This is a genomic window from Streptomyces sp. NPDC088732 (assembly GCF_044751205.1).
GTDB lineage: Bacteria > Actinomycetota > Actinomycetes > Streptomycetales > Streptomycetaceae > Actinacidiphila.
Map to the genome: position 1 here is coordinate 1 of NZ_JBIVLI010000015.1, position 57,671 is coordinate 57,671.

The 57,671-nt window shown below is 72.5% G+C and carries 43 protein-coding genes (1 of these 43 running past the window's edge); 32 read left to right on the forward strand and 11 right to left on the reverse strand.

The annotated features are described in order from the left end of the window. Nucleotides 1-1,155: GAF domain-containing sensor histidine kinase (locus tag ACIP9H_RS24460; protein WP_401960801.1), on the forward strand; the 1,155-nt coding region annotated here is incomplete at its 5' end. Nucleotides 1,156-1,187: 32 nt separating this feature from the next. Here the strand turns inward: ACIP9H_RS24460 and ACIP9H_RS24465 are convergent. From ACIP9H_RS24465 to ACIP9H_RS24485, 5 genes are all read right to left on the reverse strand, one after another. Beyond that, nucleotides 1,188-2,072, reverse strand: coding sequence for a hypothetical protein (locus ACIP9H_RS24465; protein ID WP_401590012.1), 885 nt, complete (start codon nt 2,070-2,072; stop codon nt 1,188-1,190). 145 nt (nt 2,073-2,217) lie between these two features. Continuing rightward, the gene (locus ACIP9H_RS24470) at nt 2,218-2,925 is read right to left on the reverse strand and encodes a response regulator (RefSeq protein WP_401590009.1); all 708 of its coding nucleotides are present in this window, start codon (nt 2,923-2,925) and stop codon (nt 2,218-2,220) included. A gap of 84 nt (nt 2,926-3,009) precedes the next feature. Then, entirely contained in the window at nt 3,010-3,471 is a 462-nt protein-coding gene (locus tag ACIP9H_RS24475) for a Crp/Fnr family transcriptional regulator (protein WP_401590006.1), read from the reverse strand. 65 nt (nt 3,472-3,536) lie between these two features. Beyond that, complete coding sequence (locus tag ACIP9H_RS24480; protein WP_401590003.1) at nt 3,537-4,604, reverse strand: alcohol dehydrogenase catalytic domain-containing protein; 1,068 nt, start codon at nt 4,602-4,604, stop codon at nt 3,537-3,539. A gap of 335 nt (nt 4,605-4,939) precedes the next feature. Then, nucleotides 4,940-6,241, reverse strand: coding sequence for a hypothetical protein (locus ACIP9H_RS24485; RefSeq protein ID WP_401590000.1), 1,302 nt, complete (start codon nt 6,239-6,241; stop codon nt 4,940-4,942). 258 nt (nt 6,242-6,499) lie between these two features. Between ACIP9H_RS24485 and ACIP9H_RS24490 the strand changes: the two genes are divergently transcribed. From ACIP9H_RS24490 to ACIP9H_RS24590, 21 genes are all read left to right on the forward strand, one after another. After that, entirely contained in the window at nt 6,500-7,153 is a 654-nt protein-coding gene (locus ACIP9H_RS24490; RefSeq protein ID WP_360916490.1) for a response regulator transcription factor, read from the forward strand. Between the two features lie 221 nt (nt 7,154-7,374). Then, entirely contained in the window at nt 7,375-11,121 is a 3,747-nt protein-coding gene (locus tag ACIP9H_RS24495; RefSeq protein ID WP_401960807.1) for a hypothetical protein, read from the forward strand. 18 nt (nt 11,122-11,139) lie between these two features. Beyond that, nucleotides 11,140-11,772 carry a DUF4255 domain-containing protein gene (locus tag ACIP9H_RS24500; protein WP_401589994.1) on the forward strand — a complete coding sequence of 211 codons (633 nt, stop codon included), beginning with the start codon at nt 11,140-11,142 and terminating at the stop codon, nt 11,770-11,772. Then, nucleotides 11,769-13,874: an AAA family ATPase gene (locus ACIP9H_RS24505; RefSeq protein ID WP_401589992.1), complete on the forward strand. Its 2,106-nt coding sequence runs from the start codon at nt 11,769-11,771 to the stop codon at nt 13,872-13,874. Before ACIP9H_RS24500 ends, ACIP9H_RS24505 begins: the two co-directional genes overlap by 4 nt. Nucleotides 13,875-14,013: 139 nt before the next feature. Beyond that, a complete protein-coding gene (locus ACIP9H_RS24510; protein ID WP_401960810.1) occupies nt 14,014-14,718 on the forward strand; it encodes a DUF4157 domain-containing protein in 705 nt (234 codons plus the stop codon). A gap of 52 nt (nt 14,719-14,770) precedes the next feature. Then, entirely contained in the window at nt 14,771-16,399 is a 1,629-nt protein-coding gene (locus tag ACIP9H_RS24515; protein ID WP_401960813.1) for a hypothetical protein, read from the forward strand. Nucleotides 16,400-16,439: 40 nt separating this feature from the next. Then, nucleotides 16,440-18,791: a hypothetical protein gene (locus tag ACIP9H_RS24520; protein WP_401960816.1), complete on the forward strand. Its 2,352-nt coding sequence runs from the start codon at nt 16,440-16,442 to the stop codon at nt 18,789-18,791. Continuing rightward, nucleotides 18,725-20,038 (forward strand): hypothetical protein, encoded by a 1,314-nt coding sequence (locus ACIP9H_RS24525; protein ID WP_401960819.1) that lies wholly within the window; start codon nt 18,725-18,727, stop codon nt 20,036-20,038. The genes ACIP9H_RS24520 and ACIP9H_RS24525 overlap by 67 nt, the downstream gene beginning before the upstream one ends. Before the next feature lie 155 nt (nt 20,039-20,193). Beyond that, on the forward strand, nt 20,194-21,753 hold the full coding sequence (locus ACIP9H_RS24530) for a phage tail sheath family protein (RefSeq protein ID WP_401960821.1): 1,560 nt from the start codon (nt 20,194-20,196) through the stop codon (nt 21,751-21,753). 55 nt (nt 21,754-21,808) lie between these two features. After that, nucleotides 21,809-22,252 carry a phage tail protein gene (locus ACIP9H_RS24535; protein WP_360916513.1) on the forward strand — a complete coding sequence of 148 codons (444 nt, stop codon included), beginning with the start codon at nt 21,809-21,811 and terminating at the stop codon, nt 22,250-22,252. A gap of 7 nt (nt 22,253-22,259) precedes the next feature. Beyond that, a complete protein-coding gene (locus tag ACIP9H_RS24540; RefSeq protein WP_401590151.1) occupies nt 22,260-22,739 on the forward strand; it encodes a hypothetical protein in 480 nt (159 codons plus the stop codon). After that, on the forward strand, nt 22,736-22,894 hold the full coding sequence (locus ACIP9H_RS24545; protein WP_360916518.1) for a DUF6760 family protein: 159 nt from the start codon (nt 22,736-22,738) through the stop codon (nt 22,892-22,894). The genes ACIP9H_RS24540 and ACIP9H_RS24545 overlap by 4 nt, the downstream gene beginning before the upstream one ends. An 18-nt stretch (nt 22,895-22,912) precedes the next feature. Next, nucleotides 22,913-25,204 carry a hypothetical protein gene (locus tag ACIP9H_RS24550; protein ID WP_401960824.1) on the forward strand — a complete coding sequence of 764 codons (2,292 nt, stop codon included), beginning with the start codon at nt 22,913-22,915 and terminating at the stop codon, nt 25,202-25,204. Nucleotides 25,205-25,241: 37 nt separating this feature from the next. Then, complete coding sequence (locus ACIP9H_RS24555) at nt 25,242-25,682, forward strand: phage tail protein (protein ID WP_401589973.1); 441 nt, start codon at nt 25,242-25,244, stop codon at nt 25,680-25,682. A 46-nt stretch (nt 25,683-25,728) separates the two neighbouring features. Then, entirely contained in the window at nt 25,729-26,496 is a 768-nt protein-coding gene (locus tag ACIP9H_RS24560) for a LysM peptidoglycan-binding domain-containing protein (RefSeq protein WP_401589970.1), read from the forward strand. Nucleotides 26,497-26,557: 61 nt separating this feature from the next. Continuing rightward, nucleotides 26,558-28,417, forward strand: coding sequence for a VgrG-related protein (locus ACIP9H_RS24565; RefSeq protein ID WP_401960826.1), 1,860 nt, complete (start codon nt 26,558-26,560; stop codon nt 28,415-28,417). A 14-nt stretch (nt 28,418-28,431) separates the two neighbouring features. After that, entirely contained in the window at nt 28,432-28,713 is a 282-nt protein-coding gene (locus tag ACIP9H_RS24570; protein ID WP_401960828.1) for a PAAR domain-containing protein, read from the forward strand. A gap of 7 nt (nt 28,714-28,720) precedes the next feature. Continuing rightward, complete coding sequence (locus ACIP9H_RS24575) at nt 28,721-29,179, forward strand: GPW/gp25 family protein (RefSeq protein ID WP_360916535.1); 459 nt, start codon at nt 28,721-28,723, stop codon at nt 29,177-29,179. Continuing rightward, nucleotides 29,179-31,149 carry a putative baseplate assembly protein gene (locus ACIP9H_RS24580; RefSeq protein WP_401960831.1) on the forward strand — a complete coding sequence of 657 codons (1,971 nt, stop codon included), beginning with the start codon at nt 29,179-29,181 and terminating at the stop codon, nt 31,147-31,149. Before ACIP9H_RS24575 ends, ACIP9H_RS24580 begins: the two co-directional genes overlap by 1 nt. A 116-nt stretch (nt 31,150-31,265) precedes the next feature. Beyond that, on the forward strand, nt 31,266-31,793 hold the full coding sequence (locus ACIP9H_RS24585; protein ID WP_401960833.1) for a phage tail protein: 528 nt from the start codon (nt 31,266-31,268) through the stop codon (nt 31,791-31,793). A 99-nt stretch (nt 31,794-31,892) separates the two neighbouring features. Further along, entirely contained in the window at nt 31,893-33,005 is a 1,113-nt protein-coding gene (locus tag ACIP9H_RS24590; protein ID WP_401960836.1) for an NADase-type glycan-binding domain-containing protein, read from the forward strand. 644 nt (nt 33,006-33,649) lie between these two features. Here ACIP9H_RS24590 and ACIP9H_RS24595 read toward each other — a convergent pair. Together ACIP9H_RS24595 and ACIP9H_RS24600 are read right to left on the reverse strand one after the other, a co-directional pair. Then, nucleotides 33,650-35,479 (reverse strand): BTAD domain-containing putative transcriptional regulator, encoded by a 1,830-nt coding sequence (locus ACIP9H_RS24595; RefSeq protein WP_401960839.1) that lies wholly within the window; start codon nt 35,477-35,479, stop codon nt 33,650-33,652. A gap of 308 nt (nt 35,480-35,787) precedes the next feature. After that, nucleotides 35,788-39,393 carry a choice-of-anchor D domain-containing protein gene (locus ACIP9H_RS24600; protein WP_401960841.1) on the reverse strand — a complete coding sequence of 1,202 codons (3,606 nt, stop codon included), beginning with the start codon at nt 39,391-39,393 and terminating at the stop codon, nt 35,788-35,790. Between the two features lie 291 nt (nt 39,394-39,684). Between ACIP9H_RS24600 and ACIP9H_RS24605 the strand changes: the two genes are divergently transcribed. Further along, a complete protein-coding gene (locus tag ACIP9H_RS24605; protein ID WP_401960844.1) occupies nt 39,685-40,248 on the forward strand; it encodes a PadR family transcriptional regulator in 564 nt (187 codons plus the stop codon). A gap of 168 nt (nt 40,249-40,416) precedes the next feature. On the opposite strand, the gene ACIP9H_RS24610 is transcribed toward ACIP9H_RS24605, so the two are convergent. Next, a complete protein-coding gene (locus ACIP9H_RS24610) occupies nt 40,417-41,520 on the reverse strand; it encodes a sensor histidine kinase (RefSeq protein WP_401589940.1) in 1,104 nt (367 codons plus the stop codon). Nucleotides 41,521-41,963: 443 nt separating this feature from the next. Here ACIP9H_RS24610 and ACIP9H_RS24615 point away from each other — a divergent pair, with 443 nt between their 5' ends. Beyond that, nucleotides 41,964-42,638 carry a histidine phosphatase family protein gene (locus ACIP9H_RS24615; RefSeq protein WP_401589937.1) on the forward strand — a complete coding sequence of 225 codons (675 nt, stop codon included), beginning with the start codon at nt 41,964-41,966 and terminating at the stop codon, nt 42,636-42,638. A 58-nt stretch (nt 42,639-42,696) separates the two neighbouring features. Here the strand turns inward: ACIP9H_RS24615 and ACIP9H_RS24620 are convergent, their stop codons facing one another. Continuing rightward, on the reverse strand, nt 42,697-42,957 hold the full coding sequence (locus tag ACIP9H_RS24620; RefSeq protein ID WP_401589934.1) for a hypothetical protein: 261 nt from the start codon (nt 42,955-42,957) through the stop codon (nt 42,697-42,699). A 139-nt stretch (nt 42,958-43,096) separates the two neighbouring features. Next, the gene (locus ACIP9H_RS24625; protein WP_401589931.1) at nt 43,097-44,119 is read right to left on the reverse strand and encodes an NlpC/P60 family protein; all 1,023 of its coding nucleotides are present in this window, start codon (nt 44,117-44,119) and stop codon (nt 43,097-43,099) included. 863 nt (nt 44,120-44,982) lie between these two features. Between ACIP9H_RS24625 and ACIP9H_RS24630 the strand changes: the two genes are divergently transcribed. From ACIP9H_RS24630 to ACIP9H_RS24655, 6 genes are all read left to right on the forward strand, one after another. Next, a complete protein-coding gene (locus ACIP9H_RS24630) occupies nt 44,983-48,348 on the forward strand; it encodes a type ISP restriction/modification enzyme (RefSeq protein ID WP_401960849.1) in 3,366 nt (1,121 codons plus the stop codon). 871 nt (nt 48,349-49,219) lie between these two features. After that, nucleotides 49,220-50,071, forward strand: a complete 852-nt coding sequence (locus tag ACIP9H_RS24635) for a hypothetical protein (protein ID WP_401960850.1) — start codon at nt 49,220-49,222, stop codon at nt 50,069-50,071. A gap of 126 nt (nt 50,072-50,197) precedes the next feature. Further along, nucleotides 50,198-50,893, forward strand: coding sequence for a hypothetical protein (locus ACIP9H_RS24640; RefSeq protein ID WP_401960852.1), 696 nt, complete (start codon nt 50,198-50,200; stop codon nt 50,891-50,893). 129 nt (nt 50,894-51,022) lie between these two features. Continuing rightward, complete coding sequence (locus ACIP9H_RS24645; RefSeq protein ID WP_401960854.1) at nt 51,023-53,950, forward strand: toll/interleukin-1 receptor domain-containing protein; 2,928 nt, start codon at nt 51,023-51,025, stop codon at nt 53,948-53,950. A 690-nt stretch (nt 53,951-54,640) separates the two neighbouring features. Continuing rightward, entirely contained in the window at nt 54,641-55,255 is a 615-nt protein-coding gene (locus tag ACIP9H_RS24650) for a flavin reductase family protein (RefSeq protein WP_401589928.1), read from the forward strand. 38 nt (nt 55,256-55,293) lie between these two features. Next, nucleotides 55,294-55,944 (forward strand): hypothetical protein, encoded by a 651-nt coding sequence (locus ACIP9H_RS24655; protein WP_401960857.1) that lies wholly within the window; start codon nt 55,294-55,296, stop codon nt 55,942-55,944. 17 nt (nt 55,945-55,961) lie between these two features. Here the strand turns inward: ACIP9H_RS24655 and ACIP9H_RS24660 are convergent, their stop codons facing one another. Continuing rightward, nucleotides 55,962-56,654: a TVP38/TMEM64 family protein gene (locus tag ACIP9H_RS24660; RefSeq protein ID WP_401960859.1), complete on the reverse strand. Its 693-nt coding sequence runs from the start codon at nt 56,652-56,654 to the stop codon at nt 55,962-55,964. 66 nt (nt 56,655-56,720) lie between these two features. Here ACIP9H_RS24660 and ACIP9H_RS24665 point away from each other — a divergent pair, with 66 nt between their 5' ends. Together ACIP9H_RS24665 and ACIP9H_RS24670 are read left to right on the forward strand one after the other, a co-directional pair. Beyond that, on the forward strand, nt 56,721-57,428 hold the full coding sequence (locus tag ACIP9H_RS24665) for a DNA alkylation repair protein (RefSeq protein ID WP_401960860.1): 708 nt from the start codon (nt 56,721-56,723) through the stop codon (nt 57,426-57,428). A 16-nt stretch (nt 57,429-57,444) separates the two neighbouring features. Beyond that, on the forward strand, nt 57,445-57,671 hold the 5' end (the start) of the coding sequence (locus ACIP9H_RS24670) for a class I SAM-dependent methyltransferase (protein ID WP_401960862.1). Its footprint extends 433 nt past the window's final position; 227 of the gene's 660 nt are visible here — the first part of the coding sequence; its start codon is at nt 57,445-57,447; its stop codon lies off the right edge, out of view.

Sequence of the window (57,671 nt, forward strand, 5' to 3'; positions counted from 1 at the left end):
GCCATCGACAACGCCCGGCTGTACGAGGAGGCCCGGTCCCGGCAGCGCTGGCTGGAGGCGAACGCGGAGATCACCGCCAGTCTGCTGTCCGGCGCCGAGGAGTCCCGGGTGCTGGAGCTGATCGTTGAGCACGCCCGGCGCATCCTGGGCGCCGACCTGGGCGTGATGGCGCTGCCCGTCGAGGGGACCGGCGACGTCCGGATGGCCATCGCCACCGGGATCGACGCGGGCGCGCACGCCGGGCTGGTGCTGCCGCGCCGGGGTTCGTTCGTCGGCGCGGCGATGGCGGCGGGGGAGCCGATCATCAGCGCCGAGGTCGGCCAGGACCCGAGGATCACGACCGGCCCGCCCCGCTTCGCCGGGCTGGGACCGGCCGTCGCCGTGCCGATGAGCACCAGCGAGGGCGTGCGCGGCGCGCTGCTGCTGGCCCGGGCCCAGGGCGAGCCGGCCTTCACCGAGATCGAGACGGCACCGCTGACGGACTTCGCGGGGGCTGCGGCGCTCGCGATGGAACTGGCGGAGCGGCGCCGCTCCGCCGAGCAGCTGGCCCGGCTGGAGGACCGCGACCGCATCGCGCGCGATCTGCACGACCTGGCCATCCAGCGGCTGTTCGCGACCGGCATGACGCTGCAGAGCGCGGTCCGCTTCGTCGACCACCCGCAGGCGAGCGAGCGGCTGCTGCGCGCGGTGGACGACCTGGACGAGACGATCAAGATCATCCGGTCCACGATCTTCGGCCTGCGCGCGCACGACGCCGGTCCGGGCCGCAAGGGCCTGCGGGTACGGGTCGCGGGGGCGGTGGAGCGGGCGGTGCCCGCGCTCGGGTTCACCCCGGCGCTGCGGATGGAGGGACTGATCGACACCGATGTGCCGGTCCAGGTCGCCGAGAACGTGGTCGCCGTGCTGGGGGAGGCGCTGTCGAACGTGGCCCGGCACGCCAGGGCCCGCTGCGCGGAGGTGTCCCTGGTCGTCGGCGACGGCGCGCTGACCCTGACGGTGGCCGACGACGGCATCGGCATCCCCGAGGGCGCCTGCCGCAGCGGGCTGGTCAATCTCGTGGACCGGGCGGAGAAGTTCGGCGGCTCGCTGCGCCTGGAGGTCCCCGAACGGGGAGGCACCCGCCTGGTCTGGCGGGTCCCGCTCGCCCCGGACTGACCGCGGCCCGCCCGGAGCCGCCTCGTGGCGTGTCAGTTCACCGCGGCCACGGCGTGACCGGGACCGCGCGGCGCGGTCCCCGGCCGCAGCGGCCCGTACCCCAGCCGCACCAGCATCTGCACATGTCCCGGGCCGGACTCCGCGCTGCGCAGGGCGCGCCGCAGGTCGGGGTAGTCCAGTGCCTGGTGCAGCAGCGCGGCCCGCACCCGCTGCGCGGCGGCCGCGAGCAGGACGTGTTCCAGGGCCTGTCCCGCGCGCAGCCAGTCGGCGGGGTCGTCGAGGGGCGTGGTCAGGACGGCGACCAGCGGGAACCGGCCGTCACCGGGCGCGGAGGGGGGTTCGTCCACCGGCGGCCACCGGACCGCCACCCCGTCGGCCGCGCCGCGCCGGTCGGCGTCCTCCGTCAGCCGCAGCAGCCGCCGGGTCTCCGCCGCGTGCGGCAGGCTCAGCGCCGCTCCCTCGGCGTGGGCGGCGTCGACGAGCCCCAGCACGACCCCTCCCGGCGGACGGTGCACCGGCCACGAGGGCGCGCCGTCGCGGCGGCTCCACAACGCGCCGTACAGATCGGCGCGAGACGCCTCGGGGGCGCGCGCCGGCGCGGTCAGCCGCACGGTGGCGTACAGACCGGGATCGTCGGGGGACGGCAGCAGGCGGACCTGCGGCTCCCAGCCGAAGTGGGTCACGGCGACCCGCAGATTGAACAGTGCCGCCCCGACGGAGACGTGCACGGCCCGCAGGGCGTCCTCGCCCGCCGCGTCCGGCGGGTGGTCCTCCGCGCCGACGCCCCGCACGTGCAGGGTGGCCGTGTCCGGGTCCAGGCGGTACCGCCACGGCCGCCGGCTGTGGCAGGCGGGGGCGGCGACCGCGGCGGAGATCAGCTTCTCCAGGGTCGTGCCGTCGAGCGTGTCGGTCCTCATCGTGCTGCCTCCCGGCCAGGCGCCTGCGACCATGCTGCGCCCCCGCGCGGCGCCGGGGGAGGGTCCGCAGGGTTCCGCCGGGGGACCGTCCGGCCCCATCGGGTGTGCCCGGCCGGACCGGCCGGACCGCCCGCGGGCGCGGCGTTCAGTGGTGCGATTCGGGGGGCGGCGATCCCTCGGGGCGGTGCTGCGTGGCGAGGACGGCGGCCTGGATGCGGCGTTCGACGCCGAGCTTGCCGAGGAGCCGCGAGATGTGGTTCTTCACGGTCTTCTCGGACACGAAGAGCCGCTGCGCGATCTCGCGGTTGGTCAGGCCCTCGCCGACCAGGTCCAGGATCTCCAGCTCCCGCGGCGAGAGCGCCGCCAGCGCGTCGTCGTGCGGGGCCGGGGACGGCTCGTCGTGGGCGCGGAGGCTCTCCATCAGCCGGGCCGTCGTCGCCGGGTCCAGCATCGACTGGCCGGAGGCCACCGTACGCACCGCCGCCAGCAGGTCGGACCCCTTGATCTGCTTCAGGACGTAGCCGGCGGCACCGGCCATGATCGCGTCCAGCAGCGCGTCGTCGTCGTCGAACGAGGTCAGCATCAGGCAGGCCAGGCCGGGCATCACGGAGCGCAGTTCCCGGCAGACCGTGATGCCGTCGCCGTCGGGGAGCCGCACGTCCAGGATGGCCACATGGGGGCGCAGCGCCGGGCCGCGGGCCACGGCGTGGTCGACCGAGCCCGCCTCGCCGACCACCTCCATGTCGGTCTCGGCGTCGATCAGGTCGTGGAGGCCCCGCCGGACCACCTCGTGGTCGTCGACCAGGAAGACCCTGATCGGCGCCCGCGGTGAGAACTCCCGCACCTCGGTCATACGCCCTCCCGGCTGCCGTCTCGCGTGCCCGGCCGTCCCCCCGATCGTCGCCGATCGGCGCCGGCCGTCATAGCGCCGAACGGGTCACCGCCCGCCACCGCTGCCCTGGGGCCCATAGAGGTCGAGCAGGCGGGTGCGGGTGCCCTGGAGCCGGTGCGTGACGATCTCCGCGACGCGGCGGGCGACGGCGTACCCGAGGGCCGGGTCCGCCTCGCACAGCGCCCGCACGGCCCCCGCGTCGTACTCCTCGGCGGTGACGAGGTTGCGGGACTGCGCCCCCAGGTGCCAGGTGTAGGGCGCGAACAGCCAGGAGCAGCCGAGCAGGTCGCCGGGGCCCAGTGTCTCCACCTGGGCCGCCCGGCGGCCGGGCACGTGCAGGTCGAGCGCGACCGACCCGGCGCTGATCACCCAGAAGCGGTCGGCCCGGCGGCCCTCCTCGAAGATCCGCGTCCCCGCCGGGAAGGACACCTCGTGGCCGAGTTCCGTCAGGAGGTCGCGTGCCTCCGGCGGCAGCGCGCCCAGCAGGCCCCTCGTGGTGATGGTCACGGCGGTCTCCTTCGTCGGTCGCGGGCGCGGTCGGAACGAACGGCGGAACGTGCGCGGGCCGGGGATCAGGCGGGGATCGCGACGACGTCGTGGTGCGGTCCGCCCAGGACGACCTTCAGGGCTCCGGTGTCGGTCGCCGAGGAGAAGACGTCGTACGCCGCGGCCGCGTCCTGCATCTCGAAGGCGTGCGTCACCAGGGACGCGGCGGGCAGCCGGCCCGCCTCCACCATCCGCAGCAGGGTGGGGGTGGAGTACGTGTCGACCAGACCGGTGGTGAGGGTGATGTTCCGGCTCCACAGGTCCTCCAGGTGGAGGGTGACCGGCCGCCCGTGCACGCCGACATTGGCGACGTGGCCGCCGGGCCGCACCATGCGCGTGCACAGCCCGAAGCTCTCCGGTGTGCCGGCCGCCTCGATCACCACGTCGGCGCCGAGCCCGTCGGTGAGGTCGTCGACCAGCTGCTCGGGCCCCTCGTCGGCGCGGACCACGGCGTCGGCGCCCAAGTGCTTGGCGGCGTCCAGCCGGGCCGGCACGAGGTCGACGGCGATGACGGCGTGCGGGGCGAACAGATGGGCGGTGGCGATGGCGGCCAGGCCCACGGGGCCGCTGCCGACCACGACGACGGTGTCCCCGGGGCGCACCTCGCCGTTGAGGACACCCACCTCGTAACCGGTGGGGAAGATGTCCGCCAGCAGCACGGCGACCTCGCTGCTCACCACGTGCGACAGCGGGTGCAGACCGGTGTCCGCGAACGGGACGCGCACGTACTCGGCTTGCGTGCCGTCGATCAGGTGCCCCAGCGTCCAGCCGCCGCCCCCGCGGCACTGCCCGTACGCCTGCTCGCGGCAGTAGCGGCAGTGGCCGCAGCCGCTGACGCAGGAGACCAGGACACGGTCCCCGGGACGTACGGTGCGCACCGCGGAGCCCGTCTCGACGACCTCGCCGACGGCCTCGTGGCCCAGCACCGTCCCCGCGGGGACGTCGGGCACCTCGCCGCGCATGATGTGCAGGTCGGTGCCGCAGACACCGGCGGTGTCGACGCGGACGATCGCGTCCGCCGCGTCCATGAGCCGGGGGTCGGGCACGTCCTGCCAGGCCGCCTGACCCGGCCCCTGGAAGACCCAAGCCTTCATGTCGTGACTCCCTCCGTCAGACCGGGACGCACGCGGAACGCGCGAGGCCGGCCCGTACGCGGCGCGGCGGTCGGGAGGCGCCGGTGCGGCCCGTCGTGCGCGAGGCGCCGGTCACAAACGCTCCGCCCGGGCCGCGGCCACGCGTGCCGTCGGCCACGACGCCCACCTGCCCGCCCGGGGGCGGTGCATCCCTCCACTGTGGGCGACGGCTCCGTCCCGGGCATGGGCCGAAGGGGCAACCCGACGGGGCCGGGCGGCCCATGCGGCCGTGACACGGCCGGGGCGCCGCGGGGGTCAGGTCCCCGCGGCGCCCCGGTGGCGCGTGCGACCGCCGCCTACTCCAGCGTCCCGCTGATCAGCGCCGCGGCGTCGCACGCCGTCGGGGCCGGGGTGGTGTCGGGCGGCGTGCCGGGTTTGCGGCAGGCGACCGTCACGGTGACCTTCTGCTTCTCCGGCACCAGGATCGCCGAGGCCCAGTGGAAGTCCTGCTCGCGGAAGTTCTCCAGGGCCGGGGCGAGCAGGGTCTTGCCGCCGACGGTGATGGTGACGACGCCCGAGTCGCCCTGCGGGTTCTCCAGGACGAGGTCGGTGAGGCGCAGCGTCTTGCCGGCCGGCACGGTGTAGGTGTCCGCGCCGGTGCCGCCCGCCGAGCCGGCGGCGGTCAGGCGGGTGGAGAAGAGCGTGGCGTCCGCGGGCGGCACGACCCCTTCGCCGGGCCTGACAGGACGTGAGGACCCGCCCGTCGACTCGACCGCCCGCTCGGCGCCCCGTGCCGCGGCCTTCGCGTCGTCGGCCTTCTTGTTCGCGTCCGCCGCCTGCGAGGCCGCCGCCTCCACCGGGACCTTCACCGCCTCCTTCGCGGCGCTCCGCACGGCGGGGCGCAGCAGCCCGTACCAGACGCCGAGGAGGACGCCCGCCAGCACGACCACCGCCGCGGCGGCCCGCACCAGCCCGCTGCTGAGCACCGGTTGCTGGACGTAGGTGCCGTCGAGGACGACGGGCCCGGCGGCCGTCGCCGACGCGTCGTCGCCGGGCGCCTTCGGGACCGCCGTCACCTGGAAGGAGTGCGGTACGGCGACGCCACGCCACAGGGTGCGCTTGGGCCGTACGGGCATCTGCACGAAGGCCGCACGGCCCGGCTCGACCACGACGGGCGCGGACGGGAGGCCGAACCGCAGCGCCTGCGAGCGGTCGGTGCCGGCGAAGGAGACGGCCACCGGGTGGTTGCCCCGGTTGTCGACGGCTATCCGGTAGCGGGCCCGGCCGCGGCCCTGGGCCATCGTCGGCGTCATCTCGGCGGTCACCTGCTCGTACGGCAGGATGCGCAGGACGCCCTCGGGGACGGTGGCCGTCTCCGGCCGCTCCTGCGGCAGCACGCGCACGCCGAACGTCAGGTCGCCCGGGGGCACCGAGGAGTCGCGCGGCGGCCGCGCGACCAGCGTGACCTGGCCGGCGGTGTCGGGGTAGAGGGAGATCGTGACCGGCTCGACCTCCGTCCATCCGGCGGCGGGCCCCAGGACCTCGAAGCCGTACGCCTCGACGATGGAGCCGGTGTTGCGCAGCTCCAGCGTGATCCTGGCCTCCTCGCCCGGGAGCACCGGGACGGGGGCCGCGTCCAGATGAGCAGATGTGGTCATGGCACGAACCTAGAGACCTCCCCTTCTGTGCACCGCCCCGTACGGACACCTCCGAGGGCAGGCTCCGCTGCCCGTTGAGTCCCTGTGGAGTGCCTGCTGACTGCCCCCGTGTTCACTGGCCCTCGAATGGAAGTGCGGGCCGGGGGCATTGGGCTGCTCCCGGCGAGCCGGCGGGACCGGACGCGAGGCCGGGACCACCGCTCGGGTCCCGTGCGTCCGCAGGGGAGAGCACAGCTCGAAGGGCATCAAGGGGGAGCCATGCAGTACCAGGGGGGCAGCGGCACCGAGCGGATTCCGGTCCGGCTGACCGCGCAGGATCCGATCACGCAGGCGGGGCTGGCCGGCCAGCTGCGGACCCGCCACGAACTGCGTCTGCTCGCGGAGAGCGAGGACGACGGCACCGACAAGGTTGTCGCGGTGTTCGCGGCCGACCGGGTCGGGGAACCCGAACTCCAGGCGCTGCGGCGCCTGCAGCGCGGCGGCGAGGGGCGCACCGTCCTCGTCGCGACCGAGCTGGACGACACCGGCCTGGTGGCCGCGGTCGAGTGCGGCGTGGTCGGCGTGGTGCGCCGCGCGGACGCCTCCGCCCAGCGGCTCGCGGACGCGATCACCGCGGTCGCGCGGGGCGAGGGCAGCGTGCCGGCCGATCTGCTGGGCCGCCTCCTCGACCAGGTGGGCCGGCTCCAGCGGCAGGTTCTCGACCCGCGCGGGCTGGCGTTCACCGGACTCGCGCAGCGCGAGATCGACGTGCTGCGGCTGGTCTCGGAGGGCAAGGACACCGCGGAGATCGCCCGCACCCTGGCCTTCTCCGAACGGACGGTGAAGAACATCCTGCACGACGTCACCACCCGCCTCCAGCTGCGCAATCGCTCCCACGCGGTGGCCTACGCGATGCGGATGGGCTTCATCTGACGGACCGCCGGGCGGGGCGGGAGGGTGCCGGTGCCCCTTGGGGCACCGGCCGGTACCCGAAGCGCTGCCCGTCTCCGGCTGATGGCGGAGGCGTCCTGGCGCGAGGGTGTGACTGAGGAGGTCTGTCCGGGCGCCGGCGCACCGCACACCGGTGGGCGAGGGGGAAACGACCGGGCGACGTGGTGCGACGAGGTGTGTTCATCCCAGGGGCCCGGCGGGCTGTGTCCGGTGCTGCTGCCACCGTGCGGGGCGACCGCGGCAGGGCGGTGCCGCGCGCCCGCCGCGCCGTGCGCCGCCGCGGGCCCGGTTGGGTTCTCGCGCTCGTGGCCACCGGCGCCCTCATCGCCTCGCTGCTGGTCGCCGTCTCCGCGGTCTCCGGCGGCTCGCACGTCGCCTCGGCCGATCCGCCGCCCGCGTCCGCCGATCCGGGCCGGATCGCCTACCGCGGCGAGGGCGAGCACCGCAGCCTCCAGGTCGTCGGGCTGCCCACGGTCACCGGGGACGGCTGCGACGGCGACGGGCCGTGCGGCGGGATCGGCCGCGCGGCCGTCACCTACGGCCCGGTCGCCCCGCTGCTCGGGCAGGGATCGGCCGCCGACGACTGCCAGGCCGCCGCGCGCGGCGACGACGTCGTGTTCGTCAGCGACCGCGTGGGCGACGGCGAGGGCATCTACCGGCGCAAGGGCGAAGGCCCCGTGACGCCTGTGCTGCTGCGGCCCGGTTGGCGGCTGACGGATCCAAAACTGTCGCCCGACGGGCAGTGGATCGCCTTCGGTTCGTTCCCGGTGGGCGAGGACGACGACGGCATCGAGTCGGCGGACCGCTGCGACAACGCGGACCGCGGCACGGGCGACATCGACCCGGCGTCCGAGGTGTGGGTCGTGCGCGCCGACGGATCGGGGCTGCGGAAGGTCGCCGACGGCGGCGCACCCGACTGGTCGCCCGACGGCACCCGGCTCGCGTACGGCCACGACGACGCGGTGTACCGCGTACCCGTCGCCGGCGGCAGTCCCGTCCGGGTCAGCCCGGCGGAGACCGCGGCGTACCGGCCCGCCTGGGAACCGGCAGGCGGCCAGGACCGCATCGCGTTCGTCGGAGTGTCCGGCGGCCGCACGCAGGAGCTGACCCTGGTGCCCGCGGCCGGCGGCGGCACTCCGGTCGTCGTCGCCCGGGGCAGCACCTACTCCCAGGACCGGCGCGGGGTCGCCTGGTCGCCCGACGGCAAGCGCCTGGCCTTCCTCTCCGGGGACGCGTACCTCGTCGACCCCGCCGTGCCGTGCTCCGCCCCGGACTGCGTGCGGCTCGTCGGCGACGACGACGGCGGGGCGTTCGGCACCGCCGAGTCCCTGACCTGGTACCGGGCGGCGGACGGCCCGCTCTCGGTGCTCGTCGGCCGGTCGGACCCGGAGCAGGTCGACATCGAGAGCGTCCGCTCGCGCACACCCGTCGACCGGCTGGAGCTGCGGGCGGCGCGCGATCGCGAGAACGACCTCTCCGACCCGGTGTACTCCCCGGACGGCAGGCGGCTGGCCTTCCTCGACTCGGTCTTCGTCGCCGTCCGCAGTGATGTGAAACGGGTGATGATCGGCCCCTCGGACGCGCTCGCCGACGCGGTGCCGCTCCACTACGACGGTCTGGACCCCTTCGAGGAGTTCGGCCGGGTCGCCTGGTCGCCCGACGGCACGAAGCTGGCCGTCACCCACTGGCGGGGCGTCGGCGAGACCGACCGGGACGCCGTCGTCTCCGTCGTCGACGTGTCCGCGGGTCCCGCCGACGCACGGCTGCTGTACACGGTCGGCGCACCGCAGACCCCCGAGGGAACCACGTGCAGCACGGACGACCGCGATCCGAGCTGGTCGCCGGACGGGACGACGCTGGCGTTCTCCCGGTACCACCAGTGCACGCAGATCCCGTCCAGCCCGAGCCCGGACCCCAGCCCCGACCCCAGCCCCGACGCGAGCCCCGACCCGGAGCCGAGCCCCGATCCGCCGCCGGTGGACCCCGGCCCCAGGGTCGCGGTCGCCGCCGCGGCGCGGATCGCCCCCGACACCCTGCCCCGGCACATCTGGACCGCGCCGGCGGAGGCGGCGGGCGCCCCGCAGAAGGACCTGACGGCCGCCCTGTGCGGCGACGGCCCGTGCGACGTGCTCGACCAGCGGCCCGCCTACGACCCCGGCGGCAGCGGCATCGCGTTCACCCGGAGCGGTCCCGACGACTCCGAGGGCGACCCGCACAGCGCGGTCCAGTTGATGCGCGGTGACGGCGGCGCCTGCCGCGGCGTGGTGCCGTCCACGGCGACGTGCCCCACGGCGATCGCCCCGGCGGCCGAGGACGCGCCCTTCGTCCGCCCCGACGGCGCGGCATGGTCGCCGACCGGCTCCCGGCTCGCCATCGACGTCGAGACGACCGGCTGGGACGGGGTGCGGAACCGCCGCATCGCCGTCGTCGACCCGGCCACCGGCCAGGGCGACATCCTGCCCAGCAGGCTCTACCGCGAGGAGAGCCGGCCCACCTGGCAGGCCAGTGCCGACCTGTCGGTGACCATGACCGGGCCCGCCGAGGCCGTGCTGACCGGCACCACCGCGGTCGTGACGCTGCACGTCGTCAACGGCGGCATCGCCCACGCCCCCGGCACCCGGGCGGACGTCACGCTGCCCCCGGGACTGGTGGCCGTGGGGGACCCGGTCCCGTCCCAGGGCACCTGCTCCGCCCTCCACTGCGACCTCGGCCTGCTCCCGGTCGCAGGCACGGCGGACATCCGGATCCCCGTGCGGGCCGCCGCGCCGGGCGCGTACACCGTGTCCGGGCGCGCCGTGAGCGATCTGATCGACCATCAGCCGGCGGACAACACGGCCGCCGTGACCGTCGTCGTCAACGACCCGCCGCCCCTGCCGGGCGACCCCGCGGTCACCGTCACCGTCACTCCGCCCAAGGTGCCGACCGGCGCCCCGGCGACCGTCGTCTACACGGTGACGAACCGCGGCGAGGGCACCGCCCGGGCCGTGCTGCTGCAACCCACGCTGCCCACCGGGCTCACGGTGGGCAGCGCGACCCCGGCCTGCCCGGCCGGCGGCTGTGCGCTGGGCGACCTCGAACCCGGCGGGACCGTCACCGTCACCCGCCAGGTCAGCGCGGCGCACCCGCTCAGCGGCAACGTCGTCGGCACCGTCACCTCGGCCTCCGAGGACGCCGACCGGTCCAACAACACCGCGACGGCCCCGATCACGGTCGAGGACCGCCCGGTCAGCACGCCGCCTGTCACCACACCGCCCGTCACGACGCCCCCGGTGACGCCGCCCGCGGGCCCCGGACCGGCCGACCCCGCGGTCGCCCTCGCCGTCACCCCCGGCACGGTGTGGACCGGCGGACCCGGCGCCACCGCGAAGGTCACCATCAGCAACCCGGGCAAGGCGAAGGCCACCGGCCTGACGCTGGTCGTCGTCCTGCCGCCGGGCGCCACGGCGGCCACCGGCACCTGCGCCACCGCGGCGGGATGCCCCGTGACCGACCTCGCCCCGGGGGCGTCGGCGACGGTGTCGCTGCCGCTGACCGCTCCGGACGCGCTCGCCGGGCAGGTCACGGCCAACCTCACCACCACCGGCAGCGACAGCGACCGCGGCAACGACACGGCCACCGCACCGCTCACCGTCCTCGCCCCGCAGGTGCGGCTCATCCCCACCGTCGGGCCGCCGGGGGCGGTCGCCCTCGCGCGCGGCACGCACTTCCCGCCCGGCGCGGTGCTGCGGCTGCGGTGGAGCAACGGGGTGACGGTCGCCGCCGCGCCGGTGCGGGCCGGAGCGGACGGCACCTTCACCGCGTCGATGCTCGTGCTCGTCCAGGACGCCCTCGGGCCGCGGGAGTTGCTGACCTCCGACAGCGCGTCCGTACCGCGCTTCGGGCCGGTGCGCACCCCGTACCTCGTGGTGCCCGGTGTGCTCCAGCCGTCCGACTTCACATGGCGCAGGTGACCCGGCGGTGACGCTCCGATGATCCACGAAGTGGACGACGCCCTGCGCGACCTCGTACGGGCCGAGGTCGGCGGGCCCGGCGTGGACGTGGTCTTCGACGCGCCCACCCGCGACTGGGCCGCCCGCCGCAACGCCCCGACCGTCAACCTCTACCTCTACGACATCCGCGAGGACATGCGGCAGCGCGCGCGGGGCCGGCGGAACGTGTACGACGAGCAGGGCACGGTCGTCGCCCGGACGCTCCCGCCGCGCTACTTCAAGCTCTCCTACCTGATCAGCGCCTGGACGCAGCGACCGGAGGACGAACACCGGCTGCTGTCCTCCCTGTTGCGGTGCTTCCTGCGGCACGAGGCACTGAAGGCGACCGATCTCGGACCCGAACTGTCCGCCATCGGGCTGCCGGTGCCGGTGACGGTCGCCCTCCCGCCGCCGGAGGACCGGGCGTTCGCCGACGTGTGGACCGCCCTCGGCGGCGAGCTGAAACCGTCGCTGGACCTGGTGGTCAGCGCGCCGGTGACGGTCGCGCCGGTCTACACGGCGGGGCCGCCCGTCGAGGAGGGGCTGCACGTCGACTTGGCGGAAGCACCGCGGGTGGAGCGGACCGCGCCGGGCGACCGGCCCGGACCGGCACCGCGCCGGAGGAACCGATGAACACCGCGACCGACGGCACCACCGCCGACCCCGGCCTCGCCCACCTCATGGGCCGGCTCGCGCTGGTCGAGGAACGCGTCCGCAGGGCCGTCGACGCACGGCGGGCGGGCGACCCGGAACCCGACGACCCGTTCCGGGGGATCTACCTGTCCGACGACGCGGTCCGCCGCCTGCTCGACGAACCCGCGGCCGTGCCCGGGCCCGACCCGGTGGACGCGGTGCGCGCGGCGGAACTCGCGGCCCGGGCCGCGCAGGCGCGGGCAGAGGGTGCCCCGCTGCGCCTGGACGGCCTGGAACAGGACTTCGGGCTGCTCCCGCTCGACACCGAACTGCTGCTGGTCGCCCTCGCGCCCGATCTCGACCGCCGCTACGAGCAGTTGTACGGCTATCTCAACGACGACGTCACCCGCCGCCGCCCCACCGCGGGCCTCGCCCTCGCGCTGTGCGGGACGCCCGCCGCGTCCGCCGGGGCCCGGGCGCGGCTGTCGGCCGGCGCGCCGCTGGCCGCCCGCGGCCTGCTGGTGGTGGAGGAGCCCGAACGTCCCCTGCTGAGCCGGGCGTTGCGCGTGCCGGACCGGGTGACCGCGCACCTCCTGGGCGACGACAGCCCTGACCCGGCCCTGCTCGACCTTCTCGTCCCGCTGACCTCCGGCATCCTGCCGACCGGGCTCGCGGACCGGGTCGCCGTCGCGCTGCGCCGCGGCGTCGGACCGGTGTACCTGCGCGAGCCCGCGGGCGGCTCCGCGCGTTCGGTCGCCGCCGACGCGCTGGCGGCCGCCGGGCGGCGGGCCCTCGGACTGGACCTGGGACGGCTGGCCCGGCGTGCCGACCCCGCGGAGGCGGTCGCCACCGCGGGCCGGGAGGCCGGGCTCGGTGGCGCGGGGCTGGTCGCCTCTCCCGTGGAAGCGCTCGCCGAACGGCCGGAACTGCTGCGGACGCTGGCCGCTCTCCCCGTCCCCGTCGTGCTCGCGGGCAAGGCCTCCTGGGACCCCGCGTGGGCGGACCGGGCACCGCTGCTCGCCGACGTGGAGCGCATCGGGGCCGACGAGCGGTCCGCGCTGTGGCGGGTGGCACTGGCCCGTACCGCCCCCCGGCAGCCGGACGGCGCCGAAGTGCCGGCCGCGGTACGCCACGACGCCGCCGCGGCCTTCCACCTCACCCCGGAACAGGTCGAACGCGCCGCCCGCACCGCCCATCAGCAGGCGCTGCTGTCCGGCGGCCCCCTCACCGACGCCCACCTGCTGTACGGCGCCCGCGCGCAGAACACCTCGGGCCTGGAGCGGCTGGCCCGCCGCATCGAACCCGGCGTCGGCTGGGACGACCTGGTCCTGCCGCCCCCCGTGCTCGGCCAGCTGCGGGAACTGGCCGCCCGCGCCCGGCACCGCGACCGCGTCCTCGGCGACTGGAACATGCGGCCCGGCGGCGGCCGGGGCCGCGGCGTCATGGCGCTGTTCGCCGGCGACTCCGGCACCGGCAAGACGATGTCGGCCGAGGTCATCGCCGGGGCGCTGGGCCTGGACCTCTACACCGTCGACCTCGCCACGGTCGTCGACAAGTACGTGGGCGAGACCGAGAAGAACCTGGAGCGGATCTTCACGGAGGCGGCGGGCGTGAACGCGGTGCTGCTCTTCGACGAGGCCGACGCGGTGTTCGGCAAGCGTTCGGAGGTCAAGGACGCGCACGACCGCTATGCCAACGTCGAGAGCGCCTACCTGCTCCAGCGGATGGAGAGCTTCGACGGGCTGGCGGTCCTCGCCACCAACCTGCGGGCCAACCTGGACGAGGCGTTCACCCGGCGCCTCGACCTCGTGGTCGACTTCCCGCTGCCCGAGGCCGCACAGCGCGAGGCCCTGTGGGACCGCTGCCTGGGCCGCGCCGTGCCGCGCGGCGACGACCTCGACCTCGCCTTCTGCGGCCGGTCGTTCGAGCTCGCGGGCGGCGACATCCGCTCCGCGGCGGTCACGGCCGCGTATCTCGCCGTCGAGGCGGGGCGGCCGGTGGGCATGGCCGAACTGGTGGCGGCGGTCGCACGCGAGTACCGCAAGCTCGGACGGCTCTGCCTGCCCAGCGAGTTCGGGCCGTACCTGGAACTGACGCGGTGACGGCCTGCCCGAAGGGGCAGGGAGCGGTGCCCGCGGTACGCACCCCGCGCCCTTGGGGCCGGGCCGCCGCCGGTGGGACCGTGGGTCGCGGGCGCCGCCCGCCGCGGAACGCGCAGCGCGCCATCGGGCTGGGGGACAGATGCACGAGCACGAGCACGACGGCGAACTCGCCACCGGGTCACGCCTCAAGACCGACGCCGCGTCCGGCGCGGCCCCGGACCCGCTGCTGCTGAAGGCGGCGGCCGGCGGGCGGGCCGACGTACTCGGCGCGTCCGGACTCCTGCGGCTGCAGCGGTCGCTGGGCAACAGCGCGGTGGGCGCCGCCCTCGACGACCGGCAGGCCGACGAACCCTCTCCCGTGCACGACGTCATCGGCTCCGGCGGCCGGCCCCTCGACCCCGAGGTGCGCGGCGACATGGAGGCGCGGCTCGGCCACGACTTCGGCGACGTCCGCGTCCACACGGACGCCGCGGCGCACGACTCGGCGCGGGCGGTCAACGCCCACGCCTACATGGTCGGTTCCCACGTCGTCTTCCAGCGCGACGCCTACGACCCCGCGTCGCACCAGGGCCGCACCACGCTCGCGCACGAGCTGACCCATGTGGTCCAGCAGCGCTCCGGGCCGGTGGACGGCACGGAGACGGCCGGCGGCATCCGCGTCAGCGATCCGTCCGACCGCTTCGAGCGGGAGGCGGCGGCCAACGCCGACCGTGTGATGGCTCAGCCCGCGCCGGCGGCACCCGCGGTGCAGCGGGAGGCCGAGGAGCGGGAAGAGGAGTCGCTGCAGGGTCTGTTCGTGCAGCGGACCGAGGAGACCGCGGAGGAGGAGACGCCGGCGGAATGACGTTCCGCCCGCCGTCGCCCGGTTCCCGCCGACCCCAGCGAAGGGGAGACCCTTGAAGGCCAGGTCCGAGCGGCCCCCGGCGGAGGACTCCACCGCCCGCGCCGCCGCACCCGTACGGCGCCGGGCCGCGCCGGAGACTCCCTCCGGCACGGTCGTGCGCGCCGTCGACCCGCGGTCCCTCCAGCGGTTGCAGGGCCGGGCCGGCAACGCGGCGGTCTCGGGCCTGGTGACGCGGCGCACGGCTGCCACCGCGGGCCCGGACGGCGGCCTCGCCGTGCAGCGGGACACGAACAGCACCTCCGGCGTGGTGTCGCAGGCGCCGGTGCGGCACGTGGAGTGGACCGGTGACCCGGTGAGCATGGCCAACGCCCTGCGGGACCTGCTCCTCTCCGGGGACGTGGAGCGGATCGCCCTCTCGCTGGGCATGCTGTGGGTCCGCGGCATGGTCGACACGCTCCGCATGCTCAAGCTCGACGCCGGTGCGTACGCCGCTGTCACAAGTGCCGCCCCCTTCACGGCGAATGCGCGGCTCATGGCGGCGCTCGACGTGGTCGAGGGCCGGTCCCCGCAGCCCACCGCGGACGTACCGGCCGATCAGGCCGTCGAGTTGAGGGCCATGCACGACGTGCCCGACTGGCCGCGGATCATCGGCCCGCAGGCCCGGCCGGCGGTGCTGCTGCCCGATCCGGACCGTACGCCCGATCCCGTGCTGAGCGATCCCCGCTACTACACCGCCCTCTACGACGCCATCCGCCGCAACAGGGCCTTGGCCGGGCAGTACCTGCTGCGCGCCGTCAAGGCGCGGCCGGCCGACCGCGTGCCGGGCGGATTCGTCTACGTCGGGCCCTCGCACAAGGGGGACCGGCCCGCCGGGCTGGACGCCCCCGACCCGCGCCGCAAGGCGGTCAACGAGGCGCTGTGGAGGGAACTGGGCGTCGGTGAGGGGACCCAGGCGTCGGTGAACACCTGGGACTCCGCCAAGTTCAGTTTCGGTCCAGGCTTCGCGGCGACGGGCCTGCTCCGCCGCGTCATGGACAACCTGGCCCGGTCCGGCTCCGACGTGCTCCCGGTGCTCCGGAACGCCGGGCTGATCTACGAGAACAACCAGTGGTACGTCGTCGATCCGGACACCCGCAGCGTCGCGTCCGGCGCCGCGGCACTCGACGTCCTGTCCAAGGACGTGGGTCTCATCGGCACGTTCCTCGACACCGCGGGCGATCCCGCCTCGCGGCGGCAGTGGATGGAAGCGGAGTGGCAGGCGATGCGCTCCGCGGGCGGCGCCGCCGCCGTGCCCGACCAGGTGGTGCGGAACTGGCCGGTCGACCTCGTCGTCTTCGTCGCCCACTGCGTGCACTGGGGCGGGACGACCTGGAAGGACTGGGACAGCGCCGCCCCGCCCGACCTCTTCCACGTCGTGCGCAGGCAGGCGGCGCACGTGCCGCGGCGCACCGACGACCCGCGCATTCTCACGGCGCTCAGCGCCAGGACGTTCCTCGGCTTCAGCGGCGGCCTGCTCCCGAACGCGCTGCGCCTGCGCGGACGGGACCCCGGGCCCCTGCCCGCCGACTGGAGCAGCGCCTTCGCGGGCGCGGTCGCCCTGCCGGTGAGCGACAAACCCCTGGTGGCGCACGTCATCGAGGCCACCGAGGAGAGCTCCGGTCCAAAGGGTGCGGACCAGTGACGCCGCGGCGCGAACGACGGGGGGTGACCAGGTGAAGGCCGTGCCCGAGAGATCACCGGGGGAGGAACCCGCCGGACGCGCCCCTGCCCCTGCGCGGCGCCCGGGCGATCCGGCCGCCGCCCCCGGCGCGCCCGCGCGCGGCGCCGACGCGAGGGCCCTCCAGCGTCTGCAGGGGCGGGCCGGCAACGCCGCGGTCGCACGGCTGGTGGCGCAGCGCACGGCGACCGCGGCCGTGCAGCGGTTGGACCCGGGCGGTGTCTCCGCGCTGCCCGTCGCACCGCCCGGGCTCGCGCCCACGCAGGACCCGCGGTTCCGGGGCGTGGCCGACGACGTCGGCCGGACGAAGGCGGCGCTGACACGCCATCCCACGGGGAAGTCCGCCGCCAAGGCCGCGCAGGACGCCGCGTCGGCGCCCCCCGACGACAAGGAGGCACAGGCCAAGGCCGCCCACGTCGCCGAGATGGGGACCGCGAAGCCCGCGCCCTTCGACAAGGCCGCGTTCGTCGCCGCTGTGAACCAGGCGATCGCCGCCCAGGCCCCCAAGACCCTCGACGACGCCGACAAGTTCGCCACGTCCGGCAAGGCCGATGCCGTGAAGGAGCAGGTGGCGGGCCAGGTCACCGCGGGCAGGCAGAACTCGGCCAAGGACATCACCGAGAAGACCGCCGCCGCGCCCGACCCGTCGAAGGCGGTGGAGAAGCCCGTCACCCCGCTGCCGCCGCAGCCCGCCCCGCCCGCGTCGGCGCCCCCCGACGCCAAGGCGGCGGCCGTGGCGCCCGCGCCCGCGGAGCAGACCGATCTCTCGACCGGACCGCAGCGGACCGACGCGCAGATGAACGAGGCGCAACTGACGCCCGATCAGCTCGCGCACTCCAACGAACCGCAGTTCACCGCGGCCCTGGACGCCAAGCGCGAAGCGGATGCGCACGCCGCCACCGCGCCCGCGCAGTACCGGGCCGCGGAACAGGCGCGGGTCGCCGCCGAACAGGCACAGGCCGGTGCCGTCGGGGCGGCGGGCGCGCAGCAGATGGCGGGTGCCCACGCCGGTGCCACCTCGCGGGCGGCGGGCGGCCAGAACGCGGCCAAGAGCCGGGAGGAGCAGGCGCGGGCCGCGGTGACGACGGAGATCAAGGCCGTCTTCGACACGACGAAGACGGACACCGAGCGGATCCTGGGGGCCCTCGACGGCGAGGTCGAGACCGCGTTCGACACCGGTCAGAAGCGCGCCAAGGACGCCTTCACCGCCGACCACCGGGCACGCATGGAGCGCTACAAGGACGCGCGGTACTCCGGTCTCGACGGAGCCGCCCGCTGGGTCGCGGACCTGGTGACGGACCTGCCTCCCGAGGCCGACCAGATCTTCGTGGAGTCGAAGCGGCTCTACGAGCGCGACATGCAGAAGGTCGTCTCCGACATCGCCGACCTCATCGGCCGGCGGCTCGGCGAGGCGACCCTGCGGATCGCCAAGGGACGGGAGGACGTCGCCGCGATCGTCGCCCGGCAGCCGCCGCAGCTGCGGCAGTTCGCCGATCAGGCCGCGCAGTCCATCGGCGGCGACTTCGACCGGCTCGACTCCTCCGTCACGGAGAAGTCCCAGGGCATGGTCCAGGACCTCGCCCAGCGCTACAGCGCGGCGCGCAAGGAGCTGGACGAGGAGATCACGTCCCTCCAGGCCGAGAACAAGGGGCTGCTCAGCAAGGCCGAGGACGCGATCGCCGAGACCGCCAGGACCGTACTCCAGCTCAAGGACATGCTGCTGGGGGTGCTGGCCCGGGCCGCCGGCGCGATCGACAAGATCATCGCCCGGCCGGTCGAGTTCCTCGGCAACCTCGTGAACGCGGTCAAGGCGGGCGTGACGGGCTTCGCCGAGCGGATCGGCGACCACCTGAAGAACGGCCTGAAGCAGTGGCTCTTCGGGCAGCTCTCGGCGGGCGGCATCGAGATCCCGGAGACGTTCGATGCCAAGGGCATCGTCAAGCTGGTGCTGTCGATCCTCGGCCTCACCTGGAACAACATCCGCACCCGGGTGGTGACGGCGATCGGCGAACCGGCCATGAAGGCCCTGGAGTCGACCTTCGACATGGTCCGGATCCTCGTCACCGAGGGCGTCGGCGGCCTGTGGCGGTGGATCGTCGAGAAGCTGTCCGACATCAAGGACACGGTGCTCGGCGCGATCCAGGACTTCATCACCGAGAAGATCGTCACGGCCGGCATCACGTGGATCGTGAGCCTGCTCAACCCCGCGTCGGCCTTCGTCCGCGCGTGCAAGGCGATCTACGACGTGGTGATGTTCTTCGTCAACCGCGCCCCCAGATCAAGAGCTTCGTGGACTCGGTTCTCGACTCGGTCGAGGGCATCGCCGCCGGCGGCGGCGGAGGCGTCCCGGCCCTGATCGAGAACAGCCTCGCCAAGGCCGTCCCGGTGGTGCTGGACTTCCTCGCCAGCCTGCTGGGCCTCGGCGGCATCTCCGAGAAGATCAAGTCGATCCTGGCCAAGGTCCAGGCCCCGGTGATGAAGGTGGTCGACTGGGTCATCGCGAAGATCGTCGCCGCGGGCAAGAAGCTTCTGTCGAAGCTGAAGGCCAAGGCCCAGGGCGGCGACGACACCCCGGAGGGCAAGCAGCAGCGACTCGACAAGGGCATGGCGGCGGCCAGGGCGGCGGCGAACAAACTGGCGGGACGTCCGGTGGGCAAGGCGATGCTCGCCCCGGTGCTCGCCGCCATCAAGGCCCGTTACGGGCTGGTCCGCCTCGAAGCCGTGCCGTCCGGCAAGAAGTGGGCGGTCGAGGGCGAGATCAATCCGAAGGCGCACGTCATAACGGATGCGGACGTCGCCGCGCAGGCCAGGAACGCGGAACTGGCCGCTGAAGTGGCCCGGTTCGAGCAACAGCTTGCCGTCGCGACGGCTGAGAAGTCCGAGGTCCAGGGCGAGGTCGACCGGCTGAACGCGCAGATCCAGGCGGCGGGCGAGCGCAAGCGAAGCCTGCCCGCGGGCCCCGAACGAACGGCGGCCGAGCGCGCGTACAAAGGGCTCATCCTCGAACGTGCCGAGGCCGTGGCCACGCTCGTGGCCCACGGCCGGTCCCTGAACATCACGGCCACACGGCTGGGCGACGCGCTGGACCGGCAGAAGAAGGAGAGCGTTGCCTCGTACAACGAGCTCGCGAACCGCCTCCACAAGTCCGCTGCCATGAAGAAGTCCGGGGACGAGGTCCTCAAGCCCCACAAGGTGCTCGGCACGGACTTCCTGGGCACCGTGCTCACCACCGACCCGAACGAGCCGGAGCACGTCTTCCCGAGAAGCCGGATCGTCCGGCTGACCTTCGCCTACGAGCCACCCGGCGGCGGACGCGCCGAGCAGTTGACGTTCCTGGACCTTGACGAGCGGGACAAGAAGGACCTGGTCGCGTACAAGCCCAATCTCGTCGCCTTGCGCAAGAGCGTGAACATCGCCCGCAGCAACCACCCTTGGGCGGACATGGGGCCGATGCTGAAGGCCCATCCGGGTCTCGCGCACATCACGGACCTGGACGCCAAGCAGGGGGCACTGGCCGCCCTCGAACGGAGGATGGAAGCCGAGATGCGGGCGGAGGCCGCCCGGCTGTACGCGCTGCGGCCGCGGCCCAAGGCGGTGCGGTGACCCGGGCCCGGGGGGCCACCCTGCCCCACGCGCCGGGCCCCTGCCCGATCGGGCATGCCCCCCTTCCCCCCGGGCGGAACGGCAGGTCATGACCCGCGCGCGCCCCGCGCGCCACGCTGGGGGCGGCCAATCATGTTGCAGGGGGAGGATCCGCGATGCCGTCGTACCTGTCGCCGGGCGTCTATGTGGAAGAGGTGGAGGCCGGGTCGCGCCCCATCGAGGGCGTGGGGACCGCGGTCGCCGCGTTCGTGGGGCTGGCGGTCGAGGGGCCGTTCAACACGCCCACGCTGGTGACGAACTGGAGCCAGTTCACCCAGACCTTCGGTGACTTCGTCGACGGCGCCTACCTCGCGCACGCGGTCTACGGCTACTTCCTGAACGGCGGCGGCACCTGCTACGTCGTCCGCGTGGGCGGCGAGCAGGCCGACGCCGGGGCGCCCGCGCCGGCCCGTGGCGCGGGCAAGCAGCGCGGGAAGGCGGCCGCCGTGGCGGCCGGACCGCGCGTCGCGCTCGACGGCTTCCAGGTCGCCGCGCTGGACGGGTCCGGGGACGGCCTGAGCGTGGAGGTGGCCGACGCGGAGGGCGAGGACGCGTTCGCCTTGGTCGTCAGGCGCGGTGACAGCACCGAGGAGACCTTCGACGTCTCCGCCAAGCGCAGCCAGCGCAACTACGTGGTCACCGTCGTCCGCGAGAAGTCCCGGCTGATCACCGTCGAGGAGGCCGCCGGGCAGACCGCGGCCCGCCCCGGCAACCAGACCGTGGCCGTGCCGCCCGCCGGCTCGGGACCCGCCGTGGTGCCCGCCGCCATCAGCCCGGAGAGTTACGTCGGCAACTCCGCGGACCGCACCGGCTTCGCCGGCCTGGAGGCCGTGGACGAGGTCACCATGCTCGCCGTCCCCGACCTGATGAGCGCCTTCGAGCAGGGCGCGCTGGACGCCGAGGGCGTCAAGGCCGTGCAGCTGGCGATGATCGCGCACTGCGAGCTCATGGGGAACCGGGTGGCCATCATCGACCCGCCTCCCGAGCTGAACGCCCAGCAGGTCAAGGACTGGCGGCAGACGGGCGCCGGGTACGACTCCAAGTACGCGGCGCTGTACTACCCGTGGATCAAGGTGGCCGACCCCGCGACCGGCCAGACGCGGTTCGTGCCCCCGAGCGGGGCGATGGCCGGGGTCTGGGCCCGCAGCGACGAGAGCCGCGGGGTGCACAAGGCGCCGGCCAACGAGGTGGTGCGCGGCGCGGTGGAGCTGGCGACCCAGCTGACCAAGGCGGAGAACGACCTGCTCAACCCGATCGGCGTCAACTGCATCCGGGCCTTCCCGGGCCGCGGTGTGCGGGTGTGGGGTGCCAGGACGCTGTCCTCCGACCCGTCGTGGCGCTACCTGAACGTGCGCCGGCTCTTCAACTACCTGGAGGAGTCGATCCTGATCGGCACCCAGTGGGTGGTCTTCGAGCCGAACGACGACGCCCTGTGGGCCCGGATCCGCCGTACGATCTCCGCCTTCCTGGTCAACGAGTGGCGTCGGGGCGCGCTGTTCGGCCTCACTCCGGACGAGGCGTTCTACGTGAAGTGCGACCGGGAGACCAACCCCGCCGAGGGCATCGACGCCGGGCAGGTGGTCTGCGAGATCGGCATCGCGCCCGTCAAGCCGGCCGAGTTCGTGATCTTCCGGCTCTCCCAGTTCTCCGGCGGCACCAGCCTCGTCGACGAGTGACCGGCCGACCCCGCCACCGCTGACCCCGACTACCCCGGAAGGCAGGTAGCCCCTCATGGCACTTCCCGACCTCGACACCTCGGTGGGCCACTCCTTCGGCCTGGAGTTCGACGGCGTCGTCATCAAGCAGATCACCGAGGTGACCGGCCTGAAGATGGAACAGGACGTCATCGAGCTGAAGCAGAACACCGCCGACGGCAAATACATGATCAAGAAGCTGCCCGGCCGCCCCAAGGCCGGCGAGGTGACCCTCACCCGGGGCCTCACCTCCGACCAGAGCTTCGAGAAGTGGATCAAGGATTCGCGGTTCGGCAAGATGGGCTCGGTCCGCAAGGGCGGCGCGATCATCGTCTACGACTACGAGGGCACCGCCATCAAGCGGTACACCCTGGTCAACGCCTGGCCCAAGAGCCTGGAGATCGGCTCCCTGAAGGCTGGCGACACCAGCGTGCTGACCGAGAAGGTCGTCATCACCTACGAGTCCATGGATGTCGAGTGATGCACTGATGCGCCGTCAGATGACCGCCTCGGCCGTCGCCGAGGCAGAACAGAGCGCCGCGGGCCGCCCGGACGCGGACGGTGGCCCGTCCGCCGAGGCGGCCGGCCGGTCCGAGTCGCTGCGCACCGAGTTCCCCTTCGAGCTGCCGCGCGGATACGTCGACGGCTCCGGGCAGGTGCACCGCTCCGGCGTGATGCGGCTGTCCACGGCACGCGACGAACTCGTGCCGCTGCGCGACGACCGGGTGCGCGAGAACCCCGCCTACCTGTCCGTCGTCCTGCTCGGCCGGGTCGTGGTCAGGCTCGGCACCCTCACCGACGTGCACGCCGGGGTCATCGAGGACATGTTCGCCTCCGACCTGGCCTTCCTCCAGGACTTCTACCGCCGGATCAACGCCGAGGGCCACACCCGCGCCCAGGTCACCTGCCCGTCCTGCGCAGCGGCGTTCGCGGTCGACCTGGCGGGTGAGCGCCTGGGGGAATCGTGACGTACGCGACCGACGACCTGTACGACGAAGTCGCGTACATCGCCTACCACTTCCACTGGCCGCTGGACGCCATCCTCGACCTCGAACATCCCGAACGGCGCCGCTACCTGGACCGGATCGCCCGGTTCAACCAGCTCGCCGCCGCGGACCGGTGAGCCATGGGGATCCGGGGGATGTGGGGGAGACTGCTCGGACGGGAGGGCCCGGCCGCGGGAGGCCCAGGTACGGGCGACGCGGCGGCGGGTGAGCGGCAGCCCGCCCCGCCGCCCCGCGGCGAGTGGCGCGGGCTCGCCGTGCAGCGTTCGACGTTCGGGGTGCCCGCGCTGGTGAGCGCGCCCGACGCGTTCAAGGCGGGCCTCTCGACCTGGCAGAACCCGTCCTTCTCGGCGGGAACGCTGGGCCACTTCGTGAGCGAGGCGGCCCCCGGCGGCGTGGTGCACGGGGTGGCCGAGCCGGCCGCCCCGGTGCAGCGGACGACGACGGACCTGCCGGTCCGTCAGGCCGTGCGCGTGGGGCCGGCCGCGGAAGCGCCGGCGCCGGCGCCGGTGCAGCGCCAGGTCCGGCCGGAGGCGCCCGCGGGCCGCTTCACGGTGGCCCGGGCGGTCGAACTGCCGGTCCGCACACTGCCCGCGGAGCGCGCCGCATCCGATGTGCCCTCTGCGCACGTGCCGGAGGAGACCGTGCCGGACCCGGTTCCGGTGCCGGAACCGGCGGCAGTGGAGCGGCCGTTGGTGGGAGAGCGGGCGCCGCTGATGGAACCGGCGCCCGAGGCGGTGTCCGCGCCGGAGCCTCCGCAGGTGCCCGCACCGCCCGTACCCGACCAGGCGCCGGCGCCGTCCGTGCAGCGGGCGCGCCCGCTGGGACTCGGCGCGCCGCTGTCTTCGGTGCCCCTGGCGCCGCCCGTCCAGCGTCTCGCCGCACCGGACCCGGGAGTTCCGGTGCCCGGCTCCCGCCCGAAGCTGGGTCGTATCGGCGAACCGCTCACTCAGGTGCCTGTTCCGCCCGCGCGGACCACCGCGCCCGAGGCAGCTCCGCTCGCGCCCCTGCTGGGGGAATCGGGGCCACTGGTGCAGCGTCAGGAGGTCGACACCCCTGCGCCGCAGCGGGTCCCTGCGGCAACTGGGTTGTCCCCGAACGCCGTTGCTGCCGACCCGCCCGCACGCGTATCCGCGCCGGTCGTCGTCATGGACGTACCGCCGGTGCGGATCCAACGTTTGGTGGGGCCGGAGGCCACCCCCGAGGCGCCCGACCCCGGGCCCGTCGCCGGGCTGCTGGGTGATCGCGGCCTGGAGCTCAGGTCCGTACCGACCCCGAGTGAACCCGCCCCCGTCGCCGACGCGCCGGCCGCGCTTCGCGTCGTCCCCCTCGTCTGGTCGCGCCCCGAGGGGACTGTCGCCTCGGGCACGGCGGACGGGCGCGCGACGCAGCCGGTTCAGCTGCACGCGGGGGACCCACCGGGGCCGCAAGCGCCGCGCGGCGGAACTCCGCCCACCGCGCCACAGGTTGCCGCAACGCCACCGCGAGCCGAGCGGGCATCCGTCCAGCGCTCCGCGGCTCCGCTCGCGGGTCCGGTTTCCACGACCCCGGTCGCCGAACCGTTCCGGACCGAACGTGCGGCGGCTCCGTCCGTTCCCGTCGGCCCGGTCCCGGTTCCGGCCGCTGTCCAGCGGTACATGGAGCCGTCGGCCGGGCTGCCCGTCGTGGTCCCGGAGCCGGTTCCCGCGACCGAACGCGTGCCGGTGCCGCTCGGGCGTCCCTCCGTTCCCGTCGGCCCGCCTCCGGCTTCTGTCCAGCGGTACGCCGAGCCGTCGGCCGGGCTGCCCGTCGTGGTTCCGGGGCCGGTCTCCGCGAACCCGGTCGCCGCGAACCCGGTCTCCGCGAACCCGGTCGCCGAGCGGTTCCGGAGCGAACGCGTGGCGGCTCCGTCCGTTCCCGTCGGCCCGGTCCCGGTTCCGGCTGCTGTCCAGCGTCACGCGGAACCGTCGGCCGGGCTGCCCGACGTCCCGGTGGCGCAGCGGTACGCCGGGCAGCCGACGGCCGCCACCGGGGGCCCGTTCGCCGTGCAGAGGCTGAACGCGCCCCCGCCGCCGCCCCGGTCTTCGGTGACCCCCCTTCAGCTGTCCGCCCCCGGGACGGCGCCGGGCGACCCGGGGTCCGTGGCGGTCGCGGCGGGGATCGCACAGCGGGCGGCGGACGGATCGGTGGTCTTCGCGCCGCCCGCACCCGTCCCTGCCGTGGCGCAGCGTGAGACGGATGCCCCACCGCCGGAGCCCGCGCCCGCACCCACCGCGGCCCCGATCACCCCCGCACCCGCACCCGCCGCCGCTCCCTCCCCGGAGCCGCCAAAGGCCGAGAGCACCGACGAACTCGTGCACCGCCTGCTCGCCCCCCTCAGCCGACTGCTCAGGGCCGAGTTGCGGCTCGACCGCGAACGCGCGGGCCTGCGCCTGGACTCCCGCCACTGAGTACGCCGTACACCCGTAAGAGAGAGGAACGCAGCCCATGACCGCGGCCGCAGCCGACGAGGATCCCGCCGTGAGCGTCTGCTTCATCGTCGAGATCGACGACTTCAGTCTCGGCTCCTTCAACAGCTGCGAGGGCCTGGCCTGCGAAGTGGTCATGGAGCAGCGCGAGGAGGGCGGGAACAACGGATACGTGTGGCAGCTGCCGTCGCGTATCAAGTTCTCGAACATCAAGCTCAGCCGCCCCGTCACCAAGGACACCGAGAAGGTCACCCAGTGGATCGCCGGCATGGTGTCCGGGGTGACGCGCAAGACGGGGCACATCAGCGCGATGACGATGGACGGGACCGTGGTGGCCCGCTGGAGCCTGCTGGACGTGGTGCCGGTGCGCTGGCAGGGGCCGTCGCTGAGCCCGGAGACGCCCAAGGTGGCGACCGAGACCCTGGAGATCGCCCACCACGGGTTCCTCTCCGCCGGTTGATCCCGCCCGACACCCCGCCCGACGTCCCGGAGAAGGAGCACCGCCGATGCCGTCCTCACCCGTCGCGTTCACCGCCGCCTCGCCGGGCGGGACCAAGGGGTCCGCCGCCGGTGCCGGGTCGCGGCCCAAGCTCGAGCGCGCCTATCTGGAGCTGCGGCACCCGCCCGCGGACGGGGGCACGGGCACGCCGGGGCCGCCCCTGGACACGATCGAGTTCCAGTTCAACCCGAAGGAGCTGACCCTCGCCAAGTCGGCGAAGTGGGAGCGCAAGACCGCGCGCGGCGCCAAGACCGCGGGCCCCGCGGAGTTCACGGGACCGGAGCCGTCGAAGCTGACGCTGGAGATGTTCTTCGACGCCACCGGGGCGCAGGACAGCAAGGTGGTCACCGCCGTCGAGCAGCTCTTCTCGTGCTGTGTGCCGACCGACCGGACGCACGACAAGAAGGCCGGCACGCCGCCGTTCGTCATCTTCCACTGGGGCGGGCTGACCGGCTTCGTCGGGTACATCAGCCAGGTCCAGGCGAAGTACACGCTGTTCACGGCAGGCGGTCTGCCGATCCGGGCGGTGTGCCAGGTCACGCTGGAGGAGCTGTCCGCCCAACTGCCGGGCCAGAACCCCACGTCCGGGGCGCTGGCCGCCCGGCGGGTGCACCACGTGGTGACGGGGGACACGCTGCCGCTGCTGGCCTTCCGGGAGTACGGCGACCCGGCCGCCTGGCGGGACATCGCGGAGGCGAACGGTATCGACGACCCCATGCGGCTGCGCCCCGGGAGCACCCTCCTGCTTCCGGCGGCGGAGGAACTCGGCACCTGACGCACGCCCAAAGGATCGGCACAGCACCAGCACAGCACCAGGAGAGGACGGACGACCCACGATGGCCGGAGAGACCTTCGCCAACACCCTCGCCGTGGAGGCCGGCGGCGCGCCGCTGCCGCCCGACACGGCCGAACTGCTGGTCTCCGCCTACGTGGACGGCAGCGTCCGGCTTCCCGACCTGTTCGTGCTCCGTTTCCGCGACCCCCAGCACATGGTTCTGCGGAAGACGGGCATCACCATCGGCACCCCGGTGAAGGTGTTCGCCCGCGCCGGCGACGACCCGGAGCGGCAGTTGCTGGTCTCCGGCGAGGTGACCGCCGTCGAGGTCGACCTGGACAGCACCGGGACCTTCACCGTCGTCCGCGGCCTCGACCACGCCCACCGCTTCTTCCGCGGCCGGCATGTGGCCGGGTACCGGCAGATGACGGCCTCGGACGTGGCCGTGCAGGTCGCCCGCCGCGCCGGACTGCCGGTGGGCACGGTCGACACGACGACGACGGCGTACGAGCACCTGGCGCAGCCCGGTGTCACCGACTGGGAGTTCCTGCACCGGCTGGCGGATCTCGCGGGGGCCGAAGTGTCCGTGAGCGACGGCAAGTTCTGCTTCCGGGTGCCCTCGCGGGCCGCGTCCGCGCCCGATCCCGCCACCCGGCCGGAGGCCAGTCCGTACGTCCTGGAGTTCGGGCGGAACCTGCTGCGCTGCCATGCCGCCGTGACCGCCGCCGACCAGGTGCAGCGGGTGGAGGTGCGCGGCTGGGACGTGCAGGCCAAGGCGGCCGTGGTCGGGCAGGCCCCCGCCGACCGGGGGGACCGGCTGTCGCTGGGGCTCACGCCCGGGCAGGCCGCGGCGCCGTTCGGCCAGGCGGTGTTCCTGGCCACGGACACCCCGTACGGCACCCAGTCCGCCGCCGACCAGGCGGCCCGGGCGCTGGCCGCCGACCTCGCCGCCTCGCTCGCCGAAGTGGACGCGGTGGCCATGGGCATCCCGCGGCTGCGCGCGGGGACGGCGGTGACCCTGGCGAACGTCGGGCCGCCGTTCGAGGGCAAGTACACGATCACCGCCAGCCGGCATGTCTTCGACCCCGACACCGGCTACCAGACGTGGCTCACCGTCGGCGGCCGCTCCGACCGTTCGCTGTACGGGCTCGCCTCCGGCGGAGGCGCGGGGTTCGGCGCGGCGGCGGGCCGGATCGGCGGCCTCGTCAACGCGACCGTCACCGACACCCGCGACCCCGAGGCCCTCGGCCGGGTCCGGCTGGCCTTCCCCTGGCTGTCCGACGACTACGTCAGCGACTGGGCCCGCACGGCGGGCCTCGGCGGGAAGGGCGGCGGCGGGGTGTTCGGCCCCGAGGTCGGGGACGAGGTGCTGGTCGGCTTCGAGCAGGGCATGGTCGACCGCCCGTACGTCCTCGGCAGCCTCTACAACGGCCAGGACAAGCCGTCCGCCCATGACGCGCCGCTCGTGGACTCCACCTCGGGCGCGGTCAACCGCCGCTCGCTGGTGACCCGTTCGGGCAACCGGGTGGAGCTGCTCGACGTGTCGGGCGGCCCGCAGGGTGTACGGATGTCCACCGGCGACGGCAAGCTCACCCTCCATCTCGACCAGCAGGCCACCAAGGTCGTCGTGCGCAGCGACGGCAGTGTCGAGGTGGTGGCCCGGCAGAAGGTGATCGTCAAGGCCGAGCAGGGCGTCAGCGTGGACGCGGGCACCGGCAGCCTGGAGCTGTCGGGGCAGTCGGTGAAGGTCACCGCCCGCAGCGGTGTGGCACTCGACGGCGGATCGGGTGCGCTCAGCCTGCAGACCCAGGGCCAGGTGGACGTCAAGGGCACCACCGTGGGCGTCAACGGCACCGCGAGCACCGAGATCAAGGGCGGCGCGACCTGTTCCATCAGCGCCGCACTGGTCAAGATCAACTAAGAGGAGCGCCAGGAATGCCCCCAGCAGCCAGAGTCGCCGACCCCACCGGGCACCCCGGTGTCATCGGGCCGCCCGGAGTGCCCACCGTGCTGATCGCCGGCATGCCCGCGGCCGTGGTCGGCACCCCCCACATCTGCTCGTTCCCGCCGCCCGCCGTGCACCCGCCGTCCGCGATCGCACCGCCCGGCTGCCCGACCGTCCTCATCGGCGGCATGCCCGCCGCCCGGGTCGGCGACCTCGCGGTCTGCGGGGCGCCGATCCTGATGGGCGCCCCGACCGTACTGATCGGCGGGTGACCGGGCCGTGGGAGAGCAGTTCATCGGCGCCGGCTGGGCCTTCCCCGCGCGCACCGACGCCACCGGCTCGGTGGCCCTGGTCGTCAGGGAACGGGAGATCGAGGAGAGCATCCGGCTGATCCTGGCCACCGCGCCCGGCGAACGCCCCATGCGTCCGCTGTTCGGCTGCGGCATCCACGACTACGTGTTCGCGCCCGCGGACGCCGCCACCGCGGGCCGGATCGCCTACGAGGTGCGGGTCGCGCTGGAACGGTGGGAGCCGCGGGTCGATCTCGTGGACGTCACCGTCACCTTCGACGGGGTCGACTCCGGCACGCTCTACATCGACCTCAGATACGCGCTGCGCGGCACCAACGACCCGCGCAACCTGGTCTTCCCGTTCTATGTGATCCCCTCGCACGACGGCGGGGCGGGCGCGGACGCGCCCGCCGGCCCGCACGGTTCCGCCGACGGAGGTGGCCGCTGATGTCCCTGCCCCGCCCCCATCTGGACGACCGCAGGTTCCAGGACCTGGTGGACGAGGCCAAGCGGATGGTGCAGCAGCGCTGCCCCGAGTGGACCGACCACAATGTCTCCGACCCCGGCGTCACCCTCATCGAGGCCTTCGCGCACATGGTCGACCAGCTGATCTACCGGCTCAACCGGGTGCCCGACAAGCACCACGTGGCGCTGCTCGACCTGATCGGACTGCGGCTCTTCCCGCCGGCCGCGGCCCGTACCGACGTCACCTTCTGGCTCTCCGCCCCGCAGCCGGGCCCGGTGGCGGTCCGGGAGGGCACCGAGGTCGCCACCGTCCGCAGCGAGACCGAACAGGCCGTCGTCTTCAGCACCCTGCGCGACCTGACCGTCGTGCCCTGCGAACTGGCGGTCCTCGCGGTGCGGCCCGCGGACCCGCGCGGACAGGGCGCCGCACCGGCCGCGGCGGACCGGACCGCCGAACTCGCCGGCGGCCGGGGCGTGGCCTGTTTCGGCGAGGTCCCGCAGCCGGGCGACACCGTGCTGTTCGGGCTGTCCACGGCCGTCCCGTCCTGCGTCGTCGCGCTGCGGCTGGCGTTCCCCGTCGCGGGCCACGGGATCGACCCGGACGACCCGCCGCTGGTGTGGGAGGCACGGACCGCGGAAGGCTGGACTCCGTGCGAGGTCGAGCGTGACGGCAGCGGGGGCTTCAACCGGCCCGGCGACGTGCTCGTCCATGTGCCCGAGGGCCATGTGGCCGTCGCCGAGGCCGGGCGCCGGGCCGGCTGGCTGCGCGCCCGCGTGCTGCCGCCGGACGGGGTCCGCCGCCCCTACTCGGCGAGCCCGCGGCTGCTGTCCGCCGCCGCGTTCACCATCGGCGGCACCGCGCCCGCCGCGCACGCCGAACGCGCCGCCGGCGAGGTGCTGGGCCTGTCCGAGGGCGTGCCGGGGCAGGTCTTCGCCGTGGCCCGGCCGCCCGTCGTCGCCGGCCGCGAGCCGTTCACCGTCGAGACCCTCACCGCCGAGGGCGCGCAGGAGTGGGCGGAGGTCGGGCACTTCGGCGACTCGGGGCCCGGCGACCACCATGTGCGGCTCGACCGCAGCAGTGGCGAGATCGCCTTCGGGCCCGCGGTGCGGGAACCCGACGGCTCCCTGAAGCAGTACGGCGCCGTGCCGCCGCAGGGCGTGCCGATCCGCGTCCGCCCCTACCTGACGGGCGGCGGCCGGCGCGGCAACGTGGCACGCGGCGCGCTGTCCGTCCTGCGCAGCTCGATCCCGTACATCGCCCGCGTCGGGAACCGCTCCGCCGCCAAGGGCGGCGTCGACGGCGAGGACGTCGAGAACGCGAAGCTGCGCGGCGCGCTCTCGCTGCGCTCCCGTGAACGGGCCGTCACCGCCGAGGACTACGAGTACCTCGCCCGCCAGGCCGCGCCCGAGATCGCCCGGGTGCGGTGCGTGGCCGCGGAGAGCGGGACCGAAGCGGGCGGCGTGCGCGTGCTGCTCGTGCCCTGGGCGGAGGCCGACACCTCGGGCCGCCTCGCCTTCGAAGGGCTCGCCTGCCCGGAGGAACTGGTGGCGCGAGTGGTCTCCCGCCTCGACGCCCAGCGCGCGCTGGGTACCCGGCTGGTCGTCGAACCCCCCTTCTACCAGGGCGTCACCGTCGTCACCACCCTCCGCGCGACCCCGTCCACGTCGCCCGCACGCGTCCAGCAGGACGCGCTGACCGCCCTCTACCGCCACCTCAACCCCCTGACCGGCGGCGCCGACGGGGCCGGCTGGCCCTTCGGCCGGTCCGTGCAGTCCGGCGAGGTCTTCGCGGTGCTCCAGCAGGTGCCGGGCGTCGAACTCGTCGAGGGCGTCCGGCTCTTCCCCGCGGACCCCGGCAGCCATCGCCGCGGCGAGCCCACCGACCGGGTCGACCTGGCGGCCGGCGCGCTGGTCTTCTCCTACGACCACCAGGTGCGGGTGACGGGCGCATGAGCGGTGGTGTGCCGCCGGCGGACGGCGAGGGGATCAACTACCGAAAGGCAGGGCGCGAGCCAGCCGAGCCTGCGCCCGCACCCGCACCCGGGGACGGTGGAGGCGGACGTGCGCTCGTGCCCGGGCTGATCTCACGGTACCCACTGGGGCTCCAACTGCCCGGCGTGTACGCCGACGACGACTTCGTCCAGCGCTTCACCGCGGGGCTCGACGAAGTACTGGCGCCGGTCCCCGGCACCCTGGACAACCTGGCCGCCTATCTCGACCCCGCTCTCGCCCCGGCCGACTTCACCGCGCTGCTGGCGGCATGGGTCGGGGCGCGACCCGCGGACGGGCCGGTGGGCGCCGCGCGCCGCTCCGAGATCTCGGGCGCCGTACGGACCCACGCCCTGCGGGGCACACGGGCCGGCCTCGCAGAGGAGATCCGCCGCGCCTTCGGCGTCGAGGCCGAGATCGAGGAGAGCGGCGGAGCGACCGGATCCGTCACACCGGGGACCCCGCTGCCGGGCTCGCCCGAACCCCGGCTGTCCGTACGCGTGCGCGTCCCCGACCCCGACACGTTCGACACCCGCGCCCTGACCGCTCTCGTCGCGCGCAGCCGGCCGGCCCATCTCCCGTTCACCGTCGAGGTCGTCCCCGGCTGACCGTCCCGCCCGAAAGGGCACGCCTGCGGTCCTCCCGGCTGCCCCGCAGCGGCTACCGGGGGACACCGCCGGTGGTGACCATGGAATCGGGCGGAGCACATGAGCACCACGACAGGGGGAGAGCGGAAAGTGATCGAGTGCACGCAGTGCGGCAAGCGGTGCGAGCCGGGCGAGCAGTTCTGCGGATCGTGCGGGGCGTTCCTGGAGTGGACGGAGCCAGCCGCCGCCACGAGCCCGCGCCCGGCCGCCGCCGTGCCGGAGCAGCCCGCCCCGCGGACGAGCGTGCGCGCGGAATCGCCCGCCGAGGCGCCCCCCGTGCCGCCGCGCCCGGAGACAGCACCCGTGCAAGCCGCGCCTGCCGCGGCGAGCCCCGCCGCGGCACCCGTGCAACCGCGCGCCGGGGAGCCCGTTGCGGCGCGCCCCCGCCCCACCGCGGTGTCCGCCCCGGACGAACCGCCGCCCGCGCCGGGTGACCTGATCTGCGGTCAGTGCGGTGCGGGCAACGTGCCCACCCGGCGGTTCTGCCGTCGCTGCGGTACCTCTCTGGCCGACGCCCCGGCCGCGCCGCAGGCGTCGTGGTGGCGCAGGCTGTTCACCCGCCGTCCGCGCACCGCCCCGGCAGCGGGCGACCGGCCGGGGCCGGGATTCTCGGGGCGGGTGCGCCGGCCGCGGTTCCTGGTCCCCGTCCTGGTGCTCGCCGTGCTCTGCGCCGCCGTTTTCGCCCTGCGGCCCCAACTGCGCCAGGCGACCGAAGCGGTGAAGGACCGGCTGGCCACCCCCCAGCAGGTGCACGCCGTGGGCGTCAGCGCGTCGAGCGCGTCCCGCGGGCACGCCGCCTCGCTGGCGGTGGACGGCACGACCGACCGCTACTGGGCACCGGACCGCGAGGGCGACGGCAAGGGGCAGTACCTGGAGGCGCGGTTCGACGAGCCGTTCCGGCTGCTCGACGTGATCGTCTACCCGGGCATCTCCACCAACGCCCAGCAGTTCCTCACCCAGGGCCGCCCGCAGACCCTGCTCGCAACGGTCACCGACACGCACGGCACGGTCACCCGGCACACGGTGAACCTCGCCGACAGCGCGGGCGAGCAGAAGTTCCACTTCGCGGTGAGCGACGTCGTCCGCGTCCGGCTCACGATCGAGAGCGCCTACGGCGCCGGAAGCGGACACCGGGTCGCCGTGGGCGAGGTGGAGTTCTTCAAACGCGGCTGACGTCGAGCCCCGGGTGCGCACGGCCACGCCGCGCGGCACCGTCCGGGATTCGCACGCGTGCCGGGTGTGCCGCGGCGACCGCGGTCTGCGGGCGGCGCCCGTCAGCTCGGCGTCGCGGAGTTCTTCAAGCGGGGTTGACGTCGAGCCCCGGGTGTTTGCGGGGCCGGGCGGCCGGTATCCCGGCGAGGCCGCGTCGCGTGGCGGCGTCCGGTTCCGGTCCGGTGCCGGGTGGGTGGACGCCGAGTTCTTCCAGGATTCGTGCGTGCCGCAATGGGGCTTGGTGGGCCGCGACCGGGTCGCCGGCCCGCCGGTGGGCGAGCACCAGTCGGCGCCGGGCCGCGTTATGGAAGGGGTCGACGGACAGTGCGTGGTGTGCCGGGGCGACCGCGGTCCGCGGGCCTTCGGCCGGGTTCGGTTTCGGCGGGCGTCGGGGCGGCGGGCATCAGCTGTGTGACGTCGAGCGCCGGGTGTCCGCGGGGCCGGGCGGCCGGCAGCCCGCCGTGTGGCGTCGTCCGGTTCCGGCGCGGGCCGGACGGGCGGACGCCGAGTTCTTCCGGGATCCGTGCGTGCCGCAATGGGGCCGGGTGCGCCGGGGCGATCGCGGTCTGCGGGCGGCGCCCGTCAGCTCGGCGTCGCGGAGTTCTTCAAGCGGGGCTGACGTCGAGCCTCGGGTGTTCGCGGGGCCGGGCGGCCGGCAGTCCGCCGAGGCCGCGCCGCGTGGCGGCGTCCGGCTCTGCCCCGGTTCCCGGTGGGCGGACGCCGAGTTCCTCCAGGATCCGTGCGTGCCGCAGCTGGGCCTGGTGGGCCGCGACCGGGTCGCCGGCCCGCCGGTGCGCGAGCACCAGCAGGCGCCAGGCCGCGTCCTGGAAGGGGTCGACGGACAGTGCGTGGTGTGCCGCGGCGACCGCGGTCTGCGGGCGGTCGCGGCCGAGTTCGACCTCGGCGAGCGTCAGGGCGGCGCGCACCAGTTGGGCGCGGTGGTACTCCCGCAGCGGCACCACCCACTCCGCCGGGCCGTCCTCGGGCAGGAGTTCACCGCTGTAGAGGTGGAGCGCCAGGCCGAGCGACTCCGCGGCCTGGTCCACCGATCCGTGCGACAGCAGGCGCAGCCCGCTCGTCACGGCGGCCTCGAACCGCTGCACGTCGCAGCTCCCGCCCGGTTGCGGCGACAGCATGTACGCCTCGCCGGACCGTAAGAGGATGCGGCTCGCCCCGCGGTCGACGCCCGGTTCCAGGAAGGTGCGCAGCGCGGAGACCGCGACCTGGAGTCCGCGGCCCGCGTTCCGTTCCGGGGTCTCCGGCCACAAGGCGGCCATCAGCCGTTCGCGGTGCACCGGTTGCCCCGCGTGCACGGCCAGCAGCCGGGCGAGCGCCCGGACCCGGGGCCGGGTCGTCCGCCAGTCCAGCACCCGGTCCCCGAGCGTCGCCTCGAAGCGGCCGAAGCAGCGCAGCGTCAGCGGGCCGGGGCTGTCCTGGGCGGCCGGGCGGGCGGAAGGAGGAGGAGCGGGCCGGGCGGCCCGCGCGGCGGGAGCCGCTGAGGCGCGGAGCCGCAGGTGCTCACGGAGCAGCGGAACGCAGTCGTACCTGCCCTCGGTACGGCGTGAGACCAGCCCGTACCCGTCCTCCAGTTCGTCCAGGACACCGGAGCCGTCGTCGGTGAGCCACGGTCCCCGCGGGGTCCGGCAGATCTCGGCGAACGCCTCGGCGAGCCGGCCGGGCAGCACCCCCAGCACCTCGCGGTCGAGGTAGCCGCGGACCGCGGCCGAAGCGAGTACGGTGGCGGCCCGGTCGGCGTCCCGGCGCGGCACCTGGAGGCACAGCCGGAGCGCGACCGGCCAGCCCCGCGTCAGCCGGCTCAGCGTCTCGTACTCCGGCGCGGTCACCGGTCCGCCGCCCGGCGGGCCCGCCGTCGCCAGCGCCTGCCGGAACTCGGCATCGTCATAGGCGAGTTGGTCCGCGGTGACGACGACGGTCCCGGAGAGTTCGTGCCGGGCCAGATTGATCGAGGGCCGTCTTCGCCCGGCGAGCACCATCCGCAGGTTCGGCGGCGCCAGCAGCGCCAGTTCCTCCAGGGCGTCCTCCACCGGCGTTCCGTGCACGAGGTGGACGTCGTCGACGAGCATCAGCACCGGCCCGGCGCGCCGCTCGACGGCCGTGAGCACCGACTCGACCGTGGCGGGCGCCGGGGGTTCCGCGGTGGAGTGCCCGCCGTCGGGGCCGGCTTCCAGCAGCTTCCGCATCAGGCTGTCCAGCAGGGGGGCCGCCTCACGCGTGTCCCGGTACGGCCGCCAGCTGATCACCTTGCCCCTCGCGGCGAAGGAGTCGGCGTAGTGGGCCAGCACGATGGACTTGCCGTACCCCGCGGGCGCGACGACGAGCGCGAGGGGTGAGGCTCGGTGTCCGGAGAGCAGGTTCACGACGCGGGGCCGGAGAGGACCGGACCCGGTGGGCGGCATCGCAGGGGGCTGCGCCACGACGAAGGGCTCCTTCCCGTGACCGGGCGGGGACCGAGGTGGATTCCTGACTGCCTGGAGGGTGCCGGGCAGACCCGCTGGCGGCGGGCGGAGGAGGGATCACCCATCACTCTAGGCAGCCGTGGTGTCACCCGCTAGGGAGCGGTGGGCTCCGCCACGGAGTTGAGACGCCTCCGGGTACATGGGTACGGATTCGTAACGGCTCTGGATCATGACCCCTGCCGCGGCGGGCCGGGCACAGCACGGACGCCGGTGCCGCGGGGCGCGTGCGCACCCCGCGGCACCGGCGTCCGGTGGTCCGTTCCGGGTCAGGTGTTCCAGACCTGGAACTCCGAGAGCTGGCCCGCGGGCCAGCCGTCGTTGGCGGTGACCGTCACCCGGACCCAGCGCTGGGTGGTGGCGGGGAAGGTGATGGTGACGGTGTTGTTCGCGCCCGGGGTGAAGCTGTAGGACGCGGACGACTTCAGCGTGCTGAACGCCGAGCCGTCGGTGCTGCCGGTGAGCGACAGCGTCTCGTTGCGGGCACCCCAGCCGGCCGGCAGCTGGAGGACGACCTTGCTGACGCTCTGGGCGGAGCCGAGGTCGACCTGTGCCCATTGCGGGAAGGCGTTGTTGGCGCTCTCCCAGTAGCTGGCCTGGTTGCCGTCGGTCAGGTTCGAGGACGGGTAGACGTCGGTGTGGCTGGACTCGGTGGTCGGCCGGCCGGCCGCCAGGTTGGTCGCCACCGTGCCGCTGCCGGTGCCGGACAGCGCGACGGTGACCGGGTTGTTGGCGGCGTTGCCGTTGATCGTCAGGGTGCCGGTGCGGGTGCCGGACGCGGTCGGGGTGAATGTCACCGCGACCGTGCAGCCGGCCCCCGCCGCGAGGGACGTGCCGCAGGTGTTGCTCTGCGCGAAGTCGCCGGAGGCGGTGACCGAGGAGATCGTCGCGGCGGCCGTACCGGTGTTGGTCACCGTCACGTTCCGTGCGGCGCTGGTCGTGCCGGGTGCCTGCGTGCCGAAGGTGAGCGAGGTCGGGCTGACCGACAAGGTCGCCTGCGGGTTGCCGCTGCCGCCGCTCGGGAAGACCTGGAGGTCGGACAACTGGGCCGCGTTCCAGCCGGTGTTGGCGGTGATGTTGATCCGCACGTAGCGGGCCGTCGCGGCCGGGAAGGTGACGGTCGCCGTGTTGTTGTTGGCGTTCGGGTCGAAGGTCAGCGGGGCGGACGCGGCCAGCGTGTCGAAGCTGCTGCCGTTGGTGGAGCCCTGCACGGACAGGGTCTCGGTACGGGTGGCCCAGGCGGTGGACGGCGGGAGCCTCAGCACGGCCTTGCCGACGCTGTAGTTCTGGCCGAGGTCGACCTGCACCCATTGCGGGAAGGCGCCGCCCGCGCTCTCCCAGTACGTGGCGGCGTCGGTGTCCGTGACATTGCCCGCGGCGAACGTGCCGTTGGCGGAACTCGCCGACGCGGGACGCCCGGCCGCGATGTTCGTGCCGCTGTCGATGCCGGTGCCGCCCAGCGCGACCTTCGTCGGGCTGTTGTTGGCGTTGCTGGTCAGCGTCAGTGTGCCGCTGCGGGCGCCGCCCGCGGTCGGCTTGAAGGCCACGGTGACCACGCAGGACGAACCGACCGGCAGGGAGCCGCAGTTGTCGGTCTCGCTGAAGTCGCCGGTCGCCGCGACGGCCGAGACGGTGGCCGCGCTCGTGCCGGAGTTGGTGACGGTCACCGTCTGCGCGGCGGCCGTCGAGCCGACGACCGTACCGGCGAAGGTGAGAGCGGCCGGGTTGGTGTTCAGCACCGGGCCGGGCGCGGTGCCCGTACCGGTCAGCGAGACGGTGCTGGTGTTGCCGCCCGCGGTGAGGGCCAGGGTGCCGGTGCGCTCCCCGGTCGCGGTCGGCCGGAAGGTGACGCTGACGGTGCAGGAGCCGTTCGCCGGTACCGATGTGCCGCAGGTGCTGGTCTGCGCGAAGTCGCCCGAGGCGGCCAGCGCGGTCACGGCGGCTGCGGTGCCGGTCGGGTTGGACACCGTCACGGTCTGTGCGGCGCTGGTCGAACCGGTCGCCACCGAACCGAAGTTGAGCGCTCCGGGGGAGGCGGTGACTCCCGTGGGCGGGTAGGGCGGGAACACCGGGGCGGGGAAGCCGCCGCAGAAGGGCGTCCCGGAGATGCCGGAGTTGCCGCCGCCGTCGGTGACGGCGAAGTTGGAGCCCTCGCAGCTGTAGACGGGCGATGACGCGCCGACGCCGGTCGCCGTGACATTGGTGAACGTGGCCGCGCCGCCGGTCTGCTCCTGGAGCGCGAAGGTGCCGGTGCCGGCGATCGTCACATTGCTGAGGTGGACGCCGCTGACCGTGCCCTCGACCCACTGCACGGCCTCGTAGGGGCTCTGCTGGATGAGCGCGTTGGTCACGTTGATCGGGCCCGTGATCGCGCCCTGGCTGCCGTCGAACCACAGCGCGCCGACGCCGAACTGCCAGTTCGGGTCGAGGCTGCCGTCCCGGATCATGGTGTTGCCGGTGATGGTGGTGGTGCCGACCGGCGTGGAGGTGAAGCGCTGCCCGACGTGGATGCCGCCGCCCTGCGCCAGGCCGGCGTCCACCACCAGGTTGCCGCTCACCGTGTTGTCGTGCCCGCCGTAGATCGCGATGCCGTTGGCCAGGATCGGCATCTGCACGGTGTTGTTGGAGAAGGTATCGTTGACGTCGGCGCCGAGGGCGGCGTCCGCCCAGGTGGCCAGGCCGTCGTCACCGGTGTTGCGGATGTCGCTGTTGGTGACGGTCGAATTGGTCACACCGCCGTGGAAGTTGACACCGTCGGCCGTGGTGTCGCGGATCCGCAGCCCGCTGAGGGTGAGCTTGTCCATCGGGCCGTCCATCCAGGCGCCGACCTTCATGTGGTCGATCCAGATGTTCGACGCCGAGGAGTTGCTCATCGCGCCGCCGATGCCGTTGACCTGGTCGCAGTCGTTGCGGGTGCCGACCTGGCCGAAGATCGCGAAGTTGGAGAGGTGGACGCCGCTGCTGACCCCGCGGTTGCCGCCGACCCCGCAGCTGTCGGGCTCGCCGAGGCCGTAGAAGCCGGGCGCCGCACCGGTCACCGTCGAGTACCACATGCCCGCGCCGGCCACGGTGACGTTGTTGACCGTGATGTGGCCGGGGATCTTGAACGTGCCCGGCGGTATCCACACCGTGCCGCCGGAGCCGGCCGCGCTGATCGCCGCGTTGAAGGCCGCCGTGGCGTCGCTGCCACCGGTCGGGTCGGCGCCCTTGGACGTGACCGACACCGAGCCGGACGGCTGCGACAGCGCCGCGCCGACCTGCTCGAAGTCGGCGAAGTCGATGGTGGTCGTCGTGCCGCCGGAGCCCACCTGGAGGGTGAACGTGGTGCCCGCCGGATACGTCTGCGGCAGCAGCCGGTGGACCTCGTCGTAGAAGTGGTGCCGATTGCTGCCGGGGGTGTTGGTGAACGGGTAGCTGCCGTAGTACCAGCTGTAGGCGTTGGTGAGGGTGAAGTCGGGTTGTGCGGCGCCGTTGATGGCGAAGGACAGCGGGGCGGTGTAGGCCGAGCCCCCGGAGCTGTCCGGGATGCTGTAGCGGAAGTCGATCGAGTTGGTCGCCACGGGGGTGGTGAAGGTGACGAACTTGCCGCTGCCCTGGAGGGTCACCGCCTTGCGGTAGGACGCCTCGTCAGCGAGCTCGCCGTACGTCCAACTCGGCCCGATCACGGTGCCGTTGGTGGCGGAGTTCTCCGCCTGCACCTCCACGTAGGGCAGGTTCGCGCCGCTGCCGCCGGTGGCGGCCGCGGCGAAGGCCGGGGCGGCGCCCAGCGCGATCGTGCCGCCGGTGGTGAGCAGGGCCGTGCCGGCCGCGACGGCGACGGCTCGTCTCAGGGACGGCCGTCTCCGGCCTCGGAGGATGGGGGGTATACGCAACATCACATGCTCCTTTCGGCGCAGAATGTCTGTTCTGCGCCAGGGGGGTGGAGCGCCAACGCAAGGGGCACCGTAATGTCGCGGATACACCCGCGCAATATCCCGGCGCATCCTCGTGAGAAAGTAACTTTTTTGCGCAAGATTCTGCGTTCATTGGCGTGAGGAGAAGCCGGTGGCAAGGGGTCCATGCCGTGCGAACTGCTGACGATTCGTCATATCCCGTGCCGCTCACCAGGTCGCGGGCCCGGTCGGCAGCGGTCTCTTCGTCTGTTCAAGAAGGCGTAATATCCGGGTATGGCATTGCGCAACGCGGTACTGGCGGCCCTTCTGGAGGGGGAGGCTTCCGGCTACGACCTCTCCAAGAGGTTCGACGCGTCGGTGGCCAACTTCTGGATGGCCACGCCCCAGCAGCTGTACAAGGAGCTGGACCGCATGGAGTCCCAAGGCCTCATCGAAGCCCGGGTCGTCCAGCAGGAGCGCAGGCCCAACAAGCGCCTGTACTCACTGACCGGGGCCGGGCAGCAGGCGCTCCACGACTTCACCGCCGAAGCTCCCAGGCCGACCGCCATCCGCGACGAACTGCTGGTCAAGGTGCAGGCGGTGGACGGGGGAGACGCGACCGCCGTGCGCACCGCGATCGCGGAACGCCTGGAGTCGGCACGGGCCAAACTGGCCCGCTACGACCAGGACCGCACCCGCCTGCTCGCCGGGCGCACCGAGGAGCAGTTCCTCGCCGGGAGCGACCGGATCGGCCCGTACCTGACCCTCATGCGGGGACGCGCCTTCGAGACGGAGAACATCCTCTGGGCCGAGCGGGCGCTGAGCATCCTGGAACAGCGGGCCTCGCTCCCGGCCTGAGAACGGCCTGAGAGCGGCCTGAGAACGGGAGGCCTCAGCGGTCGTCCCCTCAGGGGCGCACCCCGGCGGCGGGGTCCCGGGCCGGCGGCCGAGGCACAGGGCGTCGTGAATGCGCCGCCGGACCATCGGCACCGCCGCACCCGGCGGAGATCCGCCGTACGGGTGCCTTCAGTCCGGGCCCTCGACCGGGAGCTCGAGGCGGACCTCGTACCCTCCCTCCGCCGTCGGGCCCGAACTGAACGTGCCGTTCAGCAGGGCGGCGCGCTCCCGCAGCCCGACCAGACCGTACCGCGCGCTCGGCAGCGGGAGCGGGCGGCGGGTCGGCTGGTCGTTGGTGACCGTGGCCCGGACGACGCCGGCCTCGCGCCGGACCCGCACGGAGGCCTTCGCGCCGGGCGCGTGCTTGCGCACATTGGTCAGCGCCTCCTGCACCGTGCGGTAGACGGCGCGCTGGACGGGCGCGGGGAGCCCTTCCGGCAGGTCCATGTCGAGCTCGGCCTCGATGCCGCTGCCGCCGACCAGCCGTTCGAGGTCCGACACGGACGGCTGCGGGGTCAGTTCGGTCGGCCGGCTGCCCGCTGCGCGCAGGACGTCCACCATGTGCCGCAGTTCGTCCAGGGTCTGCACGCTCAGCCGCCGGATCGTCCCCGCGGTCTCCTTGACGGCCGCGTCCGGCGCGCCGACCTGCAGCGCACCCGCCTGCACGGCGATCAGGCTGACCTGGTGCGAGACCACGTCGTGCATCTCCCGCGCCAACTGGGCGCGTTCCGTCGCCAGCACCGTCTGGGCGGTGAGCAGGCGTTCGTGGTCGCGCGCCTCGGAGATCTCACGGAGCCGCAGGGACAGGTCGCGACGGGCCTGCACGAGCTGCCCGAGGAAGAGCGGGGCGGCCGCTGTCGTCGCGGTGTATCCGAGGGTGATGAAGGTCGCCGTCTCCGTGAGGTCGAACCGCGGGGACGGCCACGGCGGCACGTCGCAGAGCGTGAAGGCCACCCCGCAGAACGCCAGCAGCATGCGGCGCCGCGTGAACGTGGCCAGCGTGTACAGGGCGGCAAGTGACGCGAAGACTGCGGACGAGACGAGCACGGCGGGCAGGGTCAGCAGGAACGTGATCAGCGGGCGGTGGCGCCGCAGCATCAGGGAGAGTGCGGCCGTCAGGCCCCACGCGAGGCTGGCGGAGTCGTCGAAATGGACGTTGACGCGGACGTCGAGCAGCGCGAAGAAGACGAGCAGCACGTCCAGCAGCAGGAGCGGCGGGCCGCGGAACCGCATCCGCCGCCCCGCCCGCCGGAGGCGGGCACCGGCGCCCGCACCGGCCCGGAGCACGCGCCGGGCGGCCGGGGCCTGCAGAATCGTGCGCGCCGCACGGCATGGGCCCATGCCGGATGCCTACCCCGCGCGCGGCCGTACCCCGTCCGCGCGCCGCCGCACCGGCCGGATGGCGGATGCTGTCCCGCCGGTCGGTGGAGGCAGCCGCCGCCGACTGGAGGATGGATCCCGGCGAGGCCCGGCGGGATGCTGTAACCAGGAAAAACCTGTCCGCACAGCCACGCGGCAGCCACGAACCGCAGCACCCATGGCCGGCGCCTGCGGCCTTCTCACGTCGCCTCGTCACCCGAGTGGCGGCAGACAGCCCACGGACCGTGTGGGAGAACGGTTGCCGGAGCCTCGCAGCACGGCCCGGTACCCGACCGGGAAAGGAAGGAGGCCACCGTATGGCGATCCACCTGACCCTTCTGTGCGCGGCCACCGAGACCAGCGGACGTGAAGCGGTCTTCGGCGACGAGCCCGCGGGGAAGCGGCTGCCCGGCAGCATGGCGCTGCCCGCGTTCGTCACCCACCCGCTGACCATCCGGGCGCCCTCGGCACGCTGCGCACGGACGGCGGCCGCTCTCGGCCTCGAACCGACCGTCGAGCCCGCACTGCGGGACCTGGACTACGGGCGCTGGAAGGGCCACACCCGCGGGGAGATCGCGGCCATGGACCCCTACGGCCTGTCCACCTGGCTGACCGACCCGGACGCCGCACCGCACGGCGGCGAATCCGTCCGGCAGCTCTGCGACCGGGCCGCCGACTGGCTCGTCAAACTGCCGCGCGGCACCCGGCCGACGCTGGCCGTGGTCGAGCCCGCCGTCGCCCGCGCGCTGCTCGTGCACGCGCTCTCCGCGCCGGCGAGGACCTTCTGGCACCTCGACGTGCGGCCGCTGTCGTCGGTGTCGCTGGTCTCCACGGACAACGGCTGGCAGGTCACCCCCGCCTACGAGGCGGACCGCGACTCCTCCCGGCCGGCGGGAAGCGTGCCCATAGCGGTCAACGGGGCGCCCTTCGGCTCCCCCCGGCGCCACGCGCCGGTGGAGCAGGCGAAGGCCGCGGCGCCGCCGCTCTCATGACGCTGCGACGCGAAGGCGCCCGCGGCCGGATGGCCGCGGGCGCCTCTGTCAGGCCGTCTCAGGGTGCCAGGCCGGCACTCTTCATCTGCTCCTGGCCGACCTCGGTGATGATGCGCTGAAGGGTGGCCTCGTCGACGCCCGCACAGGCTCCCGGGCGGCTGAAGTCGGTGGAGTTGTGCTTGATGTCGTCGAACAGCTCGGTCACGGCGGCCTTGCAGGCGGCGGTGTCGGACGTGGCGTCGCTGCCGCAGCCGGTGAGCAGCAGGGCGGCTGCCGCGGTGACGACGGCGGCCGCGAGTGCGGCGGTACGTGTGCGCATGGTTCCCCCCGTGGTGATGGCTACGGGAGCATCATGCGCCGCCGTTCCGCCGCGCGGGCGGCCCGTGACCGGGCGGTGCCCGGGCTGTGACACCCCGCGGATCCCGGACACCGTGTGAAGACCGCCCGGTGGTCCCGGGTCAGACGCGGACCCCGAACTGGAACGGCATGTTGTTGATCGACTCGTAGCGGACGAACGCGCCGGAGTGGGGCGCGTGCAGGACCATGCCGTTGCCCGCGTAGAGGCCGATGTGGTGCAGGTCGCCGTAGAAGAGGACCAGGTCGCCGGGCTTGAGCTGACTCATCGTCAGGCGGGTGCCGGCGTTCGCCTGGTCCTGCGACATCCGGGGCAGCCTGACGTCGGCCTGGGCGTACGCCCACATGGTCAGGCCCGAGCAGTCGAAGGACGTCGGACCCGTGTGGCTGAAGACGTACGGCATGTTGATCCGGGTCTGGGCGGCCGCGAGAGCGGCGGCCGCGCGGCCGGAGGCCGGGGTGTCGTTGCCCAGGTTGACGTGCTCGCCACCAACGGCGACGACGTCCGCGGCGGCGACCGCGGCGCGCTGAGCGGCCGTCAGCGAGTTGAGCAGCTTCTGCGTCTCCGCCAGCTTGCCCTGGACCGCCTTCTTGTTCCTGGTCAGTTCGGCGCGGGTCCGGTCCAGCTCGGAGAGCTTGCTCGCCGCCTCCGCCTTCTGCTGGTCGAGGCTGCGCTTCTTCTCCGCGATCTGCCGCAGGCCCTCGGCCTGCTGGGTGCTCAGCGCCTCGATCGTGGACGCCTTGTCGAGGTAGCTCTCCGGGTCGGTGGAGAGGAAGAGCTGGAGCGTGGGGTCGATGCCGCCGCTGCGGTACTGGGCGCTGGCGAGGGCGCCGAGGTCGTCCTGGAGGTCGTTGAGTTCGCCCTGCTGGCGGGCCACCTCGTCCTGGATGACCTCGACCTGCTTCTGCAGCTGCTCCTGCTTCGCCTTGGCGCCGTTGAGCTTCTCGGTGGCCTGCTCGGTCTGCTCGTACAGCGCGTCGACCTTGGCCTTGACGCTCTTGACGGACTGCTTGGCCGGGGCGGCCTGGGCGGCCTGGGCGGAGAGGGCCACGGCTGCGGCGGCGGTCGCGGTGAGCACGGTGACACGTGCGCGACTGGTCTGCTTGGGACGGCGGTGGGACGCCACGCAGGCGAGCTCCTTCTTCCTCCAGCCGCCTGCCGCATGCGTCGGGAACAGCGGTTCCCCGGCCCCGAGCGTCGGCGTCCCCCGTCGTACGCACGCCGCTTCGGATCGGCGGGACCTCTGCCGCCACCCCGATTGGGTGATCGCTGCACAGAGGTTCGAGGCATGACCCTAGTGACCATCTTGTGATCGGATCAAATCCCTTACGAAATAAAGTCGTCCGCCCGAGCCCCCTTTTTTGCCCGTATTGCACCTACAGTGACGACGAGTTGACGCAGCGCTCCTGGTTGATCGTCAGGGAGGACCGTTTCTAAGGAAAGGGGGTTCCATGGGACGGCAGAGGGCGGTTGGTTGCTTGGTCTGCAGCGCCCATGGGCGGTCGCCGTACGAACACTGCCGCCACTCCCTCCTGTAGTTGATCAACTCAGCGGCCGACAGGCTCCAACCTAAGGGAGCGGTTCGTGCGGGGCTGGCCGCTCATGCCGGGTGGGTCGGTGTGGCAGGCACCCGCTGGCCCCTCCGGGGCGGCGTTGACGCGCAGCGACCACCTGCGCGATCGCCGGGCAGCCGACCAAGCTGCCCACCGTGAAACGGCTCTTCCGCGGGTTCCACGCGACCACCTCCTGTCCCCTTTTTCCCAGTGGTCACGAAGTGCGCTGTCCGTGCCTCTTACGCGCCCCTCGTGCGCACTGAGCCGGTCCTCTCGACTCCAACAAGATGTGTCCGCGGTGATCCATCGTCCGTCCACGGCTCGGAGGGGGAACAGGATGCCGGAGGAGTGGATACGGGCTCTCGTGGCGGACTTTGGATCCGAGTGCAGGGAGCGTCTGCGGGTCAGCAACACGGAGGCATCGATTAGCCTGCCGGTGGCGAAGTTGGTGGAGACTTTCGGGGCGCGCTGGAAACTGAGTCCTCGCCTTCATCCTGAGTATCCCTTGCCCGAGGCCCGGGTACGTCCGGACTATGCGGTTGAGACATCGGGGCGCATTACGGGCTTCCTCGAGCTGAAGGCCCCTGGGCACGACGTCACGCCGGACGGTTTCACGAAGCGGGACCGGGAGCAGTGGGACTTGATGCGCCGGCTCCCCAACGTGCTGTACAGCAACGGTCATACCTGGTGCCTGTACCGAGGCGGTTCGCGACCTCTCCGCACAGTTCGGCTCGAAGGCGATCTGTATCGGTCCGGAAACCGGTTGCGTATTAACGAAGCCAACGGAGCAGAGTTTCGAGATCTGCTCCGGGAGTTTCTCGGGTGGCAGCCTCAGCCCATCACCAGTGTCAGCCAGTTGGTGTCGTCTATCGCTCCCCTGTGCCAGTACCTGCGAGAGGAGGTGCTGGAGCAGTTGGCACTTGAACGCAGGGGGCCAGAGAGTCCTCGCAGCCGGCGGCGGATCCTCAAGCCTTTCACTGCCTTGGCGCTCCACTGGAGCAAGGTGCTCTTCCCGTCAACCGATGGACAAGACCCCGACCATCTCTTCGCCGACCGCTACACCCAGACGATTGCCTTCGCCCTGCTGCTGGCTCGTATCGAGAACCTGCCACTCACAGGCCGCAACTTCGTCGACATCGCGTATGAGTTGCAGGCCGAGAACACAGTTATGGGTCGAGCCCTACAGTTGCTGACGGAGACGGTGGACGCCGAGTTCGCTCGCCGAATCGACACGCTCGTGCAGGTCATCGATGCTGTCGACTGGGCGGCGATTCGGGCCCGGACACCCGATGCCCACGTTCATCTCTACGAGGATTTCCTCCAGGAGTACGACCGCGAGCTGCGTAAACGCTCCGGCACGTACTACACCCCGCCCCGTCTGGTGAAGGAGATGGTTCGCTTCACCGAGGCCGTCCTGCGCACGCGCCTTGGCTGTACGGAGGGCTTCGCGGACGAGCAGGTGACGATCGTCGACCCCGCCATGGGCACCGGCACATTCCTCAGCGAGATTATCGACAGGGTCGCTGAAGAACGCTCCCGTCGAGGGGAAGGCTTCCGTGGCGAAGCGGTGGAACAGTTGGCGGGCCGGCTGATCGGCTTCGAGCGTCAGATGGCTGCCTTTGCGGTCGCCCAGATGAGGATCACCCAGACCCTCCGCAAGCAGGTCACCGAAACTCAACTCGGTGACCTGCGACTCCATCTCGCCGACACCCTCGCGGATCCGTATGAGAGGGCCACGCTCTTCACGTTTCTGCCTGATGGCGATCCTCTGGTCGAGAACACCCGTAAGGCGGACTGGATCAAGCGCGAGCAGAAGGTCACCGTCATGATCAGCAACCCGCCGGACCGGGAGAGAGCCGAGGGGGAAGGCGGCTGGGTGGAGAGAGGCCGCGAGGGGGATGACAGAGCACCTCTACTCGATGCCTTCCGCCTCGGGGGCAGGAACGGAGTGCACGAGAACAAGCTCAAGAACCTGTACGTCTACTTCTGGCGCTGGGCCACCTTCAAGGTCTTCGAACAGCATCGTTCCGAGTCGGACCGCGGAATTGTGGCCTTCATCAGCACCGCGGGCTTCCTCAACGGGCCGGGTTTCGAAGGGATGAGGAAATATTTGCGTGAGACTTGTTCGGAGGGCTGGATCATCGACCTCAGCCCGGAGGGCATCCAGCCGCCAGTGAGAACACGCCTCTTCGAAGGTGTGCAGCATCCCTTGGCGATTGCCGTATTCGTCCGCAGCAGGGCCGAGACCGCACCGGCCCACATCAGATACGTGGCCCTTGATGGCAGCACTCGCGAGGAGAAGTACACGCAGCTCGAAGCCCTTGGGCCGGACAGCGACCGATGGCGGTTGGTGCGCCAGGCCGCTCGGGCTCCGTTCATGCCCGCGGCACGGGGAGCCTGGGACACATATCCTGCGTTGGACGATCTGCTGCCCTGGAAAGTGCCTGGCATACTGCCGAAGCGCACATGGGTCTACTCTCCGGACCCCGACACGCTGCGTTCCCGGTGGCGGAGACTGCACGCCGAGACGGATATCGCTGAGAAGCGCGCCCTGTTCAGGGAAACCCACAGCCGTACCATCGACCGGCAGGTCAAACCGCTGCCAGGCTCGGCGCAGCCCCAGCGGCCGATGCTGGAGGCGGGCCCCGAGTGTCCGGAGCCGGTGCTTTTCGCCTTTCGCCCCTTTGACCGGCACTGGATCATCCCGGACAACAGGGTCCTCGACAGATGCTCGCCACAACTGTGGGAGAGCCGGGCCGAGGGACAGATCCACATCGTGGAGCAGCACTCCGATCGTTTCGGCGACGGCCCTGCCACGCTCTTCACGGCACTTATGCCAGATATGGATCACTTCGCTGGCTGGGGAGGCGGTAGAGTGATTCCCCTTCTACAGAGAGACGGCACCCCCAATGTGACCCCCGGTCTTCTCCAGCACCTTCGTAACTCCTTCGGCGATCTGGCTGTCTCGGCCGAGGACTTGCTCGCATACATCGCCGCGATCACGGCTCACCCGGGTTTCCGGTCCCGCTTCGATGACGAACTCGCCACCGTCGGCGTCCGCGTACCTCTCACCGGCGACGCCGCCCTGTGGTCGGAGGCGCTGCACATCGGGCGGAAGGTGATCTGGGCCGCCACCTTCGGAGAGAGGCTCGTGGATCCGGTGGCGGGGCGGCCCGGCGGACCCCAGGAGGTCTGGACGACCGCACAGTCGGCGATCACCTACCAGAGACAGGTGGGCAGGGACGAACTGCCCGAGGGCTTCGTCTACGACCCTGACCGTCTGGAACTCCGCTTCGGTCAAGGCGTTTTCGGGCCCGTGACTCAACAGATGCGGGATTATCAGGTCAGCGGACAGAACGTTCTCGACGGCTGGCTGAAACGCAGGACGGGACCGCCGTCCCGTAGAGCCGTCAGCGAACTGGACCGCATCCGGCCCGAGCGGTGGCTGCCCGCCTGGAGCAAAGAACTCCAATACGTGCTGGCCGTCCTGTGGCATCTGGTCGAGCTGCAGCCGGCTCAGAACGAACTGCTCGACCGTGTTCTTATGGCACCGCTGATCAGCGTCGCCGAGTTGCAACGCCGGCACGTCCTGCCGGTCCCGGACGCCGCCCGTCGCTCCGCGCCCGCACCCCTGCAGACCGACCCCATCCCCGGGACCGAGGGAATCGAGGCGCGCGAGCCGCACGCCGTAAAGCCACTCATCACAGACAAAAACGCTCCTGTCGGCCTTTCGATGACGCGGTCGGAGAGGGGCCGGAAAACCGACGCCACACAGCCCCGCAGGAAGCGACAAGCTCCGTAAGCTGCTGCCTTAGCCCGATTGCCCATGCGGGGCGCCCGAACGTCGTCAGCCGTGTGCGGGATGTGGACGCCAGAGCTCACTGACCCCGACCGCGGCGGAGATATCCGGTCTGTTCCTCCGGCCGTGCGCTCGCGGCAGCGCATAGAATCACGCTACACACCCTGGGCCTACCATTGCCGGGGTCTCTGGTGGCTGCTGGCGTGCGACTGAAGGGCCCCCCCAGGCGGCATCGTGTGCGAGTCCGCGTGCGTCAACCACGCCATGTGCCGCGTCGGGCACGCGGCTCGGCCATTAGCGGACGAGGCGCGCTGAGGATTCGTCGAGCACGCGCAGCCTCGGCTGCTGTACGCGGCCGTCTGGGCGATGCCGCGCCTGTGGCGAACTGCTTGACACCGCGACCTGGGCCGGCCGGACCGCCGCCCGTCCCGCGATCTTCGACTGCGTCGAAAGCTGATACAACCTGCACCGCCTGCACAGCACCCTCGGCTACCGCAGCCCCGCCGAATACGGGACCGCGCATGCAGCCTGACCACCACACCAATGGTGTCCGTCAAAGCGGAACAAGCTCAAACCACTTGGTGGACGACTACCGGTCTTACGCTCTGTGACGGCACCAGACCACGTCCTTGAGCCGGTACGTAGATGAATCGACGACCTGGATGAGTTTTCACCCTCCGGAAGCGGAAACGCTAACGGCGGAGCTGAAGAGACGGCGCAGACCGCCACAACCACGTCTACCGCCCACCGGTTCAGCGTTCTGCACGCCGGCGCCCCGGTCCGGCAAACCGAGCCGCGCAGTTGCGGGATGTCACGGAGGGAGCTGGTTCGTCGCTTGGACCGGGGCCGTATGCGCGAGAACGGAGGGACGTACATGTCCGACGAACTGCCGACCGATGCCCTGGCGGGAAAGCGGATCGGTATCTCGGTCGCGACCAGTGCGGACCTGGGCAGGCTGGGTTTGGCCGAAACCCATTTCCGTACGGTCCTCGGTGAACTCGTGCAGCTCGTCGTGGCGGCAGGCGGCAAGCTGGCCTACGGAGGAAACCTGAGGCAAGACGGCTACACCTTCTTCTTGATTGAGCAGATGCGGACGTACGCGCCCTCGTCCCGCCCGTTGCTCAACTGCCTCGCCTGGACGGAGCACCGCAGACTGCCACTGTCGGAGCTCGAGCTCCATCGACAACAGTTCGGACGCTACGGCGAGATCGTCTGCCTCAGCATCGATGGCGAACCGGTGGCCCCCAGCGCCGATCGGGAGGAGGCCCCTGCGCCCGAGACCGACCCCGAGACGAGGCACCGAGCGCTCACCGGCATGCGTCGCTACCTGATGCGCCATGTGGACGCGCACCTGCTCCTCGGCGGCAAGCGTGGAGGGTTCCTCGGGACCCTGCCGGGACTCGTGGAAGAAGTTTCGCTGGCCTTGGAAGCCGGGCTGCCCGTCTATCTCGCAGCTGGCTACGGGGGAGTCACTGCCGAGATCGCCAAGACGCTCGGCCTCACCGGTGCACCGGAGTTGCCCCATCCCTCGGACGCCACCCCGCCCGATCCCCGCCTCCTCAATGGTCTTGAGCGGCTTCGGGCACTCACTGACGCTCCCACGTGGACGGGCGTGCGCAACGGCCTGACCGACGAGGAGAACCACCAGCTGGCCGGTTCCCGCCACCCCCAGGAGATCGCCGCCCTGGCAAGCCGCGGACTGGGGCGCCTGCGTCAGAGCACCTGACCCGGTAGGTTCCCACCAGCGCGGATGGGCGTCCGTGTACCGAGGCATTCTGGTGAAGGGACACAAGAGGTGACGGTACGTCGGGGGTGGGCCATCGCTGCTGTGATGCGTACGGCGGGGCGGGCGGTGCTGGCCGCGACAGTCGGTGCCGTTATTGGAGTCGCCGCGTACTCCATCAGTCGGACGGGGGGCCAGTTACTCTCAGTAGTCGTCGGCGGTGTTGTCGGCGTCGCCTTGGCAATCGGCACCGATGTCTACCGCAGATCAGTCCAGTTGACCGAGGTGCGACTCGTCCTGCCCGGCAGTGAGATGACGTTCAAGGCGAACACCGACATGCGGCAGGCGGCGCTGCGCATGTTTTTTCAGGCTGCGACGCGCGTGGCAACCCGTCCGTTGGACGACGGAAGCGGCAATCTGCGCGAAGCCCTCGCGTCCCTCAAGACGCTGTTCGACATGTACCGCGAGCCCCTGGAGTCCGGCAGTGCCCCGCCTCCGCCTTCGGACGGAGACTCCGTCCACGAACTGGTCCTGGACATCCTCAACTTCGAGCTCGCCCCCTTCTTGGCCACTTGGCATCCCCGGCTGCGTGCCTTCGAGGAGGCCCACCCCGACGAGGACGAGACGGCCTGGCCCCACAACGCGGAGTTCCGGCAGGCGCTGCGTGAACTTCAGCGCAATCTGCGGCCGTATATCGTTGGCCTGGGTGAGATCGCCGGCATTCGCAACCCCGAACGCCATCTCCGCAGATCTGCCTGGCACGCGGCTCGCCACACGGTCGGCGTGCCAGGGCAGGACGCGGCGCGGCGCTCTGCCATCGGCTGACCGTGTCTCAAGCACCCGTCCCTCGTTCTCATCCGTGGTGATCTGTGTTCGAAGTGACCGCGGCGATCTTGGTGTGGCGGGCGACAAGGTGGGGGAAGAACCGGACTCCGAGCGTCGGGAGGGGGCCGCGTGAAGTGGCGTATGAGGCTTAGGAAGTCCGAACGTTCCGAGGACTACGAGCATTACGACACCTTCATCTCGTACGCCACTGCAGCCGACCGAGCGCTCGCGCCCGCCCTGCGGCACAAGCTGCGGCGTGTCGGTTCAGGGCTGCCAGGGACCAATCGACGGCGGAGACGGCCACAGCTCCGCATCTACCTCGATCAGCGGTCCACCCCGGCCGGCGGCGAGCTCTCCGACGAGTTGAAGCGGGCTCTTGACGCGTCCCGCACGCTGATCCTGCTTGCCTCGCCCGAGGCCGCGGAATCCACATGGATCAACCACGAGATCGAGTGGTGGCGTGAGAGGGACGCCAGCCGCCCCGTCCTGGTCGCCCACACAGGCGGGCAATTGAAGTGGGACAAGGAGGCCAGCGACTTCAAGAAGGTTGATTCCGACGCTGCACCTCCCGCCCTGTACGGATTCTTCAAACAGGAGCCGAAATGGGTGGATCTGCGGCCTTTCAAGCGTCGCTGGCTGATTCACCCCAGAATCGCGTTTCTGCTGTCGTCCGCCCACAATATCGTCTGCCAGCTGGCGTCGCCTGTGTACGGCGAGAAGGTCGAGGTACTTCTCAGGGAGGAACGACGCCGACGCCGCAGTAACTCCGCGCTGTTCGCCATATTTATGGCGATGGTGGTGCTTGTCGGGTGGGTGGTGTGGAAGGGCGCCAGGAACGAGGCGGATGCGCAGGAGCAGCTGGCGACCTCCCGGGCGATGGCGCACCGATCGGCCGAAGAGGCCGAACAGAACCCGGTGCTGGCGGCCAGGCTCGCCGTCGCCGCGTACGCCATGAAGCCCACTCCCGAGTCCACGACTGTCATGATCCAGCGCATGGACCAGATGCGGCACGTCCAGTTGATCCGGGATCACCAGGTGGACGGGACGGTCTCCTTTGTCGCCGCAGCGGTCGGCCCGGACAACCTCTTTGCATTCAGCGGGCGTGACGGCTCGACCATCGAGGTCTGGGACGCGGGCCTGTCGCATCGAGTGCACCTTCTGACTGCACCGGTGTCCGAGGACGCCCCACCGGGTGCTGGCGGGGAAGGCTGGGGCGACATCGACCAGTTGGTCTTCAGCCCCGACGGGCGACGGCTGTTCGCCTCGCAGATAGGCCACGGAATCCGGAGCTGGAACCTTGCCGAGGGCGGCCGGGAAGGACCGAACACCGACAGGATCGGGTCCACTTTCGCCATCGCGGCGGATGCATCCCTGATTGCGGCGCCTGGCGGTATCGATACCGGAAACGCGGATGCAGTGTTGGCGGAGCCCGTCGGTGGCAACGGCCTGGAATTCTGGGATCCTGAGCGAGGGGTGGTCACCACGGCGCCGCCTCTCAGCCCTCGGCTGAGGATCGACGACGTCGTGATCTCCCCCGACGGCCGACGGGTTCTCGCCCTGGCGACAAACATCGACAGTGACCGCGCGACCCTCCGCGCGTGGGACCTTCGACGTCGGCAGTGGTTGCCGAAGGGCGAGGCGATTGCTCTCCCCGGCACGCCGACCGCCTTCTCCCCGGACGGCAGCCGTATCGCGGCCGTACGAGGCACTCGTGTGGAATTCGTCGACACCGGGAACGGGTCGCGTCACGGCAGAGCCTCTCTGCCTGCCGGATGCGACGTCTACGACCTGAAGGCCGCAGCCGACGGCCGTACTGCTGTTGTCGGTTGCGCCGACGGACGGGTGTTCGCCCTGGATCTGAGGTCCGGTTCGCGTACCGAGCTGTTCCGACACGCGGAGAGCATCCGTGCCCTGGCCATCGGCAGCGACGGCAGGAGGGTGCTCTCCACAGACGAACGGCAGCTTGCTCTGACGACTCCCGGACACGACAACAGGTTTCGCCGACTCTCCTGGGGCGCATCTGTCTCCCGGGCAGAGTGGGACGACGCGGGCCGACTCGGCGCCCTCGAACAAGACCGCATCGCCGTCTACAACCCAGAGCGTGTGAAACCTATCGACCGTTCTTCACCTGGCGATGGGCGGGGCACTGAGTGGCTCGATCTGGTCTTTTCTCCGGACGGGCACCACCTGACGACCATCGGCGTGTCAGGAGATGCATACCGCCTCGTCCGCTGGCGTCGCGAGCCCCTGACGCCGGTGTGGCAGACGACGGCCGATCGGCTCGGGGCCCAAGTGCTGTACAGCGTCGTCGAGTTGTCTTCCGGCATGCTGGCGGTGGCCACGGACAAGGGAGTGCGGCTGGTCGGCCGGGACGGCCGGCCGGGATCGTTCCTGAAGGGCGAAGGGCCGCTCGCGGCAGATCCTCACGGCCGTCGCCTGGCAACCCTGACCGTCAGTGGCTACGAGGCCCCCAGGACCCCCGAGGCCGTGGTCGAGGTCCGGCAGCCCGGAGAGAAGGGGCAACTTTCCGCACCGGTCCAACTGCGCCTTCCCGACGCCTACGTCACCGGGATCGCGATGAGCCCTGACGGTTCGACACTGATTCTCTCCGTGGTCCACTGGAACTTCACGGCCGATGGCACCGAGTGGGACGGTGAGAAATCCAGCGGAATGGAGTTGTGGGATCCCCGGACTGGGCGGCGGAAGTCGGTCGTTCGAAGCAAGTGGCCGGCCGGCTCCCAGGGCTGGGTGGCGGATGGCGCGGCTACCCGGCTGGTGTCGTTCGCACCCGAGAGTGTCACCTTCCATTATGTTGACCGCGGAGGACCCGCACCCACGTGGACATCTCCCTGGGACATCGGGACCCCTCTGGCGGTTGCGGGCAACCGGTCCGGAGATCAAGCGGCTGTCGTCACATCCGAGGGAACAACCCTGTGGGATCTGAATCCCGAGCACTGGCGCACCGCCCTGTGCCGGATCGCGGACGGTGGCTTGACGGCGCGCGAGTGGCAGGAGTTCACCCCGCGGCGTAGCGAAGCACCACAGTCGTGCACTTAGACGCACTGCCGAGTCGGAGGCGCAGGTCACGGTTCCCTTGGTGCCGGGTGAAGGCGCGGAATTTTGCATTCGGTTTGAGGAGACTTGGTCGTTCAGCGTGGGGTGGGGAGGTTCAAGCTGCTGAGACGTTACTGTGGTAAAGGCGCCCAACAGCCGACACAGCGCGGACATGGATGTGATCCGCCCCTCCTCGGCGGGCACATCGTCGAAACCGCACAGATCCCGACGCGTCTCTGATTCAACGCGAAGCGAGAGTTTGAAAGCGCCAGGCTCGTTACGACGCTGATCAGCTGCGGGCAGGGCTGGCGGGCCGGGGAACGGATCGGCGCGGCCAGCCGTGCCAACTTGATTCGCGGTCCCGGGCCGTATGAGGCCGAAGGGGCAACAGGCGGGGCGGAGGCAGACGCTGGGGCAGTGCCGGGCCGGAGCACAAGATCCGCAGCGCAGGGCGGCCGTGGACGGTTGGCGACCTCGCGATGGTGGAGCGCCGGAGCGCGGACGGGCGGGGCGTCGAGCTGACGTTGACGGAGCTGGCCCGTGCGATGGGCCTCCAGTTCGGCTTGGCCATCATCGCGACGAAGATACGCGCTGACCGAGTCCGATAAGAGACACTTACGGCTGAACCTCGCGTTCGGCCAGGGCGGAGAGGGCGGTTATGGTCCGCCCCCCCCGAGGGGGATACTGGCGCCCATGCGAATCGACTTCGATCCCGAGGCCATGGGCCGCAACCCGTTCTACAAGCTGCTGACCTCCGTGGTCGTGCCGCGGCCCATCGCGTGGGTGTCGACCCTGAGCGAGGCGGGAACGGCGAACCTCGCCCCGCACTCCTTCTTCACGGTCGCGTGCGTCAGCCCGCCGGTCGTGCAGTTCACGTCGGTCGGCCGGAAGGACTCACTGCGCAACATCGAGGAGACCCGGCAGTTCGTGGTCAACCTCGCCCCCGAGCACCTCTTCGAGCAGATCAACGCGACCGGGACCGACTTCCCGCGCGGCGTCAGCGAGTTCGACGAGATCGGCATCGCCCGCGAGCCCAGCCACGCGGTCAAGCCGCCGCGTGTGGCGGCCTCCCCGGTGGCCCTGGAGTGCGAACTGCACAGCACCGTGACCCTCGGCGACTCGACGGTCGTCTTCGGCCGTGTGGTGCACGCCGCCGTCTCCGAGGCCGTGATGGCCGACGGCAGCCCGGACGTCCGCAAACTGCGCCCGCTCGCGCGCCTCGGCAAGGACGAGTGGGGCACGACGGGCGACGTCCTGGAGATCTCCCGCATCCGCTACGCCGACTGGCCCGGCGCCCGCCAGGGCTGACCGGCCGGTCTGCGCCTCCGCCGCGTAGGCTGCGGCCTGTGAGCCACCATGTCACCCAAGTGCCCGACGGACTGAGCCGGATGGCGGCCTCCTTCCTGTGGCTCCACGCCGTCCGCGTCGAGCCGCGGCCCCTGGAGCGGTACCGGGAGCAGTGGCGGGAACACGGTATCTCCGCCGCGGCCATCGACCGGGCGGTCGCGTACGAGGCGCGCTGGGGCGGCTTCATGCTGCCACCCGCGCCCCGCTACGACGGCGGCCCCCATGTGCTCGGTGCGGACGTCCCCGACGGAGCGGAGGAGCGCGGCTGGTGGTTCGCGGCGGGCGACCAGCGCTGCTCGCTTCCTTACAGCTTCATGATCGGCCCCGAGGGCGAGTTCGGGATCCGCGGCGGGCGGTGGACCCCGCTGCACGCCCACATCGAGGGGTGGGTCGAGTCCGTGGCCCTGGCACACGATGCCGACCGGAACGCGCGGCGCATCACCCAGCTGTCGGGAGACGCCGTGGCGGGCCTGGACCTTGACGGCCTTGATCCCGTGCCGCTGGTGGCAGGTCTGGCCGACACATGGTGGCGGGGACCGGACTCGCTGGTGGCGGTCCACCGGGGCGAGGCGGAGCACTTCGGCCGCCCCGATTTTCTGACGGCCCGGGTCTACGAGGGCCTGCCGGAGCACGCCTTCTGGTTCGACTGACGGGAACCGCGAGGGCGTCAGCGGCGCCGCCGGCGGCGGGCCCAGGCCGTGAAGACCAGTGCCCCGAGTCCCGTGACGGCCAGGAAGCCCATCGCGAGCAGGAACACCGGTGAGGTGGGGGTGGCGGCTCGGCTGCCCGCGACGACGTAGGCCGCGGTGTTCGGGATCACGCCGAGCGCCGTCGCGATCAGATACGGCACCAGGCGCGTCTCCGACACCGCCGCCGCGTAGTTGGCCGCTGAGAAGGGGATGCCGGGGAAGAGCCGCATCAGGAGCATCGTGCGGAAGCCGTGCCGGCTCAACTGCCGGTCGGCGGACTGCAGTATGCGGCCCCGGAGCAGCGGGCGCAGGGCGTCGCGGCCCAGGACCCGGCCGAGGACGAAGCAGATCGCGGCGGAGATCACCGTGCCGCCGATGGCCGCGGTCAGGCCCCACACCGAGCCGAAGAGCGCGCCGGCGCCCATGCTCAGCAGCGGTCGGGGGACGAAGGCCGTGGCACAGATGCCGTAGCCGACCGTGAACAGCACGATCGCCGCGAACCCCGTGAGCTGTGAGGGCCAGCCGTCGGCGAGATAGCGCTGCGGTTCGAAGAGCAGCACGCAGACCCCGGCGCCGACGAGGAGCACGACGAGCAGCGCCAGCCGGACCCACGGCGACACGCGCAGGCGCGAGCGCGGGCGGGAACCGGACAGGGCAGGAGCGTCGGACATCCCGCGAGCCTAGCCGAGGAGGATGGCCGTCCGGGGTCCGTCAGTGGTCCCGCGTACGGTGCGCGTATGACATCCCATGTCCCGGCCGTACCGGACAGCGCACTCGCCGATCTGGTGCTGCCCCGTCTGACCACGGTGTATGCCGCGGCCGCCGATCCGGTTCGGGCCGCCTCCGCGGCGGCGTACATGCGCGGAGCCTTCCCCTTTCTCGGCATCGCCACTCCTGCCCGGCGCGCGCTGTCCCGGGAGGTCCTGGCGGGCCTGCCCCGCCCCGGCGAGGCCGACTGCGCGGGCGTGGCGCTGCGCTGCTGGGCCCTGCCCGAACGGGAGTACCGGTATTTCGCGGTCGACTTCCTGCGCCGCCACATCGGCAGTTGCTCGTCCGCGTTCCTCGGCACCGCCCGGTACCTCGTGGCCACCGAGTCCTGGTGGGACACGGTCGACCTGCTCGCGGCGCATGTCGTCGGGCCCCTGGTCGCCGCCGATCCGGCGCTGGTGGCCGTCATGGACGCGTGGATCACCGACGGCGACCTGTGGATCGCGCGGACCGCCCTGCTCCACCAACTCACGTACAAGGGCGGCACCGACGCCGAGCGGCTGTTCCGCTACTGCCTGCTCCAGTCGGGGCACCGCGACTTCTTCGTCCGCAAGGCGATCGGCTGGGCGCTGCGCGAGTACGCCCGCACCGATCCCGACGCCGTAAGGGAGTTCGTGGTCTCGGCGGCGGACCGGCTGTCGCCGCTGTCGGTGCGCGAGGCCACCCGGCGCCTGTGACTGCCATGCTGGGCGCATGCCCAGTGCCGGAGAGCACGACCAGGACAGGGGGGACCGTGTGCGCCGGAGTTACGACGCCGTGGCGGGGGAGTACCGGACGCGCATCGGCGGCGAACTCGCGCACAAGCCGCTCGACCGCGCACTCCTGGGGGCCCTCGTCGAGGAGACGGCCGACGGCGCGCCCGTCGCCGACCTGGGCTGCGGACCCGGCCATGTGACCGGCTGGCTCGCCGCGCGGGGCGT

Coding starts and splice junctions, on each gene's coding strand:
- ACIP9H_RS24530 (WP_401960821.1), top strand. CDS start 20,194: ATGCCGTCGTACCTGTCGCCGGGCGTCTATGTGGAAGAGGTGGAGGCC.
- ACIP9H_RS24555 (WP_401589973.1), top strand. CDS start 25,242: ATGACCGCGGCCGCAGCCGACGAGGATCCCGCCGTGAGCGTCTGCTTC.
- ACIP9H_RS24480 (WP_401590003.1), bottom strand. CDS start 4,604: ATGAAGGCTTGGGTCTTCCAGGGGCCGGGTCAGGCGGCCTGGCAGGAC.
- ACIP9H_RS24580 (WP_401960831.1), top strand. CDS start 29,179: ATGTCCCTGCCCCGCCCCCATCTGGACGACCGCAGGTTCCAGGACCTG.
- ACIP9H_RS24535 (WP_360916513.1), top strand. CDS start 21,809: ATGGCACTTCCCGACCTCGACACCTCGGTGGGCCACTCCTTCGGCCTG.
- ACIP9H_RS24570 (WP_401960828.1), top strand. CDS start 28,432: ATGCCCCCAGCAGCCAGAGTCGCCGACCCCACCGGGCACCCCGGTGTC.
- ACIP9H_RS24620 (WP_401589934.1), bottom strand. CDS start 42,957: ATGCGCACACGTACCGCCGCACTCGCGGCCGCCGTCGTCACCGCGGCA.
- ACIP9H_RS24500 (WP_401589994.1), top strand. CDS start 11,140: ATGATCCACGAAGTGGACGACGCCCTGCGCGACCTCGTACGGGCCGAG.
- ACIP9H_RS24470 (WP_401590009.1), bottom strand. CDS start 2,925: ATGACCGAGGTGCGGGAGTTCTCACCGCGGGCGCCGATCAGGGTCTTC.
- ACIP9H_RS24550 (WP_401960824.1), top strand. CDS start 22,913: ATGTGGGGGAGACTGCTCGGACGGGAGGGCCCGGCCGCGGGAGGCCCA.
- ACIP9H_RS24510 (WP_401960810.1), top strand. CDS start 14,014: ATGCACGAGCACGAGCACGACGGCGAACTCGCCACCGGGTCACGCCTC.
- ACIP9H_RS24490 (WP_360916490.1), top strand. CDS start 6,500: ATGCAGTACCAGGGGGGCAGCGGCACCGAGCGGATTCCGGTCCGGCTG.
- ACIP9H_RS24560 (WP_401589970.1), top strand. CDS start 25,729: ATGCCGTCCTCACCCGTCGCGTTCACCGCCGCCTCGCCGGGCGGGACC.
- ACIP9H_RS24565 (WP_401960826.1), top strand. CDS start 26,558: ATGGCCGGAGAGACCTTCGCCAACACCCTCGCCGTGGAGGCCGGCGGC.
- ACIP9H_RS24590 (WP_401960836.1), top strand. CDS start 31,893: ATGAGCACCACGACAGGGGGAGAGCGGAAAGTGATCGAGTGCACGCAG.
- ACIP9H_RS24600 (WP_401960841.1), bottom strand. CDS start 39,393: ATGTTGCGTATACCCCCCATCCTCCGAGGCCGGAGACGGCCGTCCCTG.
- ACIP9H_RS24615 (WP_401589937.1), top strand. CDS start 41,964: ATGGCGATCCACCTGACCCTTCTGTGCGCGGCCACCGAGACCAGCGGA.
- ACIP9H_RS24505 (WP_401589992.1), top strand. CDS start 11,769: ATGAACACCGCGACCGACGGCACCACCGCCGACCCCGGCCTCGCCCAC.
- ACIP9H_RS24540 (WP_401590151.1), top strand. CDS start 22,260: ATGCGCCGTCAGATGACCGCCTCGGCCGTCGCCGAGGCAGAACAGAGC.
- ACIP9H_RS24665 (WP_401960860.1), top strand. CDS start 56,721: ATGACATCCCATGTCCCGGCCGTACCGGACAGCGCACTCGCCGATCTG.
- ACIP9H_RS24465 (WP_401590012.1), bottom strand. CDS start 2,072: ATGAGGACCGACACGCTCGACGGCACGACCCTGGAGAAGCTGATCTCC.
- ACIP9H_RS24650 (WP_401589928.1), top strand. CDS start 54,641: ATGCGAATCGACTTCGATCCCGAGGCCATGGGCCGCAACCCGTTCTAC.
- ACIP9H_RS24660 (WP_401960859.1), bottom strand. CDS start 56,654: ATGTCCGACGCTCCTGCCCTGTCCGGTTCCCGCCCGCGCTCGCGCCTG.
- ACIP9H_RS24605 (WP_401960844.1), top strand. CDS start 39,685: ATGGCATTGCGCAACGCGGTACTGGCGGCCCTTCTGGAGGGGGAGGCT.
- ACIP9H_RS24610 (WP_401589940.1), bottom strand. CDS start 41,520: ATGCGGTTCCGCGGCCCGCCGCTCCTGCTGCTGGACGTGCTGCTCGTC.
- ACIP9H_RS24635 (WP_401960850.1), top strand. CDS start 49,220: ATGTCCGACGAACTGCCGACCGATGCCCTGGCGGGAAAGCGGATCGGT.
- ACIP9H_RS24485 (WP_401590000.1), bottom strand. CDS start 6,241: ATGACCACATCTGCTCATCTGGACGCGGCCCCCGTCCCGGTGCTCCCG.